General features: G+C 48.2%; 48 protein-coding genes and 1 riboswitch (2 of these 49 cut by a window edge). Of the genes, 28 read left to right on the top strand and 20 right to left on the bottom strand.

Annotated elements, in window-relative coordinates; translation table 11 throughout:
• The 4 genes from LRP50_RS12205 to LRP50_RS12190 form a co-directional block, all read right to left on the bottom strand.
• Positions 1-7, bottom strand: the 5' portion of a protein-coding gene (locus tag LRP50_RS12205; RefSeq protein ID WP_274164743.1) for an MJ1255/VC2487 family glycosyltransferase. Its footprint begins 1,133 nt before the window's first position; 7 of the gene's 1,140 nt are visible here — the first part of the coding sequence; its start codon is at positions 5-7; its stop codon lies beyond the left edge, outside the window.
• 46 nt (positions 8-53) lie between these two features.
• Positions 54-572, bottom strand: a complete 519-nt coding sequence (locus tag LRP50_RS12200) for a phosphatase PAP2 family protein (RefSeq protein ID WP_274164742.1) — start codon at positions 570-572, stop codon at positions 54-56.
• Between the two features lie 146 nt (positions 573-718).
• Positions 719-3,823 carry an efflux RND transporter permease subunit gene (locus tag LRP50_RS12195; RefSeq protein WP_274164741.1) on the bottom strand — a complete coding sequence of 1,035 codons (3,105 nt, stop codon included), beginning with the start codon at positions 3,821-3,823 and terminating at the stop codon, positions 719-721.
• Positions 3,820-5,229, bottom strand: coding sequence for an efflux RND transporter periplasmic adaptor subunit (locus tag LRP50_RS12190; protein WP_274164740.1), 1,410 nt, complete (start codon positions 5,227-5,229; stop codon positions 3,820-3,822). The genes LRP50_RS12195 and LRP50_RS12190 overlap by 4 nt, the downstream gene beginning before the upstream one ends.
• 639 nt (positions 5,230-5,868) lie before the next feature.
• On the opposite strand from LRP50_RS12190, the gene leuA reads away from it, so the two are divergent.
• From leuA to LRP50_RS12140, 10 genes are all read left to right on the top strand, one after another.
• Positions 5,869-7,425, top strand: coding sequence for a 2-isopropylmalate synthase (gene leuA / locus LRP50_RS12185; protein WP_274164739.1), 1,557 nt, complete (start codon positions 5,869-5,871; stop codon positions 7,423-7,425).
• A gap of 2 nt (positions 7,426-7,427) precedes the next feature.
• Entirely contained in the window at positions 7,428-8,516 is a 1,089-nt protein-coding gene (gene leuB / locus LRP50_RS12180) for a 3-isopropylmalate dehydrogenase (protein ID WP_274164738.1), read from the top strand.
• 104 nt (positions 8,517-8,620) lie between these two features.
• Positions 8,621-10,021, top strand: coding sequence for a 3-isopropylmalate dehydratase large subunit (leuC, locus tag LRP50_RS12175; RefSeq protein WP_274164737.1), 1,401 nt, complete (start codon positions 8,621-8,623; stop codon positions 10,019-10,021).
• Positions 10,022-10,030: 9 nt separating this feature from the next.
• Complete coding sequence (gene leuD, locus LRP50_RS12170) at positions 10,031-10,633, top strand: 3-isopropylmalate dehydratase small subunit (RefSeq protein WP_017017735.1); 603 nt, start codon at positions 10,031-10,033, stop codon at positions 10,631-10,633.
• Positions 10,634-10,863: 230 nt separating this feature from the next.
• Complete coding sequence (locus tag LRP50_RS12165; RefSeq protein WP_274164736.1) at positions 10,864-11,670, top strand: DUF547 domain-containing protein; 807 nt, start codon at positions 10,864-10,866, stop codon at positions 11,668-11,670.
• Between the two features lie 38 nt (positions 11,671-11,708).
• A riboswitch (TPP riboswitch) is annotated at positions 11,709-11,813 on the top strand.
• Between the two features lie 74 nt (positions 11,814-11,887).
• A complete protein-coding gene (thiB, locus tag LRP50_RS12160) occupies positions 11,888-12,859 on the top strand; it encodes a thiamine ABC transporter substrate binding subunit (protein WP_274164787.1) in 972 nt (323 codons plus the stop codon).
• 4 nt (positions 12,860-12,863) lie between these two features.
• Positions 12,864-14,465, top strand: coding sequence for a thiamine/thiamine pyrophosphate ABC transporter permease (thiP, locus tag LRP50_RS12155; protein ID WP_274164735.1), 1,602 nt, complete (start codon positions 12,864-12,866; stop codon positions 14,463-14,465).
• Complete coding sequence (gene thiQ, locus LRP50_RS12150; RefSeq protein ID WP_274164734.1) at positions 14,449-15,138, top strand: thiamine ABC transporter ATP-binding protein; 690 nt, start codon at positions 14,449-14,451, stop codon at positions 15,136-15,138. Before thiP ends, thiQ begins: the two co-directional genes overlap by 17 nt.
• A gap of 93 nt (positions 15,139-15,231) precedes the next feature.
• A complete protein-coding gene (locus LRP50_RS12145; RefSeq protein WP_274164733.1) occupies positions 15,232-16,230 on the top strand; it encodes a GGDEF domain-containing protein in 999 nt (332 codons plus the stop codon).
• Between the two features lie 178 nt (positions 16,231-16,408).
• Positions 16,409-17,857 (top strand): transporter substrate-binding domain-containing diguanylate cyclase, encoded by a 1,449-nt coding sequence (locus tag LRP50_RS12140; protein ID WP_274164732.1) that lies wholly within the window; start codon positions 16,409-16,411, stop codon positions 17,855-17,857.
• A gap of 144 nt (positions 17,858-18,001) precedes the next feature.
• On the opposite strand, the gene LRP50_RS12135 is transcribed toward LRP50_RS12140, so the two are convergent.
• Positions 18,002-19,375, bottom strand: coding sequence for a PhoH family protein (locus tag LRP50_RS12135; RefSeq protein WP_028023530.1), 1,374 nt, complete (start codon positions 19,373-19,375; stop codon positions 18,002-18,004).
• A gap of 321 nt (positions 19,376-19,696) precedes the next feature.
• Between LRP50_RS12135 and rapA the strand changes: the two genes are divergently transcribed.
• From rapA to LRP50_RS12120, 3 genes are all read left to right on the top strand, one after another.
• Complete coding sequence (gene rapA / locus LRP50_RS12130) at positions 19,697-22,615, top strand: RNA polymerase-associated protein RapA (protein ID WP_274164731.1); 2,919 nt, start codon at positions 19,697-19,699, stop codon at positions 22,613-22,615.
• 172 nt (positions 22,616-22,787) lie between these two features.
• On the top strand, positions 22,788-23,510 hold the full coding sequence (rluA, locus tag LRP50_RS12125; protein WP_274164730.1) for a bifunctional tRNA pseudouridine(32) synthase/23S rRNA pseudouridine(746) synthase RluA: 723 nt from the start codon (positions 22,788-22,790) through the stop codon (positions 23,508-23,510).
• Between the two features lie 41 nt (positions 23,511-23,551).
• On the top strand, positions 23,552-24,505 hold the full coding sequence (locus tag LRP50_RS12120; RefSeq protein WP_274164729.1) for a D-2-hydroxyacid dehydrogenase: 954 nt from the start codon (positions 23,552-23,554) through the stop codon (positions 24,503-24,505).
• A 64-nt stretch (positions 24,506-24,569) separates the two neighbouring features.
• Here the strand turns inward: LRP50_RS12120 and djlA are convergent, their stop codons facing one another.
• Positions 24,570-25,397, bottom strand: coding sequence for a co-chaperone DjlA (gene djlA, locus LRP50_RS12115; protein WP_274164728.1), 828 nt, complete (start codon positions 25,395-25,397; stop codon positions 24,570-24,572).
• Positions 25,398-25,604: 207 nt separating this feature from the next.
• Between djlA and lptD the strand changes: the two genes are divergently transcribed.
• From lptD to LRP50_RS12085, 6 genes are read left to right on the top strand one after another with little or no spacing between them, the layout of a single operon-like run.
• On the top strand, positions 25,605-27,956 hold the full coding sequence (lptD, locus tag LRP50_RS12110) for an LPS assembly protein LptD (protein ID WP_274164727.1): 2,352 nt from the start codon (positions 25,605-25,607) through the stop codon (positions 27,954-27,956).
• A gap of 22 nt (positions 27,957-27,978) precedes the next feature.
• Positions 27,979-29,274: a peptidylprolyl isomerase SurA gene (gene surA, locus LRP50_RS12105; protein ID WP_274164726.1), complete on the top strand. Its 1,296-nt coding sequence runs from the start codon at positions 27,979-27,981 to the stop codon at positions 29,272-29,274.
• A complete protein-coding gene (gene pdxA, locus LRP50_RS12100; RefSeq protein ID WP_274164725.1) occupies positions 29,264-30,256 on the top strand; it encodes a 4-hydroxythreonine-4-phosphate dehydrogenase PdxA in 993 nt (330 codons plus the stop codon). Before surA ends, pdxA begins: the two co-directional genes overlap by 11 nt.
• Positions 30,253-31,065, top strand: a complete 813-nt coding sequence (rsmA, locus tag LRP50_RS12095; protein ID WP_274164724.1) for a 16S rRNA (adenine(1518)-N(6)/adenine(1519)-N(6))-dimethyltransferase RsmA — start codon at positions 30,253-30,255, stop codon at positions 31,063-31,065. Before pdxA ends, rsmA begins: the two co-directional genes overlap by 4 nt.
• 29 nt (positions 31,066-31,094) lie before the next feature.
• Positions 31,095-31,469, top strand: a complete 375-nt coding sequence (apaG, locus tag LRP50_RS12090) for a Co2+/Mg2+ efflux protein ApaG (RefSeq protein ID WP_274164723.1) — start codon at positions 31,095-31,097, stop codon at positions 31,467-31,469.
• A 15-nt stretch (positions 31,470-31,484) separates the two neighbouring features.
• The gene (locus tag LRP50_RS12085; protein ID WP_274164722.1) at positions 31,485-32,321 is read left to right on the top strand and encodes a symmetrical bis(5'-nucleosyl)-tetraphosphatase; all 837 of its coding nucleotides are present in this window, start codon (positions 31,485-31,487) and stop codon (positions 32,319-32,321) included.
• 9 nt (positions 32,322-32,330) lie between these two features.
• On the opposite strand, the gene folA is transcribed toward LRP50_RS12085, so the two are convergent.
• The 6 genes from folA to rplU all read right to left on the bottom strand — a co-directional run bounded on the left by folA (position 32,331) and on the right by rplU (position 36,389).
• The gene (folA, locus tag LRP50_RS12080; protein WP_274164721.1) at positions 32,331-32,813 is read right to left on the bottom strand and encodes a type 3 dihydrofolate reductase; all 483 of its coding nucleotides are present in this window, start codon (positions 32,811-32,813) and stop codon (positions 32,331-32,333) included.
• A gap of 55 nt (positions 32,814-32,868) precedes the next feature.
• Positions 32,869-33,333, bottom strand: coding sequence for a threonine/serine exporter family protein (locus tag LRP50_RS12075; RefSeq protein ID WP_274164720.1), 465 nt, complete (start codon positions 33,331-33,333; stop codon positions 32,869-32,871).
• Positions 33,330-34,097 carry a threonine/serine exporter family protein gene (locus tag LRP50_RS12070; protein WP_274164786.1) on the bottom strand — a complete coding sequence of 256 codons (768 nt, stop codon included), beginning with the start codon at positions 34,095-34,097 and terminating at the stop codon, positions 33,330-33,332. The genes LRP50_RS12075 and LRP50_RS12070 overlap by 4 nt, the downstream gene beginning before the upstream one ends.
• 149 nt (positions 34,098-34,246) lie before the next feature.
• The gene (cgtA, locus tag LRP50_RS12065) at positions 34,247-35,422 is read right to left on the bottom strand and encodes an Obg family GTPase CgtA (protein WP_274164719.1); all 1,176 of its coding nucleotides are present in this window, start codon (positions 35,420-35,422) and stop codon (positions 34,247-34,249) included.
• 380 nt (positions 35,423-35,802) lie between these two features.
• The gene (gene rpmA / locus LRP50_RS12060) at positions 35,803-36,060 is read right to left on the bottom strand and encodes a 50S ribosomal protein L27 (protein ID WP_028023518.1); all 258 of its coding nucleotides are present in this window, start codon (positions 36,058-36,060) and stop codon (positions 35,803-35,805) included.
• 17 nt (positions 36,061-36,077) lie between these two features.
• Complete coding sequence (gene rplU, locus LRP50_RS12055; protein ID WP_274164718.1) at positions 36,078-36,389, bottom strand: 50S ribosomal protein L21; 312 nt, start codon at positions 36,387-36,389, stop codon at positions 36,078-36,080.
• A gap of 269 nt (positions 36,390-36,658) precedes the next feature.
• On the opposite strand from rplU, the gene ispB reads away from it, so the two are divergent.
• Both ispB and LRP50_RS12045 read left to right on the top strand, forming a co-directional pair.
• Positions 36,659-37,630, top strand: a complete 972-nt coding sequence (gene ispB, locus LRP50_RS12050) for an octaprenyl diphosphate synthase (protein WP_274164717.1) — start codon at positions 36,659-36,661, stop codon at positions 37,628-37,630.
• Between the two features lie 96 nt (positions 37,631-37,726).
• Positions 37,727-38,413, top strand: a complete 687-nt coding sequence (locus LRP50_RS12045; protein ID WP_274164716.1) for a DUF3313 domain-containing protein — start codon at positions 37,727-37,729, stop codon at positions 38,411-38,413.
• Between the two features lie 201 nt (positions 38,414-38,614).
• Here the strand turns inward: LRP50_RS12045 and mdh are convergent, their stop codons facing one another.
• A complete protein-coding gene (mdh, locus tag LRP50_RS12040) occupies positions 38,615-39,550 on the bottom strand; it encodes a malate dehydrogenase (protein WP_274164715.1) in 936 nt (311 codons plus the stop codon).
• Between the two features lie 304 nt (positions 39,551-39,854).
• Between mdh and argR the strand changes: the two genes are divergently transcribed.
• The 3 genes from argR (at position 39,855) to LRP50_RS12025 (ending at position 43,771) form a co-directional block, all read left to right on the top strand.
• A complete protein-coding gene (gene argR / locus LRP50_RS12035) occupies positions 39,855-40,325 on the top strand; it encodes a transcriptional regulator ArgR (RefSeq protein ID WP_274164714.1) in 471 nt (156 codons plus the stop codon).
• 397 nt (positions 40,326-40,722) lie between these two features.
• The gene (locus tag LRP50_RS12030; protein ID WP_274164713.1) at positions 40,723-43,281 is read left to right on the top strand and encodes a TRAP transporter permease; all 2,559 of its coding nucleotides are present in this window, start codon (positions 40,723-40,725) and stop codon (positions 43,279-43,281) included.
• A gap of 55 nt (positions 43,282-43,336) precedes the next feature.
• Positions 43,337-43,771, top strand: a complete 435-nt coding sequence (locus LRP50_RS12025) for a universal stress protein (protein WP_274164712.1) — start codon at positions 43,337-43,339, stop codon at positions 43,769-43,771.
• Between the two features lie 79 nt (positions 43,772-43,850).
• Here LRP50_RS12025 and LRP50_RS12020 read toward each other — a convergent pair whose 3' ends face one another.
• Positions 43,851-44,483, bottom strand: a complete 633-nt coding sequence (locus LRP50_RS12020; RefSeq protein ID WP_274164711.1) for a flavin prenyltransferase UbiX — start codon at positions 44,481-44,483, stop codon at positions 43,851-43,853.
• The gene (gene mpl, locus LRP50_RS12015; protein WP_274164710.1) at positions 44,476-45,864 is read right to left on the bottom strand and encodes a UDP-N-acetylmuramate:L-alanyl-gamma-D-glutamyl-meso-diaminopimelate ligase; all 1,389 of its coding nucleotides are present in this window, start codon (positions 45,862-45,864) and stop codon (positions 44,476-44,478) included. The genes LRP50_RS12020 and mpl overlap by 8 nt, the downstream gene beginning before the upstream one ends.
• A 315-nt stretch (positions 45,865-46,179) precedes the next feature.
• Here mpl and fbp point away from each other — a divergent pair, with 315 nt between their 5' ends.
• Entirely contained in the window at positions 46,180-47,196 is a 1,017-nt protein-coding gene (gene fbp, locus LRP50_RS12010) for a class 1 fructose-bisphosphatase (protein ID WP_274164709.1), read from the top strand.
• A 71-nt stretch (positions 47,197-47,267) separates the two neighbouring features.
• On the opposite strand, the gene tamB is transcribed toward fbp, so the two are convergent.
• Both tamB and tamA read right to left on the bottom strand, forming a co-directional pair.
• Positions 47,268-51,017 carry an autotransporter assembly complex protein TamB gene (gene tamB / locus LRP50_RS12005; RefSeq protein ID WP_274164708.1) on the bottom strand — a complete coding sequence of 1,250 codons (3,750 nt, stop codon included), beginning with the start codon at positions 51,015-51,017 and terminating at the stop codon, positions 47,268-47,270.
• A complete protein-coding gene (gene tamA / locus LRP50_RS12000; RefSeq protein WP_274164707.1) occupies positions 51,017-52,738 on the bottom strand; it encodes an autotransporter assembly complex protein TamA in 1,722 nt (573 codons plus the stop codon). The genes tamB and tamA overlap by 1 nt, the downstream gene beginning before the upstream one ends.
• Before the next feature lie 148 nt (positions 52,739-52,886).
• Between tamA and msrA the strand changes: the two genes are divergently transcribed.
• Positions 52,887-53,528, top strand: a complete 642-nt coding sequence (gene msrA, locus LRP50_RS11995; RefSeq protein ID WP_274164706.1) for a peptide-methionine (S)-S-oxide reductase MsrA — start codon at positions 52,887-52,889, stop codon at positions 53,526-53,528.
• A gap of 117 nt (positions 53,529-53,645) precedes the next feature.
• Here the strand turns inward: msrA and LRP50_RS11990 are convergent, their stop codons facing one another.
• Positions 53,646-53,855: a DUF1107 domain-containing protein gene (locus LRP50_RS11990; protein ID WP_028023504.1), complete on the bottom strand. Its 210-nt coding sequence runs from the start codon at positions 53,853-53,855 to the stop codon at positions 53,646-53,648.
• Between the two features lie 494 nt (positions 53,856-54,349).
• Here LRP50_RS11990 and LRP50_RS11985 point away from each other — a divergent pair, with 494 nt between their 5' ends.
• Both LRP50_RS11985 and LRP50_RS11980 read left to right on the top strand, forming a co-directional pair.
• Complete coding sequence (locus tag LRP50_RS11985) at positions 54,350-54,904, top strand: YtfJ family protein (RefSeq protein ID WP_274164705.1); 555 nt, start codon at positions 54,350-54,352, stop codon at positions 54,902-54,904.
• 290 nt (positions 54,905-55,194) lie between these two features.
• Positions 55,195-56,112, top strand: coding sequence for a TIGR03899 family protein (locus LRP50_RS11980; protein ID WP_274164704.1), 918 nt, complete (start codon positions 55,195-55,197; stop codon positions 56,110-56,112).
• A gap of 28 nt (positions 56,113-56,140) precedes the next feature.
• On the opposite strand, the gene cysC is transcribed toward LRP50_RS11980, so the two are convergent.
• Positions 56,141-56,761 (bottom strand): adenylyl-sulfate kinase, encoded by a 621-nt coding sequence (cysC, locus tag LRP50_RS11975; RefSeq protein WP_274164703.1) that lies wholly within the window; start codon positions 56,759-56,761, stop codon positions 56,141-56,143.
• Between the two features lie 17 nt (positions 56,762-56,778).
• Positions 56,779-57,671, bottom strand: the 3' portion of a protein-coding gene (locus LRP50_RS11970; RefSeq protein ID WP_274164702.1) for an SLC13 family permease. Its footprint extends 835 nt past the window's final position; 893 of the gene's 1,728 nt are visible here — the last part of the coding sequence; the start codon falls outside the window, past its right edge; the stop codon is at positions 56,779-56,781.

Raw genomic sequence — 57,671 nt, 5'->3', positions numbered from 1 at the left:
TTTTCATCACTGCTCTCTACTATTGTGTCTGATTGTTACTTCTCACACTGCATTCAAACGTACTCGGATAAACGCAACACCAGTGACGCACAACCAAGCCCCAGTAAGGCACCAACCAACACATCTGATACATAGTGGACACCCAAAAGCACACGTGACGCACCAATACATGCAGCCCATGACCAATAAACAACACTGTATTCGGGGTAGAAATGACTGAGCACAGTGGCCATAACAAACGCTGCAGATGTGTGCCCAGAAGGCATGCTGTAAAGGTCGGAAGGCACAATAAACGCAGGAAGGTGTTGTGGCCTTGCACGTCGAAAAACACGCTTTAGCCCCATGAAAATAGGTAACTCAATGGCAAAAGCCTGCAAACCGCAGATGAGAAAAGACACGCCTTTATCTCCTGCAGTCAGCGCCAGTAAGGCACCAATCGCGAGATATAAGTGCCCATCTCCGCTTTTCGATACCCAACGAAATACCCGTGCAATATCTGCACTAAATCGATGGCTTAAACAAAGGGTGGATACGGCCTGATCCACCCTTTGTAGGGCTACTAGACTGCGCATTCATCAACTCCATTTATTGACGTGACAACATCAGAATAGAATTGAGCAGTGACAGTCCGGTTACGGTTTGCAGACGACTTGATGAAATTTATGAATGTGCAGATAGAGGAGACGACGAACCTCTAAGAAAGCTCGTCGTCTGTATTTTAATTCAAACGCTCATGTCGTTTCACTTTGCCGAAATCCGCCAAGATCGCGTAAGCGGCGGGGATCATAAACAACACCAGCATGGTGGAAGCGAAAATACCGAACACGATGGAAATCACCAGCGGCTTAACGACTTGCGCTTGAAGACTGGTTTCCAACATCAGCGGTAACAGACCAGCTGCAGTAGTCAGTGAGGTTAAGAACACGGCGCGGAAACGTTCCTGACTGGCGCGTACAACAGCATCGTAGATGTCTTCACCTTCATCAAGATGGTGACGAATGTATTGCACCAACAAGATGGAGTCATTGACCACCACGCCTGCCAGCGACACAAAACCGAGCATGCTTGGCATACTCAATGGGTGACCAAGGATCCAATGCCCCCAGATCACGCCGATCAGCGCCAGTGGGATCGCCAGCAAAACAACAAATGGCTCTAAGTAGCTGCGGAATTGGTAGCTCAAAATCACGAAGATCCCGAACAGCCCCATCGCAAACCCTACTGCCATCGATTGCTGCGTTTCTGCCGTGTCTTGGCTTTGCCCTTCAAACAGCACTCTCAGCCCTGGGTACTGCTTTTCAAGTTCAGGCACTACATCCACTTTTAGCTGTGCAAGTACATCGCCAATGCTGACCTGACTTTGTATGACATCGCCATACACACTCAATGTGCGCAGGCCATCAATGCGTTGAATGCGCACATAGTTACGTTGATAGTTCAATTCTGCCACCGTCGACAGTGGCACTTGGCTACCATCGCCCAACACGATTGGAAAATTCGCCAACCCTTGTAAACTGCTCGCATCCCCTTTGGCGAGCCTGACATCAATTTCGATGCTTTCAGGGCCGACCTGAATTTCATCCGCGGTTTGTCCGAAATATGCCGATCGAAGCTGACGCGCAATCATTTGACCATTGATGCCAAAGGCTTCGGCCCCTGGACGCAATGTGATTTTGACTTCTTCTTTGCCGGGACGCATGTCATCAAGCACGCCGGACACACCTTCAAACTGCGCGATGAATTGCTGAATGTCGACAGACGCTTGCTTCAGCTCATCCAAGTTATCGTGCTGCAATCGGATATCAAAATCTCGCCCACCCGGCCCCATGGCAGGCTGCTTGATCACCAAGGAGATCGGCTCGGTCAACACACCAATGTCTTGTTCCCACGCAATGGCAAAGTCATCAATCAAGGTGTTTCGAATTTCAGCACTCAGCAAATCCAATCGCACGGTCGCGATATGCGGCCCACTTTCGTCCGCATCGGCATTGGCGTTAAATTGCTGCGTAATGTGCGAAATCAAAGGCTCACTCTCGCCGTTGTCTTCACTCATGCTATCGCCAACGCGCACCGCGGAGGCCACTAAGGTGTCGACCACCTTTTCGGTTTGCGACAGTGACGAGCCCGGCGGCAAAATGATGCGCGCTTCCACGATGTCGCCATCCAGCTCAGGGAAACCCACAAACCGGACAGAACCTGACGCAAGAAGCGCAAACGAGATCAACAACATCGCCAGCACTCCGCCAACGAAGGCATACCGCCATTCAACAACGCGTGTGACTAAGGTAGCGAGCGTGCCTGCTCGAAATCGTTCAAATGCCGCCAAGAAGCGACGCTTAAACGCCAAGTCGGATTTGGGATCCCCCGCTTTTGATAACGAATGCTGAAGGTGATGCGGCAATATCAGGAAGGCTTCTACCAAGCTCAAGGTCAGCACCAAAATCAGCACCATGGGCACGACGCGAAGCACGGCCCCCATTTCTCCTTGAAGGAATATCAGGCTCCCAAATATGCACACCGTGGTGAGATAGGAAGAAACCACGCCGGGCATCACTTTCTTTACGCCATTGACCACGGCATCTTCAAGTTTCTGTCCCCGATCTATGTGGGCCGCAATGGATTCAGATATCACAATGGCATCATCCATCATGATACCGATGGCCATGAGTAGCCCCACCAGCGACATGATGTTTATCGATAAGCCCAATTGAGCCATCAAGAAGAAACCGCCCAAGAAAGCCACGGGCAAACCTGCTGCAACCCAGAAGGAGTATCGGAATGAGAAGAACATCCACATGACACCGAACACCAAGAGTACGCCCTGCCAGGCATTGCGTACCATCATGGTGAGGCGATCCCAAAGCAGTGACGAAAAATCATTGGTGAGGTTTAACGTGACGCCGTTTGGTGCAATGGCTTGTTGATCGTTAACAAACTGCTCGACCCGCGCTTTGATCCGCAGGGCATCGTCGGCTTTGTTTTTGCTGATCTTGAGCAGCGCAGACGGTTTTCCATCAAACCAAACTTGTTGCTCATCTAACTCAAAGCGTTCAGTAAGCGTGGCAATGTCCTGCAATCGGATCACACCACCTTGGCTATCTGCCGCCACCACCACGCGCCCTAAGGTGCCTGCGGTAATGCGCCTTTCATCAAAACGAATCAGCAAGCTTTTGTCAGCAAGTTCAACGTTCCCACTCGGCAAGTTGATGTTTTGGGCACTGATTTGCTCAGCAATGTCTGACACGCTCAACCCAAGCTGTCGCACCGCACTTTCTTTTACTTCAACGCGGATTTGGCGATCAGAAAAGCCAGCGACACTGACCAAGGGCACGTCATAGTCTTGTTTCAACGTTTGTTTGAGGGATTCTGCGTAGGCTTTTAACCCCACCCAATCTGTGTCTGCCGCTATCGCGACATCCACGACGGGTTCATTCCAATCAAGCTCGCGAACAACAGGCGGTTCGATGTCACTGGGGAAGTTGTTTACTGCATTGATCTGCGTTTGAATGTCCACCAGCATGCGAGAGATATCGGCAGTTTTATCAAGTTTCACCACTAAGGATGCTGAACCTTCCAACGCTTCGCAGCGTGTTTCCACAATATTCGACAAGCCATCAACGGCTTCTTCCATCAGCAAGCAAATGTTTTGCTCTACTTGCTCAGGGCTTGCGCCAGGGTAGACGACATTGGCAAGAATGTAGGGCGGAGCAAACTCGGGGAAGGTTTCGCGCTTGAGCTTCGGTAACGATGTTAAGCCAATTAAGATCAACGCCAGCATCAACAAATTGGCCGCGGTGGGGTGCCGCGCGAAATAGCGGATCATGATGCATCCTCAGTCGCTGCGTTGTCGCTTTCAGCACTGCCATTGGCAGCTTGATCATCGTCAGCGACGACGCGCTCCCCATCGAGCGTAAAGGTGCGCAAAGCCATGCCCGGCACAGCAGGCAGCAGATCGTTCACTACCAATTGCTGACCGTCTTTGAGATCGCCAGCGATCGCAACCCGATCGCCATGTCGGAACAATACCTCAACAGGCTCAACAGCCAGCACACCCTCTTCCATCAAATACACCTTGTCGCCACGCAGCGCTTGCTCTGGGATCACCCAATGCGCCACTGGCTGCCCTTCGATCGTGGCTTGTACAAACATCCCATTGACCAAAGAGGGTAATGCCGCCAATGGGTTTTGCGTTGCAGCATCGGATTCTGACGATGAAAGATTAAGCGGAATTTCGAGGATCACGCCGACCGTGGCTTGGTTCAGGTTCACGGTGTCGCTTAATCGCGCCACAGTAGCAGACCATGTTTGATTGAAGCTGCCACTCGACAAAGCAACATTAGCGGTTAATCGCGCCAAATGTCCATTCCCTGACGACATGTCGCTTGGGTCGTTACTCGGGGCGGCATTGAGAGAATCAAACAGGGTTTGCATGTCGTGAATCGAGACTTGCGCGTCGACTTCTACCGCTTCCAATCCGTGTGCCACCACCATGATTTGTTGCGGCGTGACAAACTGATCTTTTTCGATGTTCACTTCGGCAATACGGCTATTCACGGGCAACACAACGTGGGTTTTTTCCAGATCGCGCTCCGCTTGCGTGAGTGCCAATTGGCTTGCATCCAACTCTGCTTCGGTAATCAGGCGCTCGTCGGGCAGCACTTTCAGTTGGCTTTCTAAATCTTGCACGCGTGTTTGTTGCGACAGGTACGCTTGCTGTTCGGTGTCTAAATCCGATTGAGAGGTGAGACCTTTTTGACGTAGATTTTTCTTTCGCGTTAACTCGTCTTTACTCAAGGCTAAACGACGTTTTTCAATGTTCAGCGTGGTTTTTACGTTGCTACTGTCCAAATCCAATTTTGCCAATCGCGCCCGTTTCGCACTGACATCCGCTTGCGCTTGGGCAACGGCTAATTGGTAATCGGTTGGGTCAATGCTTAGGAGTGCGGTACCAGCAGGGAGAATGCTGCCCTTTTCAAGATCGGGGTTTCGATAAATCACCTTGCCGTTCACTTCCGCGATGGCTTGCCACGTGAGTTTTGGCGTCACACGACCGAACCCCGTCACTACAGGTGAAATGGTTTGCTGCGTTAAGGTAAGCACATCCACTGGTCGCGCTTTCGATTGCGCAGGTTTTACCGGAATGTCTGGGCGGGTTTTAATCGCTATCACCAACACCAAAATGCCGATTGCCAGCACAGGAAAGAAAAGCAGCTTTCGGCGCAGTGTCATAGTGAGAGACCTCCATATCTAACCGGTTTTATGCCCGTGCGCACACAGGTATCGCGGACATAGGGTTCGTGCTTTAAGCATGAATAGCTTATTTAATGACAAATACTACGTTGGAACATCCACCTTTTCTCTCAATTTACAAAACATTGCATTACCAGTTAGTCAATTTGTGACAAGCCGAGCTGAAGCAAGTTGCTGTCACTTGGGCCAAAAGTACACTGTTCTGCACAAGCCAGACGCTTATTAGGCCATTCGAAAACACACCATCGATTTCAATCCCCGATTTCACCCAAAACCTTAGTTAGTGAATAACACTATTATCGAGCAATAAAAGCAGTGTTTTGCACCACGGTTAACATAATGAATAATGCTTTCTTGTTATTTTCTAATTTAACATTGACGTAATAGTAAACAGTTTGGTATTCATTTGTTCAGAGCCTTTTAGAGAACTGTAAAAATGATGAATCGCATTTTCCTCCTAGACCTACTCCTTCTCGTGAATTTTTCGCGCGGGTAGTCATGGACTGAAAATAGCATTCACCAAGACATACGAAACCCGCGCAGAGAGCGCGGGTTTTTTCGTTTGGCCTGCAGCGGTGCGGAGTATTAACCCAAAAACGGGCAAGAGAGGGAACGACCATGAAAGACCGAGTCATCATATTTGACACCACCTTACGTGACGGCGAACAAGCGCTGTCTGCCAGCCTAACTGTGAAAGAGAAGCTGCAGATTGCACTCGCACTCGAGCGTTTGGGTGTAGACGTGATTGAAGCGGGTTTCCCAGTTTCAAGCCCTGGCGATTTTGAATCTGTTCAAACTATCGCGAAAACCATCAAGAACAGTCGCATTTGTGGTTTGTCTCGCGCCGTCAATAAAGACATTGATGTTGCCGCTGAGTCATTGAAAGCTGCAGAAGCTTTTCGTATCCATACGTTTCTGTCGACGTCGACGATCCACGTTCAAGACAAACTGCGTCGAAGCTACGACCAAGTGGTTGAAATGGGTGTCAACGCAGTAAAACGTGCACGTCGTTATACCGATGATGTGGAATTCTCGTGTGAAGATGCAGGCCGCACACCCATTGATAACTTGTGCCGCATGGTGGAAGAAGCCATCAAAGCGGGCGCGACCACAGTCAACATCCCTGATACTGTAGGTTACACCGTGCCGGGTGAGTTTGGTGGCATCATCGAAACTCTGTTCAACCGTGTTCCTAACATCGATAAAGCGGTGATTTCTGTTCACTGTCACGATGACTTAGGCATGTCGGTTGCCAACTCCATTGCCGCAGTTCAAGCGGGTGCACGTCAAATCGAAGGCACGATTAACGGTATTGGTGAGCGTGCGGGTAACTGTGCATTGGAAGAAATTGCCATGATCATCAAAACCCGCAGCGAACTGCTGGGTGTTGATACTGGCATTAATCACACCGAAATCAGCCGCACCAGTAAAATGGTCAGCCAGCTTTGCAACATGCCAATTCAATCGAACAAAGCGATTGTCGGCACGAATGCATTCAGCCACAGCTCTGGCATTCACCAAGATGGCATGATCAAAAACAAGAATACCTATGAAATCATGACACCTCAGTCGATAGGTCTTGGCCAGAAAGCCTTGAACCTAACCAGCCGTTCAGGCCGCGCTGCGGTGAAGAACCACATGGACACCATGGGCTACAGCGACACGGATTATGATTTGGACAGCCTATACCAATCATTTTTGAAGCTAGCCGACCGAAAAGGCCAAGTTTTCGATTATGACTTGGAAGCCTTGATGTTCTTCAATAACCTGCAAGAAGAAGATGACTTCTATAAGTTGAAGTACCTAAGCGTACAAAGCGGCAGCGTGAAAGCGACCGCCACCATCAGCTTGAAGTGTGGTGATGAAGAAGTCAGTGATGCCGCCATTGGTAACGGCCCTGTCGATTCTTTGTATCAGGCGATTTACCGCATTACTGGGTATGATATCGTGCTGGACAAATTCGACCTGACCGCGAAAGGCGAAGGCGAAGATGGTCTAGGTCAGGCGGACATCATCGCAAACTACAAAGGCCGCAAGTACCACGGTACGGGCGTGTCGACAGATATCATTGAAGCGTCGGGACAAGCGTTGCTACACGTCATCAACAGCATTTATCGCGCTAACCGCATCGCTCAAATAAAAGAACAAGCAACTTTAAAAACGGAGACAGTGTAACCATGGCAGGTACGTACAAAATTGCCGTTCTACCGGGCGACGGAATTGGCCCAGAAGTCATGCAACAAGCACACAAAGTATTGGATGCAGTTTCTAAAAAATTCGATATCCAATTCGAAAAAGAAGAGTTCGATGTGGGCGGCATTGCCATTGATAACCATGGCTCACCACTACCAGATGCAACCCTGAAAGGCTGTGAAAATTCTGATGCGGTGCTGTTTGGTTCTGTCGGCGGCCCAAAATGGGAAAACCTGCCACCGAACGAGCAACCAGAACGCGGCGCATTGCTGCCTTTGCGTAAACACTTCCAGCTATTTTGTAACCTTCGCCCTGCACAAATTCATGCAGGTCTTGAAGCGTTCTCGCCACTGCGTGCTGACATTTCTGAGCGCGGGTTCGACATCGTCGTTGTACGCGAACTCACCGGCGGTATCTACTTCGGTCAACCAAAAGGGCGTGAGGGCTCTGGCCCTGAAGAGAAAGCGTTTGATACCGAGGTTTACCACCGCTACGAAATCGAACGTATTGCACGTATCGCGTTTGAATCTGCGCGCCTTCGCCGCAAGAAAGTCATGTCTGTCGATAAAGCGAACGTTCTGCAAAGCTCAATCTTATGGCGTGAAGTGGTAGAAGAAATCGCCAAAGAGTACCCAGATGTTGAGCTTTCACACATCTACATCGATAACGCGACCATGCAGCTGATCAAAGACCCTTCGCAGTTTGACGTCATGCTGTGTTCAAACATCTTCGGCGACATCATTTCTGATGAGTGCGCGATGATCACAGGCTCAATGGGCATGCTGCCCTCTGCCAGCCTGAACGACAGCAAGTTCGGCATGTACGAACCAGCAGGTGGTTCAGCACCAGATATCGCAGGCAAAAACATTGCTAACCCAGTGGCGCAGATTTTATCTGCTGCACTGATGCTTCGTTATAGCTTGGGCGAAGAAGATGCGGCGCGTGCTATCGAAGATGCAGTAAGCAAAGCACTCGAAGCAGGCGAGCTAACCGCAGACCTTGCAGGTGACAGCACCCCACTGACCACGTCAGAAATGGGTGATAAGATCGCCGCCTATGTCAGCGAAGCATAAAAATTATACGGATCATGATAGCTCTACGTCATCGCATTCACAGGTAGATCCTAAGCGAGCTAACGCCCTGTGAATTCGATAACAATGAGAAAAAGGATTGAGCAATGTCGGCAAAAACATTATACGAAAAAGTTTACGACGCCCATGTGGTGGTAGCAGCGGAAGGCGAAACGCCTCTGCTGTATATCGATCGCCACTTGGTGCACGAAGTGACCTCTCCTCAAGCCTTTGATGGCTTACGCGAAAAAGGGCGTCCTGTACGTCAGGTATCGAAAACCTTCGCGACCATGGATCACAACGTTTCCACACAAACCAAAGACATCAACGCCTCTGGCGAGATGGCGAAAATCCAAATGGAAACGCTGGCGAAAAACTGTGAAGAGTTTGGCGTCACCCTTTACGATTTGAACCACCCATACCAAGGCATCGTTCATGTCATGGGCCCTGAACTGGGCATTACCCTGCCGGGTAACACCATTGTGTGTGGTGATTCACACACCGCCACTCACGGCGCATTTGGTGCATTGGCGTTCGGCATTGGTACGTCAGAGGTTGAGCACGTTCTTGCTACTCAAACCCTGAAGCAAGGCAGCGCTAAGACCATGAAAATCGAGGTCAAAGGCAAAGTCGCTGAAGGGGTAACCGCAAAAGACATCGTGCTTGCCATCATTGGTAAAGTGGGTCACGCAGGCGGTACGGGTTATGTGGTGGAATTCTGCGGTCAAGCGATTGAAGATTTGACCATGGAAGGCCGTATGACGGTGTGTAACATGGCTATCGAGTTGGGTGCGAAAGCGGGCTTGGTTGCACCAGACCAAACCACCTTCGATTACCTGCAAGGCCGTAAATTCTCGCCAACTGGTGCGGATTGGGACGCAGCCGTCGCTTACTGGAAAACACTGAAAACCGATGACAACGCAACATTTGATGCGATCGTGACGCTAGAAGCGGCTGACATCAGCAACCAAGTGACTTGGGGCACAAACCCAGGTCAGGTGGTTGGCATCAATGGCGTGGTACCTGCACCTGAAAGCTTCAACGATCCGATTGAGCGTCACTCTGCTGAGCGCGCGCTGAAATACATGGGCATTGAAGCGGGCCAGAAAATCACTGACATCAACATCGACAAAGTGTTTATTGGTTCTTGCACCAACTCACGCATTGAAGACATGCGTGCTGCGGCGGCCATCGCAAAAGGCCGTAAAGTGGCAGCAGGCGTTCAAGCCCTAGTCGTACCGGGCTCTGAGCAAGTAAAAGCACAAGCAGAAGCAGAAGGTCTGGATAAGATCTTCGTTGACGCAGGCTTTGAATGGCGTCTGCCGGGTTGTTCTATGTGCTTGGCAATGAACAACGACCGCTTAGGTCCAAAAGAGCGCTGCGCATCGACCAGTAACCGTAACTTCGAAGGCCGTCAGGGCCGTGAAGGTCGTACGCACTTGGTGAGCCCTGCAATGGCTGCGGCAGCCGCAGTTGCTGGCCACTTTGTTGACGTTAACAGCTTATAAGGAATCACCATGTCAGGAATTAAACAACATACCGGTTTGGTGGCACCGCTGGACGCAGCAAACGTGGATACCGATGCCATCATCCCGAAGCAATTTTTGCAGAAAGTCAATCGCACCGGATTTGGTAAGCACCTTTTCCACGATTGGCGTTTTCTGGACGAAGCAGGACAGCAGGATAACCCTGAGTTCGTGCTAAACCAACCACGCTACAAAGGCGCAAGCGTGCTGCTTGCTCGCGAAAACTTTGGCTGTGGCTCTTCCCGTGAACACGCACCGTGGGCATTGGCAGACTTTGGTTTCCAAGTGATGATCGCACCGAGCTTTGCTGACATCTTTTACGGTAACTCCATCAACAACCAGATGGTGCCTGTTCAGCTAACAGAAGCGGAAGTGGATGAGCTGTTCGCGTTTGTCGCGAACAACGAAGGTGCAGAGATCTCACTCGATCTTGAAGCACAAACAGTCACTGCTGGCGACAAATCGTATTCGTTTGAAATCGATTCGTTCCGCCGCCATTGCTTGCTAGAGGGCTTGGACAGCATTGGCCTGACGCTGCAACACAGCGATAAGATCGCCGAATACGAAGCAAAGATTCCTTCTTTCTTGGCATAGGCCTTGCGTTTGCAGTGATTCGCTCAGAACAAAAACCGATCTTGATGGTCGGTTTTTTTATGCATTTGGTACACGAATTCGAAGAAAGAAAATCGCGCGTGTTCGGGTCTTATATACCCAAGCTATCTGAATATTCCTGAAGATGCTTGGGTATATGCAAACACCACACAGAGACAATAACACCAATACGAGCACACTAATGCACGTTCACACTGAGTTAGGGATACGCCATGCACAACGCTTTGTCACGTTACGTCACTTTGTTCGCTACTTTGATCTTGTTTTCGAGCGATGTCTTGGCCGCACCAAAAAGCGAGTTGTGGCCTATTTGGGATAGCAGCAACGAAACAAATTCAACCGCTTTTGACCACAGTAAATGGCAACAGATTTTAGATGCGTATCTTACTGAACAAGGTCAGCACACCCTGTTCAACTATGGCGCTGTGACAAAACAAGATAACGCCTTACTGGATCAATACTTATCTGATCTGACCGCTCTCGACCCGCGTAACTACCGTCAGAGCGAACAATTTGCCTATTGGGTGAATCTGTATAACGCACTCACTGTAAAACTTATTCTTGATGAATACCCGATTAAATCGATCACCAAGCTGGGGGGATTTTTAAGCTTTGGCCCTTGGGATGACAAAGTCACTACAGTTGCAGGGCAAGCGCTAACCCTTAATGATATTGAGCACCGTATCCTTCGTCCAATTTGGAACGATTCACGCATTCACTATGCCGTCAATTGCGCCAGCCTAGGTTGCCCAAACCTTGCTAAAACTGCTTTTACCGCCAAGAACACAGAGTCTTTACTTGATGCGGCTGCAACACAGTTCACCAATAGCCCTAAAGGTGCCACTATCAGTGACAATACCTTAACGCTGTCGTCCATTTACGATTGGTATGGCGTTGATTTTGGTGACAATGAACAAGCCATTTTGTCGCAGATAGACGAGTATCGCGACGGGAAGCCGCTGAAAGGCTGGACGGGTAAAATCAAATACGATTACGACTGGTCGCTCAATAAGCCATAACAATGATTGGTAATCATCTCCTTGATGATTACAATATCAACCATCTCGTGGGGAGCTGACATGAAGTTGGCTGAGATTGCGAATGCTAAACCCATACACCTGAACCAGATAATGCTGGCGTAGGAATGAGATGTCGCGGAGTGCAACTCAACTCAATGACCCTCAGCCTCGCCGAACATGATGTGAGGCAACCATGAAAATCCCATTTTCCACCCTGATGTTAACCATGGCCATGGCGGGCCCTGCGTTAGCCGATACTTCAAACACGTTAACCGTTTACACCTACGACTCATTTGCAGCAGATTGGGGCCCTGGCCCTGCGGTAAAAAAAGCGTTTGAAGCTCAATGTGATTGCACCTTGAACCTAGTGGCATTGGAAGATGGCGTGACCATTCTTAACCGCTTGCGTCTTGAAGGAAATAACAGCAAAGCTGACGTCCTACTTGGCCTAGACACCAACTTGATGGCTGAAGCGGAAAAAACGGGATTGCTTGCGCCACATACTGTGGACGTGAAAAACGTCACACTGCCGGATGGTTGGAATAACACCACATTCGTTCCTTATGACTACGGTTACTTTGCTTTCGTTTATGACAAAACCAAATTGGAAAACCCGCCAAAAAGCCTGAAAGAGCTGGTCGAAACACGCGACGACATTTCCGTGATCTACCAAGATCCTCGAACGTCTACCCCAGGCCAAGGCTTGATGCTGTGGATGAAATCTATCTACGGCGATGATGTCGCAACGGCATGGCAAAAACTGGCAGGCAAAACCGTTACCGTCACCAAAGGCTGGTCTGAAGCCTACAACATGTTCTTAAGTGGCGAGTCAGACATGGTGCTGTCATACACCACATCTCCTGCTTACCATTTGATTGCCGAGGAGAATGCCAACTTCACCAGCGCTAACTTCGCAGAAGGCCATTACATGCAAGTTGAAGTGGCGGCAAAAGTGAAAGGTTCAGACAATTCAGCGCTTGCAGATGAGTTCATGCAGTTCATTCTTAGCGATGGCTTCCAGAATACGATTCCAACCGGAAACTGGATGTATCCCGTCACTGGCGTTGAGCTGCCAAAAGGTTTCGATACCTTGTCGGTTCCAAACAAAAGCTTGCAATTCACACCTGAAAAAGTAGCGGATAATCGCCGCAACTGGATCCGTGAATGGCAATCGGCACTGGTGAAGTAACATTGTGCTAAACCCTTCAAGAACTTGGCCGGGAGTAATTTCGGCTTCGTTAATAGCGGTGCTGATCAGCGCCGCTTTATTTTCTCTGCTATCTCAAGCGCCGTCGTTAGACGTCGCTTCGTTGTGGCGTGACCCTTACCTTCAACACGTCACTGTTTTCAGTTTCAAACAAGCATTCTTGTCTACCTTGCTTTCTGTGGGTCTCGCTATTCCCGTTGCCCACGCCCTGTCACGCCGAGAGTTCAAAGGCAAAGCCCTACTGCTCAAGCTCTTTTCAATGACACTGGTACTCCCCGTATTGGTTGGCGTGTTTGGTCTTCTAGCCATTTATGGCAAAAGTGGCGTATTGGCTGACACGATGTCGTTATTGGGTTTGGAGTGGGATGTCAGTATTTATGGCCTATCCGGCATTTTGCTTGCGCATGTCTTCTTTAACTTGCCCTTTTCTGCCCAACTCTTGGTGCAAGCATTAGAGCAAATCCCCGCAGATCAGCGGCGGTTAGCCCAGCAATTAGGAATGCGAGGCTGGCATCAGTTCCGCTTACTTGAATGGCCTTATCTTCGCCAACAATTGCCACATGCTATTGGCTTGGTATTTATGCTGTGCTTCACCAGTTTCGCCACTGTCATGGCATTAGGGGGAGGACCGAGCGCCACCACCATCGAACTTGCCATTTACCAAGCAATTCGCTTTGATTTCGATCTTCAAACCGGAGCCTTGCTTGCCTTATGGCAACTGCTGCTATGTGGGATTTTTCACCTTGTCGTTCAACGCATGACTAAACCCGTTTCGTTACAAGGTAAGGACAGTCACATCGTTTTACCCAAGCGTTGTGACACTCGCGCAGAGCAAGTGTGGGATGCAATATGGATCAGCTTTTCAGCGTTATTAGTACTGCCGCCTTTAGCGATGGTGTTACTCAGTGGCATCAATCCCAGTGCCTTAACGGTATTAACACAATCTGCGTTATGGCAGGCAACGGCAAACTCACTCTCACTGGCGTTGGGTAGTGCTATTTGTGCATTTGTATTGGGTGCATCAATCATACTGACCAGTCGATTTTGGCGCATATCAGGCCATACAAAACGCGCAGATGGTATTGAGATGACGGCGTCGTTGATATTAGTTGTGCCCAGTGTCGTACTCGGGACGGGCCTCTTTTTGATGCTTCGTGAACACATGGATGTCTTTAGCTCACCTTATTTGCTTATTTTGGCAGTCAATACCTTGATGGCCTTACCGTATGTTGTGAAAGTGCTGAGCCAACCCGCTTACCAACTTGCACAGCAATACCATAGCTTGTGTAATAGCCTCGGAATCAAAGGCATTAACCGCCTACGATTGGTAGAATGGCGCGCACTGAAAAAGCCCATAGCGAGGGCTTTCGCTGTGAGTTTCGTGCTTTCGACTGGAGATTTGGGAGCCATTGCACTGGTAGGAAGCCAAGATTTTCAAACCCTGCCGCTTTATTTATTCCATTTAATGGGAAGCTACCAAATGGACGCCGCTGCCGCAGCCTCGCTTGTGCTGTTTGCCTTGAGCCTTGGCAGCTATGCCCTTATCGAAACATTGTTCACTAGGAAATCTCATGCTGCACGTCAGTGAATTGTCTCATCACTATCAGGCTGAAACGCTCTCGTTTTCTTTTCAGTCTGAACCAGGATCAATTACGGCGATACTCGGCCCAAGTGGCGCGGGAAAGAGCACCTTGTTATCACTGCTCTGCGGATTGTTGGCGCCAAGCGGGGGAAGCGTGGCATTTGGCGATCAGGTGTTTACCCATTTACCAGCGCACGAGCGACCTCTTTCAGTTTTGTTTCAAGAGCACAATCTGTTTGGTCATTTAACCGCTTTTGACAATATTGCACTCGGAATAAGCCCCAGCTTAAAACTAACATCAGATGATAAAACATCGGTCATCCAAGCAGCCCAACAAGTAGGACTACAAAGCTATCTCGACCGCCTACCAGGGCAACTGTCTGGTGGACAAAAACAGCGAGTCGCACTCGCTCGCTGTTTAGTTCGAAATCGTCCTATTTTACTACTGGATGAGCCATTCTCTGCGCTAGACCCTACGCTACGCAAAGAAATGCTTCAGCACGTTAAACAGTTAGCACAACAATTTAACACCACTATTTTGATGGTGACTCATCACCCAGAAGATGCGTTGGCTATCGCTGATAAAGTGTTGCTAGTAGACGCAGGAAAAGTGGTTTATCACGCTTGCGCGTCGGAACTTAACGCCCCTAACGACACCATAAAGCGCTTTATTTCATAGTATTATCACTCGTGATCTGGTCAAACATTGCGCATCAACAAACCGCATCTATACTTGTTTTTAAGACACTTGAATCATAAGAGAGATGCGATTGTGACTGTTACCAGTATTGATGTGCTGGACTCGGTGGTTGATATTACAGCTCAGACAGAGTCCGATACCATTTCTGAAAGCCTCATCACGACAATTTTGCAATTGACGCCGGCAAATCAGGTTTTGGTGTTGGATTATAACCCTGAAACCAACCCAGAATTTATGGTGGTCGCGTGTTCGGACATTTTCCTTTTTGAAGAAGAAAAAGATGCGATTGAGCGTATTCTGCTGAACTGCGTGTCTTCCGGTGAAAATATTGTTCAGTTCTGCGCCACAGAGAGTCAATCTTTGCTTGCTGTGCCAATTTACGGAGAAGGTGAAGACATCACCGCGGTGGTCTTCTGCAAATGCGACCAGCTTAAAGGTGATGAAGTTCAACTGATCGAAGGTCTTGCCAAGATTTATGAGAACTATCAAAAGATTATCTCAGCAAGCGAGCGAGATGGTTTGACTGGCCTTTATAACCGTAAAGTTCTCACAACCAAAATCGATTTACTCTTGGACCGTTTTCTTATCCAAGGAAGCAGCATTACCGACGACCCTTCTCACCACCATTGGGTCTGTATTTTCGACATCGACCACTTCAAGCTCATCAATGATGCGCTGGGACATGTGTTTGGTGATGAGGTTATCCTGCTGATTACCGCCATGATGAAAAAGGCATTTGGTGACGATGATCTTTTATTCCGCTATGGCGGCGATGAGTTTGTGGTCATTATGCACCCTCAATCTCGTGAAGAGATGGAAGCGACCATTCGAGGCTTCATCAAAACCGTGAACGAACGTGACTATGGGCAAGCAAAAGATGTGTCCATTTCAATGGGAGCCGCGGCAATCAGCGACCAAGAGCTTAATGCGATCACCGTTCTTGGCTTCGCCGACCAAGCGCTATATAAAGCGAAGCAAAATGGTCGTAATCAAGTCGCCTTTTATGAAGAACTCATTGCCAATGGTGAGCTACAAGCTTTAGTGCCGGAAGACGACGTTGAACTGTTTTAGACACATTTCGAATTGCCACGCCACACATTAGAGCCGCCATCAGTGCGGCTTTTGTTTTTGCGATCTTAGTTGCACTTTCATACCAATCATTCCATTGACAAAAACATCACGAATACATTTCCTAAGTGAAGAGGGTTGCGTATAATCCTCGTCAGAAAATCTAGACAGGTCGATACTCTTGCATTCATTTATACCCAGCATTCGCCAGCTTACTGCTATCTCGCTGACGTTGTTTATGTTTTTGATATCACCTGCTTCGTATGCCGACACAAAGCGCTTAATTGTGACTGGCTCTTCGACATGGCAGCCGTTCTCTTTCATTAATCGCGATGGGCAACCTGAGGGCATCATGGTTGACTACTGGCGCCTGTATGCGAAAGCAAATAATGTGGATGTGCGCTTCAACCTTTTACCATGGAGTGAGTCTCTCCAGTACGCGGCAAATACACCAGGCGTTATTCATGGTGGGTTGGGCTATACCGGAGATAGAGCAGAAGTGCTGGCTTTTTCCCGTGAATTACCACTCAATCGCTACAACGTCAGCCTATTCGCACAAAAAGATCTGCCTTTTGAAGATTTTAAAACCCTTGATTCAGTGATTGTAGGCACCGTCAAAGACAGTACCAAACATGCCTTTCTCGCATCACGTATTCCTGAAAATAACATCAAACTATTCCCGACGTTTGGATCATTAAATGAAGCGGCTTATCGCGGAGAGGTTGATGTTTTTATCGACGATCTCAGCACAGCACTTTACGACATGCGCCATTCCGGCAAGGCTGGCCTATTTACACCACGAAGAAAGCTGTATTCCTTCCCGATGCACTTTGCTATCAACAAAAATGAAAAAGACTCAATCACCGCTATTGAGCACGGCTTAGACAAAATCAGCGAAGATGATGTTGCCGCCATTTACGCAAAATGGATTCCCGCCAGTAAGATCAATGCTGTTCTTCCTTGGCTAAACAAAACCGCCCACTACATCATCTTATTCTCTTCACTTCTGCTTCTGATTGGCGGACTTGGGCTCTACCATCGCCTTTTAAGATACCGAACGGAAGAACTAAAAAGTGCCGTTGAAGCGCTAAAAGACACCAATAACCGTCTAGAGTCTGCGGTGAAAAACGACGTCCTCACTGGCGCAAAAACTCGGCATCAATTTTTCACCCAACTCGCTGACAAACGTTTTTCACCCTCCCCGTTTGTGGTCGCGGTGTTGGATATTGATGGGCTCAAGCACATTAATGAAAACCATGGTCAAGATATCGGCGATATGGCGTTAAAACACCTCGCCACTCAATTACGCCTTCAGCTTTCAAGCCAAACCATGTTTGCGCGTCTTGGCGGTGGGGAATTTGCGATTCTGTTTGATTTGAGTGATAGCAGTCAGGCGGTACGCAAACTGAGTCAGCTTCAGAAATCCCTGCAGTTGAGTGCACTTTATATTGACCAACAAGTCATTCCTGTGAGGTTTACGGCGGGAGTTGGCTGTTATCCCTATGATGGCGAGCAGGGAGAAGCCTTAGTGCGTATTGCCTCTAGTCGTATGCGAGCGAATAAACCTCAATATAGCACCACCAGTGCCAACGATCATGAGCCTGAAAGCATGGAGCGTCACTGGGCATAGTGCCCAGCCAAAAAGCATCACGACGGTAACGCGACATACTGACTTTGCGTTGATTCAACGCCCATTAACGCAGATAAGAATATTAAGAAAAACAAAGGCTGCCTATCGGCAGCCTTTTTGTTATCTCTCGCTTTATATGTATTTCTACAAGTTTTCTTCAGCAAACTCCGCCAAACGGCTTCGCACCACACCATTGAGATAAACGCATGCGCTGCCTTCAAAGTTCTTGAAGCGCTCAACGATATACGTCAACCCTGATGTCACAGGTGTTAAGTACGGGCTATCAATCTGTGCCAAGTTACCGGAACAGACAATCTTCGTGCCTTCACCACAGCGCGTAATAATGGTTTTAAGCTGTGATGCAGTGAGGTTTTGACACTCATCCAGAATAACAAACGCATTCTGGATCGAACGTCCGCGCATAAAGTTAATGGATTTAAACTGAATGTTGGCTTTATCCATGATATATCGCATGGAGCCATCGGTGCATTCGTCATTCTTATGCAGCGCTTCGAGCGTATCGGTCACTGCGCCAAGCCAAGGAAGCATTTTCTCTTCCTCTGTGCCCGGCAAGAAGCCTATTGATTCGGCGATTTCTGGGGTGTTTCGAGTGACAATAATTTTGTCATACATGCCCTTTTCCACCACCTGCTCAAGCGCGGCAGCCATGGCAAGAATGGTTTTACCACATCCCGCAGGCCCGGTGAGGATCACTAAATCGACACTAGGATCAAGCAAGGCATCGACTGCCATTCCTTGATAGATATTCTTTGGACGAACGCCCCATGCTTCACGATGCATTAAACGTTCGCGGCTGATGTCTTTTAGCTGAAGTTCACCGTCGGTGAGTCCAACCACGCGCCCAGCGAAGTCCTTGCCTTCATCAAGGAGGTACTGGTTGATATAGGTGTTGTCGACCATTTCACGTGGAACCGTGTGCAGCGTTGTTCTTCCGCTGTTTCGCGTTTCACATTGCCCGACTCTGTCCCAGAAGCTGCCCTCAAAGACTTGAAAGCCTTTGGTCAGTAAGCTGACGTCATCAATAAGTTGATCAGTTCGATAGTCCTCAACATACAATACGCCCGCCCCTTTGGCGCGAAGTCGCATGTTTATGTCTTTGGTGACTAGAACCACTTTGCGAGGTGTGCGTTTAGCTTGCAGAAACAAAACGGCGTTGAGGATTCGGTTATCTCCAGCCTTATCGGCAAAGGCTTGTACCGTTTCTTTGATTTCAAAATCCACAAGGATTGAAACCGTGCCGGTCGCTCCTTCTTTGCCTACCACGATCCCTTCTGAGATCTGGTCCGGCGTTGCGTCTTTGAATATATCTTCGAGGGCCCGAATCGCTACCCGTGCATCACGAGACACATCTCGCTTGCTGTCTTTGATTCGGTCAAGCTCTTCGAGGACAGTCATCGGAATGACCACATCATGTTCTTGAAATGAATAGATGGCGAATGGTTCATGAAGCAGGATGTTGGTATCCAGCACAAAGAATTTCCGTTCGGCATCGCCCATAGACACCTCCTTGGTAACATAGGCAAGTGGGATTCCCACATATTCCCAAATGACAATTGTCTTTGTGATAAAGACACTGTCATCGGGGTATATTCTTAATCGTAAGACAATTTCAACGAATTACCCGTCGACAAGCCCACATTTTCATTAATTTGTTGCCTATTTGTTACACACACCAAATTTACTACATTGACCGTGACCATGCTCACAACTTCAAGTACCATTAGCAGCCATTTTCTGAGTGCTCAACATGACCTACAATGTAGTTCTCAAGAAGCACGCTCCAATTTGTGTCAGCTTTAACCAGAGGTTTCTTCCCTTATGCCATACGCCCTCGGACAACGTTGGATCAGCGATACTGAAAGTGACCTAGGTCTTGGTACCGTGGTTGCTATCGACGCCCGTACCGTTACCCTAATGTTCCCTGCCAGCGAAGAAAATCGTTTATACGCCCGCAGCGACGCGCCAATCACCCGTGTCATGTTTAACGTGGGTGACACTATTGAAAGCCACGATGGCTGGTTTTTACAGGTCGAGCACGTTGACGAAGAACAAGGCGTTCTAACCTACACAGGTCAACGCACTGACACAGGCGAAGATAACGTCAAGCTCCGCGAAATCTTGCTGAGCCACCAAATTCGATTTAACAAACCACAAGACAAACTGTTCGCTGGTCAAATAGACCGGATGGATCGCTTTGCACTTCGCTATCGCGCCCTGAAAAACCAATATGAGCAACACAAAAGCCCAATGCGTGGTTTGTGTGGTATGCGTGCAGGCCTGATCCCGCACCAGCTATTCATCGCTCATGAAGTGGGCAGACGCCATGCTCCTCGTGTACTGCTGGCAGACGAAGTGGGTTTGGGTAAGACCATTGAAGCGGGCATGATCATCCACCAGCAGGTGCTGTCTGGTCGCGCTTCTCGCGTACTTGTTGTTGTGCCTGAAACGCTGCAACACCAATGGCTTGTAGAAATGCTTCGCCGTTTTAACCTGCATTTTTCCGTGTTCGACGAAGAACGTTGTGTTGAAGCCTTCGCTGATGCCGACAACCCGTTCGACACCGCTCAGTTGGTCCTGTGTTCGCTCGATTTCTTGCGTAAAAGCCGCAAGCGCGCTGAACAAGCGGCGGAAGGCGAATGGGATTTGCTGGTAGTCGATGAAGCGCACCACCTTGAGTGGAGCGAAGAGAAACCAAGCCGCGAATATCAAGTTATTGAAGGTATTGCTGAAAATACGCCAGGCGTGTTGCTACTGACCGCGACACCCGAACAGCTAGGCCACGAAAGCCATTTCGCTCGCTTGCGCCTGCTCGATCCTGACCGTTTCTATGACTATCAAGCGTTCGTTAAAGAAGAGCTTCAGTACGCTCCCGTTGCCGATGCCGTCAGCCAATTGCTGTCTAACGAAGCATTGAGCAATGAAGCGAAGAACAGCATCACTGAGCTGTTGTCTGAGCAAGACGTTGAGCCGTTGCTCCGTATTGTCGAAGCCAATGACGTTGACGACCTTCAACAACGCGACGCTCGAAATGAATTGATAGATAACCTGATGGATCGTCATGGCACCGGCCGTGTCCTGTTCCGTAACACACGCGCAGCCATTCAAGGCTTCCCGCAACGTCACCTGAACTTATACCCCTTGGCCTTGCCATCACAGTATCAAACAGCGATGCGCGTGGCGGGGATCATGGGCGCAGGCAATCAAAGCCTCGAGCAAAAAGCCGTTCAGTGGCTGTACCCTGAAGATATTTATCAGCAATTTGAAGGCGAAGACGCTAGCTGGTGGGGATTCGATCCGCGCATTGATTGGCTGCTCGATTTGCTTAAATCAAACCGCCAAGAAAAAGTACTGGTGATTTGCTCTCGAGCGCAAACGGCCTTGTCATTAGAGCAAGCATTGCGTGAACGTGAAGGCATTCGTGGCACCGTATTCCATGAAGGGATGTCGATTCTAGAACGTGATAAAGCAGCAGCTTACTTCGCTCAAGACGAAGCTGGCGCGCAAGTGCTTATCTGTTCTGAGATTGGTTCTGAAGGTCGTAATTTCCAGTTTGCAAACCAACTGGTGATGTTCGACTTGCCAATGAACCCTGACCTGCTTGAGCAACGCATCGGCCGTCTTGATCGCATCGGTCAAAAGCGCGATATCGAAATTCACGTTCCTTTCATGATCGGGACTTCGCAGGCGCTATTAGCACGTTGGTACAATGAAGGCCTCAATGCCTTTGAAGAAACCTGCCCAACGGGTCGCGCGGTATTCGAACACGTTCAAGATGATCTATTGCAGTTGCTAGCGAAAGGCAGCATCGACGAATCACTTGATACCTTGGTTGAAACCAGCGCAGAAATGCACCACCGCTTGAAAGGCGAACTGGAAAAAGGTCGTGATCGCTTGCTAGAAATGCACTCGAACGGCGGTGATGAAGCAAAAGCTCTGGCAGAGAAAATCGCTTCTCTCGACGGCGACACCAATTTGGTAACGTTCGCATTGGGTCTGTTTGACACTGTGGGCCTAAACCAAGATGACAAAGGCGAAAACGCCATTGTTGTCACACCGTCTGAGCATATGCTGGTATCAAGCTATCCAGGGTTACCAAGTGAAGGTTGCACCATTACCTTCGATCGCGAAACGGCATTATCACGCGAAGACATGCGCTTTATCACTTGGGAACACCCGATGATCCAAGGCGGCATTGATTTACTCCTATCAGAAGACGTGGGCTCTACGGCGGTATCTTTGCTTAAAAACAAAGCCTTGCCTGTGGGCACACTGTTCCTAGAGCTTCTGTACGTTGCCGATGCGCAAGCGCCGAAAAGCTCTGGCATCCACCAATTCTTGCCGGCTGCGCCTATCCGAGTTTTGCTTGACGCAAAAGGCAATGATTTGGCAGCTCAAGTGGAGTTTGAAGGCTTTAACCGTCAGTTAAGCCCAGTGAATCGCCACCTTGGTAGCAAACTGGTCTCTTCCGTACAGACTCAAATTCATGGTTTGATTGAAATGGGCACTCCGATTTCACAAGCGCACCTCGCGACAGTGAAGGAAAGCGCCGAAGCGGAAATGACCACCAAACTGCGCAGTGAACTGGATCGTCTTCAGGCACTGAAAGCGGTGAACCCAAACATTCGTGATGATGAATTAGAAAGTTTGGAGTCACAGATGGCAGATTTGCGCACTTACATCAGTCAGGCACAAGTTCGTCTTGATGCACTGCGAGTGATCGTGGTCAGCCACCAGTAAGCTTCTCTGAGCACATCGATTAAGGCACTGCTTCGGCGGTGCCTTTGTTTTTCTACCCTCATATCCCGCCACCTCAAAGTAGGTCCATGCCTGTTCAGCGAGAATGTGTTTGGGTATAGCCTTTCAAGCGTGTCGTGCTACACTTCCGGCCGTTTAATTTTCGAGCGAACTCATGAGCGACTTTATCTACAATCCGCCAACAGAGCCTTGGCTGGATGTTATTTATCAGGACGATGACATTATCGCCCTCAATAAACCCAGCGGACTGCTAACGAATCCTGGTCGCGATCCTGCGCACTACGACAGTGCTTGGTCTCGTATCAAGAAAGAGTTTCCAAACGCAGAATTGGTGCATCGCCTTGATATGTCCACATCAGGTCTGATTGTGTTCGCCAAACACAAAGAGGCTGAGCGTCACCTTAAAGCGCAATTTCGTGAACGCATCACCCACAAACTTTATTACGCTCGCGTATGGGGCAATGTGGAAAATGATGAAGGTCGCGTTGATTTACCTTTGATTTGTGACTGGCCGAATCGCCCCAAACAAATGGTCTGTTTCGAAAATGGCAAACCCTCGGTCACAGATTACGAAGTGATCAAGCGTGAGAAAAAAACCACCTTGATGCGCCTTTTGCCTATCACGGGTCGCTCTCACCAACTTCGCGTGCATATGCTAGCACTGGAGCACCCTATTGTCGGTGACGAGTTCTACGCCTATCCACAAGCCTACAAGTATTCACCGCGCTTACAACTTCATGCGGGCGAACTCTGCTTTTTACACCCAGGAACTGGCGAACCGATGCACCTATCTGCGCCTTGTGATTTTTACGCTAATGCGCCTTCTGATACATTGGTCAAACGTGGCATTCAAGCAGACCCAAGTTTGTTGAAATAGCGTAATCAACGTTCTACAGTGGCGGAAAAAGGAAGTCCGCCATGGAAAAGATTGTTTTTCTCGACAGCGCCACCATCCCCGCTCACATTCGTATTCCTACGCCTTCTTTCCCCCATCATTGGGAAAGTTATGAGTCCACGTCACAGGATCAGGTACTTAGTCGTCTTGCGGATGCCAGCATTGTTATCGCTAATAAAGTCGAACTTAGCGGCGAGATACTCTCACAGTTACCCTCATTAAAGTTGATAGCCGTTTCTGCCACAGGCTATAACAACGTGGATACCGACTGGTGCCATGCCAATCACTTACCAGTTTGTAATATCCGTGGATATGCCACGCGATCGGTGCCCGAGCACGTGATGGCGCTGATTTTCTCGCTTCGCCGAAACCTCAATGCATACCACAGAGATATTGAAAACGGGGTGTGGAAGGAAAAAAATCAATTCTGTTTTTTTACCCATCCCATTGGTGATATAGCAGAAGCCACGTTAGGGATAGTCGGCTCTGGAAGCCTAGGGCAAGGCGTTGAAGCCTTGGCCAAAGCCGTGGGCATGAAAGTTATCCGCGCCGAGCGTAAAGGCGCAGAGCAAACCCGCGAAGGGTATGTCTCGTTTGATTCCATGCTTGAACAAGCTGATGTCGTCACACTGCACTGTCCACTCAATGAAGGGACACTGAACATGATTAGCGAAGACGAGTTGGCCAAGATGAAGGCTTCTGCAATCTTGATTAATGCGGGTCGCGGTGGGTTAGTCGACGAGAAAGCACTGGTTCAGGCGTTAAAGAAAGGCGTCATTGCTGGCGCAGGGGTCGATGTGTTCACACAAGAGCCCGCCACCCTAACCAACCCCTTGCTTGCCCATGCAGGCATGCCAAACCTGATACTGACTCCGCACGTCGCATGGGGCTCTGATTCCAGCATTCAGGCACTCGCCAACCAGTTAACCGAAAACATGGATGCTTTCGTGGCTGGCGAACCACAAAACTTGGTGTAAAAAAACGCGATGACCAAATCCGTCACCGAAAATTGTTACCCATAAATTCGGTATCAGAGAAGGGCTATTTAAAGCCCTTTTCTTTTTTAATCAAATCGTAGGCACCTTGGATCTCTTGCGCTTTTTGCTTGGCAATTTCCATCATCTCTGGCGGAAGGCCCTTCGCGGCCAGTTTGTCTGGATGGTGCTCGTTCATCAACTTGCGATGAGCACGCTTAATCGTTTGCCCATCAGCATCCTCATCCACCCCTAGGATTTGGTATGCGCCTTTCAAACGCTGGCCGTTGTCAGGTTGCCATTGCTGGTGATGCCCTTCGCCACTTCCACCATGCTGTTGGTAGAACTTGAATGCCGCTTCTTGCATCGCAAGACGCTGTTCAAGTTGTTGGCGAGAGAATCCTAGCATATCGGCTATGGTATAAAGCACTTGGCGTTCGCTAGGCTGAACGGTGCCATCGGCGTACGCTGCTTGAATTTGAACTTCTAAGAAAAACTGCAATAAATCAAAGCGCCCACCTGTCGTGCGCTTTACATCTCGAAGTACATCTTCCAGTGGAAAACCGCTTTCTTTGCCTTCGCGAAATGCATCTTGCGCCTGACGACGCGCTTCGCCTTGTAGACCCATTCGGTCCATCAAGACGGAAGCTAAGCGGATTTCATTTTGTGTTACCTGACCTTTGGCTTTGGCAACATGTCCCATAACCGCGAATGTGGCATGGAAATAAGCCTGCTGACGCGCTTGTTGATTCTCGCCACGAAAACCTCCACCCAATGCGCTATTTTGTCTGGCTTTATCGAACTTATGACCTAAAAACAGACCTAACAATAATCCAAATGGCCCACCTAGCAGGTAACCAAAGAATGCCCCAAGTACTTTTCCCCAAATCGCCATGCTTATTTCTCTTTTTGATTAACCTATCGCGTTTGCAACAACATACTGCTCACTGATACCCAAACCACCTTTAAAATATTGATGACAGAGGTCGTTTGGGTATATGAGTAATTTGCATTATCATAACCCACATTTTGCAGCAAAATTTGCCGACACGCAGCGCCAGTGTATAACAGTGCCGTATGCCAACAACAGGATTGAGTTTTAATGTCACCGACTGCCAAAAGTTTTTTGTCCTCCATGATTTGGCTAGCGTTGTATGGCCAAGCGATGGCGGAAGAGGCAAACGACGCGCCAAACAACACCCAACCTTTGGTTATTCCAACTGCAACTTGCCTTGCACCAGAGTACCGTTGCCTTCCTGCAAACTCGCAGACAGGCGACATTAACAATGCTCCCGTCACCATTGTTGCAGACCATGCCGAAGCGAAAGCAAACGAGAAAGCGATTTATCGCGGTGACGTCATAGTGACTCAAGGCAACCGCACCGTGAAATCGGACACTGCCACTTTACGTCAGCCAGAAAATATCGTCACGGCGGAAGGCAACGTCTATTTTCATGACGGCGAAATCGCAGTAAAAGGCAAATCTCTTCAATCGAATCTCGACACTGAAGACACCACACTGACCGATGCCACCTACAACATGATGTGTGAACCTGGGCGCGGACAAGCAAAACGAGTATTCAAAAACGGAACCACTTTCTATGAGTTAGAAGATGGAACTTACACAACCTGCCCTGACGATGATGACAGTTGGCGTTTTAGTGCAGGAAAAATTGAAAAAGAAGATGGCGATATATTTGCCGACCTTTACCATGCGCGCTTTGAAATCCTCGACACCCCTATTTTCTATCTTCCTTACCTGCGCGTTCCCGTTGAAGATGGCCGATTAACCGGTTTTCTATACCCATCAATCAGCTGGAATGACAATGATGGGGTTGAAATCTCGACCCCATTTTATTGGAACATTCATCCGCAAGCGGACATGCTGATCACGCCAAAATATATGTCAAACCGTGGCCTTTTTATGACCATGGAGCCTAATTATTTGACACGAGCTGGCAGTGGCGGCATGACGTTCGAATACATGGGCGAGGACAAGCTATATCCCAACATCGATAAAAGCTGGGGCTTTAACTGGCGTCACTCTGGCATCCAAAACCACTGGAAGTACGATGTAGATTACAGTCAGGTCAGTGATATTAGTTATTTCTCCCGCCATACGGACTCTCGCGTTGGTAGTCGTGAAGACAATACTTTGTTGCAAACGGGCGATGTGTCATACCGAGATGTCAATTGGGATAGCACCCTGAGCGTGCGTAATTTCCAGTCGTTGAGTCCAAACACATCGGTCTATCGCCTGTTGCCACAACTTGCCATGAACTATTATCGCCCCGAACTTGGCTATGGCATGGGCTTCTCAATGCCTGCGCAAATCAGTAAATTTGCGACAGATAATGACAGCAAACCTGATGCGTTGCGTATCAACCTTGAGCCCACCCTCGTGCTGCCTTATAACTTGCCGTGGCTTAGCGCTTCCGCCGAAGGCAAGGTGTATTACACCTATTATGACCAATCCAATATCGAGGGTGTAACAGGCTACAACGGGGAAACACTAGACAGCACTGTCTCACGCGCGGTTCCCATGGCAAGACTGCATGGTATGGTCACGCTGGAACGAGAAGGGGCGCTTTTTGGCAACAGTTATACTCAAACACTGGAACCACAGGTTCAATACTTGTATATCCAAGACGTTGACCAAAGTGGTATCTACAACCCCGTCAATTATGCGGGAGGCGGCTATGATACAGCACGCCTTCAAACCGATTACTACGGTTTGTTTCGTGCTAATCAGTTCAGTAGCGTTGACTATATAAATCCGGCCAATCAATTCACTGTAGGTGCCGCGTCGCGCTTTTTTGATGATGCCTACAAAGAGCGCTTTAACGTCGCTTTCGGCCAAATCTACTATCTAGACACGCCGAGCAATCAAGATGAAACATCAATAAATTATTCAGCGTGGGCCATCGAGAGCGAACTCAATGTCAATGATAAGCTGTTTGTGCGTGGCTCATTGGAATATGACAGCAACTTAAGTAACCTCCAGTTTGGTAATGCCACGGTGGAATATCGAGATGGTGGCTTCTTCGCACAAACCAGCTATCGCTATGTATCAAAAGATTACATATCCAGTACCATTGGGGCCAACAACTTGGATCTGATCACGGAAGATGGCATTTCCCAAGCAGGGTTAGTGACAGGCTTCCCCATCACTGACAGTGTAAATTTTACCGGGCAGTATTTTCACGATTTGACCCAAGATTTGATGCTGGAGAATCAATTAGGCATCACTTATACCTCGGCCTGTTGGGTCATAGGGTTGCACTACAACGAGTACTTAATGGCGCGAAGCAACATCAATAACCCTGCCGTTTATGACAACAGTATTTCCCTGTCCTTCAGCTTATTGGGACTTGGCGCAAACGCAGGTTTTGGTTATAGCACCGGCAGCGGCAATGCACTGGGCTACAGAAGCCCATTTGGCTTAAAGAATTAATAGTGAGATTTTGGAACCGCTAATGAATAAATGGACGAAAGCTTTACTGGCATCAGCAATCTCAGCCAGTTCGTTGTCAATCTCTGCCGCTCCGGCAGAACTCGATCGCGTGATCACCGTGGTGAATGAAGGCGTTATTCTGTCGAGTGATGTTGAGGCATTGAAAAAAACAGTCACTCTCAATGCGAGCGCAGAATCACTGCCACCTGCTGACGTATTTGAACAACAGGTTCTCGATCAGCTCATTTTAGAAGAGCTTCAACTTCAAGAAGCAAACCGTCTTGGCATCCGTATCGACGATACCCGTTTAGAGCAAGCAATTGAAGATATTGCTAAAGAGCGAAATATCTCGGTCGCCAAGCTAAGGGAAAGCCTCAAGCAAAGCGGGATTTCTTGGTCTGAATATCGTGACCAAATTCGCCGTGAAATCACTATCAGTGAAGCACGAAACGCGCAAGTGCGTCGCCGTATCAACATCCTGCCTCAGGAAGTAGAATCGCTGGCGTCACAACTTAACGCAAAAAACCTCGAAAAGGTTCAGTATAAACTTAGCCACATTCAGCTGCGCTTAGACGAAGATGCTGAAAAGTCGGAACGCGACGCTGTCGCCGCTAACGCTGATGAACTCGCTTCCCAGCTCAAACGCGGTAAAGATTTCGCGACGCTGGCACTGGCTAATTCAAAAGGGCCAAAGGCACTTAATGGTGGCGACTGGGGTTGGCTGCGACTTGAAGAAATGCCAACTATCTTTGCTGACCAAATTGGCAACAATGGTAAAGGTGCCATTTTAGGACCGTTCCGAAGTGGTGTCGGATATCACATTCTAAAGATCACAGATGTTCAAGGTCTTGAGTCTGTTGCCGTCACTGAAGTCAAAGCGCGTCATATTCTGATCAAAACATCGATAGTATTGAGTGATGAAGGTGCAAAACGCCAATTGGACTTAATGCTCAAGCAGATCGAAAACGGTGATAAAACCTTTGAGGATTTAGCCAAGCAATACAGCGCAGATCCAGGCTCTGCCGTGAAAGGCGGTGATTTAGGCTGGCAGACAACCGAAATTTACGTCCCAGAGTTTAAAGATACAGTAGATGCCCTTCCTGAAGGCGAAATCAGCGAACCGTTTAAAACCGTTCACGGCTGGCACATTGTCGAAGTGCTTGATCGTCGCCAAGCCGATCGCACCGACGCTGCAATGCAGAATCGTGCCTATCGTATGCTTTTGAATCGGAAATTTAATGAAGAAGCACAAGCATGGTTGCAAGAGCTTCGTGCTGGTGCTTATGTCGAACAAATTGGTGACACGGATGAAAGCTAATCCACAACGCATCGCTATCACGCCAGGAGAACCGGCAGGTATTGGTCCTGATCTTGTTCTCGCTTTGGCTCATGACGCATGGGAACACGAGTTGGTCATTTGCGGCAATAAAGAGATGCTTGCACAACGTGCCAAGCTGTTGGGTCTCAACGTCAACTTAGTGGATTACAACCCAGATGCCGCACCAAAAGCGCACACACCAGGGACACTCGTTGTGTGTGATGAGCCGATGGGGGCAGACGTTATTGCTGGCCAGCTCAATGAAGCCAACGGCAAATATGTATTAAACACATTGAGTCGAGCCGCTGAAGGCAACATGCAAGGTGAATTCGCCGCCGTGGTGACAGGCCCTGTTCACAAGGGCGTGATTAACCGCTCTGGCGTATCATTCAGTGGGCACACTGAGTTTTTCCAGCATCAGGCCAATGTTCAACAAGTTGTGATGATGTTGGCAACCGAAGGGTTGAGGGTGGCATTAGTTACTACCCATATTCCTTTGGCTTATGTGTCAAAAGCCATCACCGAAGAACGTCTTTTCCAAGTCATTGAAATTCTCAATGACGATCTAAAAACCAAGTTTGGTATTGCTGAGCCTAAAATCTATGTATGCGGTTTGAATCCGCATGCGGGTGAAGATGGCTGTTTGGGCAGAGAAGAAATTGACGTCATTGAGCCAGCTCTAGAAAAGTTGCGTGAACAAGGGATGAACCTGATTGGTCCGCTCCCTGCTGACACTCTCTTTCAAGACAAGTACCTGAAAGAAGCTGATGCCGTGCTTGCGATGTATCACGATCAGGGCTTGCCTGTGTTAAAATTTAAAGGATTTGGAAAGTCGGTCAACATTACGCTTGGCTTACCTTTCATCCGAACTTCTGTAGATCATGGTACCGCATTGGATTTAGCGGGTACCGGAACGGCGGATACTGGAAGCCTGCGGACTGCGCTCTCCCACGCCCTCGAATTAGTAGATAAGAAATCATGAGCGATAATGTCCATCTAGGTCACCGCGCCCGTAAGCGCTTTGGTCAGAACTTCCTAAACGACCCGTACATCATTGACGGTATTGTGTCTGCAATCAATCCTTTGCCAGGTGAAAATCTCGTGGAAATCGGCCCTGGTCTAGGTGCACTAACCGAGCCAGTTGCGCGCGAAATCGACAAAATGAGCGTGGTTGAACTCGACCGAGATTTGGCTGAACGTCTTCGCCACCATCCGGAACTGTCGAAAAAACTAACCATTTATCAAGGTGATGCCATGAAATTTGACTTCGCATCCCTATCGTCGCCAGAAAACCCGCTGCGTATTTTTGGTAACTTGCCATACAACGTGTCTACACCACTCATGTTCCACTTGTTCACCTTTACAGGTGCAGTGAAAGACATGCACTTTATGCTTCAAAAAGAAGTGGTAAATCGCCTTGCTGCGGGTCCGAATAGTAAAGCCTATGGTCGCTTGACCGTGATGGCACAATACTACTGCAAAGTTGTTCCAGTACTTGAAGTGCCACCAGAGGCGTTTACACCAGCACCAAAAGTCGACTCTGCGGTTGTGCGTCTGATCCCGCACAAAGAGTTGCCACACCCTGCAACCAGCCTGAAATGGCTAGAACGTGTCTGTCGAGAAGGTTTTAACCAACGCCGTAAAACCGTGCGTAACTGCTTTAAGGCATTGGTTGAAGTAGAGACTTTGGAATTGTTGGGCATCAATCCTACAGCCCGTCCTGAAAGCCTATCGCTTGGGCAGTTTGTTGCGTTAGCAAACTGGTTGGATGCAAATCACCAACAACAATAACAATAGAAAGAAAAGGAAGCGCGACAGGGATGGTTAATAACAAGTTTATGGTTCGGGTTGTCACTCACTATGCTGAAGAGCAGTCCGAACCAGACAAAAAGCGCTATGTCTTCTCGTACACGATCACCATTGAAAACAATGGCGATCGTGACGCACAACTTCTACGTCGTAAATGGCTTGTCACTGACTCAAATGGCAAAAAACTGGTCATTGAAGGTGATGGAGTGGTCGGTGAGCAGCCTCACATTCGTGCTGGCGAGCAATACACCTACACCAGTGGCACTGTTATCGAAACACCAGTAGGTGCGATGCAAGGCTTCTACACCATGGTTGATTTGAATAGCAAAGAGTTTGATATTGAAGTCATGCCTTTTCGCCTCGCCTTACCCAATATTCTTCACTAGCTTTTAGGAACTTTCGTGGCGACTTACCTTGTCGGTGATATCCAAGGCTGCTTTGACGATCTTAGAGCACTTTTAGATACTGTCAGCTTCAATGAAAAGCACGATCACCTCTATCTTGCAGGCGATCTTGTTGCTCGTGGACCGGATTCCTTGTCAGTCTTACGCTTTGTGAAATCTCTTGGCGATCATGCGCATACGGTACTCGGCAATCATGACCTTCATTTGTTAGCCGTCGCCGAAGGATTCAAAAAACCAAAAGCGAAAGACAAAACCCAACCAATTTTGGATGCCTCAGACAGAGATGAGCTGCTGCATTGGCTTCGACAGCAACCTTTGCTGTTGCATTACGATAAACGAAACGAGATCGCCCCCGGTTTTGTGATGACTCATGCAGGGATCCCACCGTGCTGGGATCTTCAGAATGCCAAACATCACGCCAAACGAATCGAAAAGATCCTACGGGGGGATGACTATCGCTGGCTGCTCCAAAACATGTATGCCAATGAGCCTACACACTGGTCAAATGAACTAGAAGAGCTCGAACAATACCGATACACCATCAACGCTTTCACTCGTATGCGTTTTTGTTTAAAAGATGGTGCTCTCGACATGGCGTGTAAACTGCCTCCAGGCCAAATGACCCACGGTGAACTTGTACCTTGGTTTGAAGTTACGCCAAGGCAAAACATTGAAGAAACACTCGTGTTTGGACATTGGGCGGCGCTCGGCGGCGTGGTTAATCGCCACCTAATGGGACTCGACACAGGTTGTGTCTGGGGAGGAGCACTAACGATGATCCGTTGGGAAGATGGGCAAAGATATTCACTTCCTTGCCCAATACATGCTGATTAGCGTCGATACCTATACCCGATCAAGTACAACAAATTCCATGTTGTACTTGTTCTTTTCATCAGCATCAAAATGCTCAGAATGGCTGGTTACCCATCCCTCTCCCCATTCAGGAAAACAAGTATCCCCATCAATATCTGCATCAATGAACGTTAAATACAAACGATCAGCTTTAGGAAGTGATGCGCCATAGATTGTACCACCACCGATGATCACCGCTTCTTCTACACCATCAACCAAGATCAGCGCCTCTTCGATGCTGGTGGTGCTTTCAACACCTTCAGCCATCCACTCACTGTTACGACTGATCACTATGTTTCGACGCCCTGGCAACGGCCTACCTATCGATTCATACGTTTTTCGCCCCATGATCACAGGTTTTCCCAGCGTATTACGTTTGAACCAACCAAAGTCGGCAGGCAGGTGCCATGGCATCGTATTATCTTTTCCAATGACTCTGTTTTTCGCCATCGCTGCGATCATGCTGATTTTCATCGTGAGCGGATTTCCTTTGTTGTTAAGCATCGTGTCTTGCTCTGTGGTCGCTATGCTACACCACGGACTTTCTTCGGTAAAACAAGAGCCCCGGCATTGCTAGTCCGATCGCCAACGCAGCAATAATAAACAGCGCTTTAATACCATTGTTCATCATGGTTGCCCAAAGCGCGTCACTGACTCCCAAACTATTAATTTCCACTAATGCAATCATGGCCTTGAATGCAAAAACACCCGGCACCATCGGAATAATCGCAGCAACCGTAAATACTTTAGGATGCGCCATGAAGCGTTGAGACCAATACACACCCACCATACCTACTAAGGTCGCCGCACACAGTGTCGCCCATTCAATCGGCACGCCGTAGTGCATCAAAAGGTATCGACTTCCATGCCCAATAGCACCACCAATTGCACAGTATTTTAGTGCCTTTACAGGCACATTAAACACCAAAGCAAACCCAACAGCGGGGATTGCAGCAAAAAACATATCATGAAGAAGGCCAAGTAACAGGGTCATAACCACCCCCAAATACCCGTCACGTTCATCGCACCGACAATGCCAAGACTTGTGGCTAACGTAAGTAAACTTGCCATCACCCAGCGGGCTATCCCCATGTTGACGTAGCCTTTCACCATGTCAGATACCGCGTTGATCAATGGGAAACCGGGCACCAACATCAGTACCGACGATGCCATGGCAAGATAAGGCTGATTGCCGATACTCATCATTGCGCCGATACTCGACACGAGCGTGGTGACAAATGCCGTGACACCAAAGTTGAGTAAAGGATTGAACTGGCGATGACCTATTTCCTGACGCACAACCATACCGACAAACGAAGCAACAAACGTCAAGACAAACACCGACGCATCGCCACCCGATAAACGACTGAAGCTTGCGCATGATAAGCCAATCACAACAGCGACAAGCCAACGGTTATAACGTTGAGGGGAGATGCGATTCAAACGCGCCTTTACGCCATCTTTATCAAGAAGGTGTTTTTCCGTCATGATCAATATGCGCTGGATCTCAGTGATCACTCGCATGTTGATCCCGCGATCAGGACAGCGGCGTGCAGTCGTAATGCAGTGATCATTATGTATGGTGGTGATCACCATTGAACTGGCCGATAACGATATCTCCACGCTATCCAAGCCAAGTGCCTCACCCAAACGGCAACAAATATCACTCACCAAACGGCTTTCTGCACCGTGCTGCAACAGCATTTGCCCTGTCTGACTCACTAATCGAGACACACTCCGCTGCGCATCTTCATCCATTTCAGCCACTCCTTGCGCCATGCTCACTCCTTGATTGATATTAATAGCAATGTGGTGAACTTCGGTTTTACGTGAGTTTCCGTCGGTTTACTTTGATATGGATGAAAAAAAACCGCCTCTATGAGACGGTTCTTTTAAATAACGGCTAATTATGGGCGGTAAATGATTTCGACATCGTAGTCGTCTTCATTCCAATCGTCCCAATCATCATCATCGTCATCAGAGCCTTCTTGCTGCTGCTTGATCTGTTGCTCGTGGTAATCATCCCACTTGAATTCAACCTTATTCTCTTCTGCTACTTCTTGTGTCAGCTCAACAGGTAGAGATTGAATGAATTCCATCAGATCAAACGTTAGCTGCTGGGTGTTGCCTTTATTAATCGCAGAGATTGCGTAATAAGGTTCATCCCAACCCAGCGCTTCAAGCACACGTTCGATTTGTGCTTGGGCGTCTTCTTCCGACATAAGATCCATCTTGTTAAAGACGATCCAACGTGGCTTATCCGCCAACTTATCGCTGTAGCGTTGCAGCTCTTCGATGATGGTGAAAGCATTGTCGACAGGATCTGATTCGTCAACTGGCATCAGGTCAATCATGTGTAGAAGCACACGACAACGCTCAAGGTGTTTCAAGAATCGAATACCGAGACCCGCGCCTTCTGCCGCACCTTCGATAAGCCCTGGAATATCAGCTACCACAAAGCTCTTATCTTGCGCCACACGCACAACACCAAGACTTGGCACCAAGGTTGTGAACGGGTAATCCGCCACTTTTGGTTTAGCCGCTGATACCGCACGAATAAAGGTAGATTTACCAGCATTCGGCAAACCAAGCATACCCACATCAGCCAACAGAAGTAGCTCTAGACGCAAGTGACGCAATTCACCTTTGGTACCCATACTTTTTTGGCGTGGTGCACGGTTTACTGATGATTTGAAGCGGGTGTTACCCAATCCATGCCAACCACCTTTTGCGACCATGATCTTCATATCATGTTGAGTCAGATCGGCAATCACCTCACCAGTATCTTCATCAACCGCACGTGTACCCACTGGCACTTTCAATACCAGATCGTCACCACGTTTACCGGTACAGTTACCCGCACGACCATTTTCGCCACGAAGTGCAGCATGGTAACGCTCAAAGCGGAAGTCGATCAGTGTGTTCAGGTTTTCATCAGCAAGCAGATATACATCGCCGCCGTCACCGCCATCGCCGCCATCAGGGCCACCACGGGGTACATATTTTTCACGACGGAAGCTAACGGTACCGTTACCGCCATCTCCCGCTTCAACGCGGATCACCGCTTCGTCTACAAATTTCATCTTCTTCTCCATACCCAGCACGACCTAACCAGAGGCGAGGTATTACATGTCTTAGGGTTAACATTGGCGATTTAGCAGCACCCTGATGGAGCACTTTGGGCTGATGATCATAATGATCTTAGGATCAAATGCCACACTGCGTTTAATATCGTCATCGATTGTGCACGAACAAAGTGAATCGTGACACCTGTGACGTTTGCGTGACGAGAATCCTATACTTCGCTAAACGAAGTTCACGCAAATATAGCCGCTTAGTCGCCTTTAAACGCTATATATCCAAGTCACGTCAAAGAGGCAAGTCGCCTATTCTTAAAAGTCACTTGGATATACAACAAAAAGCCCCGCCGTAAGGCAGGGCTTCAGAATAAGTTCGAGTGCTATTACTCAGCTTCGATACTAATGAACTTACGGTTCTTAGGACCTTTAACTTCGAACTTCACTTTGCCATCAGTCAAAGCGAATAGAGTGTGGTCTTTACCGCAGCCTACGTTAGTGCCCGCGTGGAACTTAGTACCACGTTGACGAACGATGATGTTACCTGCAAGTACAGATTCGCCACCGAAACGCTTAACACCTAGACGTTTGCTTTCTGAATCACGGCCGTTACGAGTAGAACCGCCAGCTTTTTTATGTGCCATTTATCTCTTCTCCTAAATTAAGCGCTGATGCCAGTAATTTTGACTTCAGTGAACCACTGACGGTGGCCCATTTGCTTACGAGAATGCTTACGACGACGGAATTTAACGACTTTGATTTTGTCGCCACGACCGTGAGTAACTACTTCAGCAGTTACTTTACCGCCTGCCAGGAACGGTGCACCAACGGTAACTTCTTCACCGTTAGCAACCAGCAGAACTGAATCAAACTCAACAGATGAGCCAGTTTCAATGTCTAGCTTTTCCAAGCGAATAGTTTGGCCTTCGCTTACACGGTGTTGTTTACCACCACTTTGGAAAACTGCGTACATGGGTTTCTCCGCATTTCCGCACAGCCTACTGCGTTTAAAAAGTGAGCAGTTAGGGGTGCGCATTTAATTCATCAATAGGGCGCGAATTCTACGGCAAGATTTGCCGACTGGCAAGAGGGCAATGAAAGAAAATTGGCGAAAACCTGTCCACTGTTACTCACCCTTGTTTTTCTGACTAAAGACCCTGTGTCGAGGCGTAAATTTTAGTGTACTATCAACGCAAAAATGACAGCATCGTACTGCATTCTTCCCTTGGACCGGACGCATCAATGGATTTTAACACCATCCAAGCACTTATTGCCGACGACATGGCAAAAGTTGATAAAAAAATACTTGCGCAACTAGATTCTGACGTCGCACTCATCAACCAGCTGGGCTTTTACATCGTCAGCGGTGGAGGAAAGCGTCTGCGCCCTATGCTCGCCCTCTTGGCTGCCAAATCACTCAATTATCAGGGTGAGGGGCATGTCACCGCTGCCGCATTTGTCGAATTTATCCACACCGCAACCTTGCTCCACGATGACGTCGTGGACGAGTCGGATCTCCGTCGTGGTAAAGCGACCGCAAATGCAATGTTCGGCAATGCTGCCAGCGTACTTGTTGGCGACTTTATCTATACACGCTCATTTCAGATGATGACACAGCTTAGATCCTTGAGGATCCTCGATGTCATGAGCGAAGCCACGAACGTGATCGCTGAAGGTGAAGTGTTGCAGCTAATGAACTGCAATGATCCAGATACGTCTGAAGCCAGCTACATGCAGGTGATCTACTCAAAGACAGCCCGTTTGTTTGAGGCGGCAACACAAATTGGTGCGATCCTTGCCGATGCACCTGAGCACCTCGAAGTGGCACTCCAAGATTATGGTCGTTATTTAGGAACGGCTTTCCAACTGATCGATGACGTGATGGATTACACATCACAAGGCGATGAGATGGGCAAAAATACTGGCGATGATCTTGCTGAAGGCAAGCCTACCCTTCCTTTACTGCACGCCATGGCTAACGGCAATGAGCAACAAGCAGCAATGATCCGTGAAGCGATCGAGCAAGGAAACGGACTTGATAAGCTGGATGCCATACTGGCCTGCATGGAACAAGTCGGCTCATTGGAATACTCGCGCCTTCGCGCAGAGGAAGAAGCAGAGAAAGCCATTCAGGCACTTTCCCCAATTCCAGAATCTCCTTATAAAGAAGCACTCAAAGCACTTGCTCATCTTGCAGTGAACCGCAAAAAGTAACGACGAAAGCGCACTTCATCGAAGTGCGTTTTTATTTCTGCTCTCTTTTATTCACCTTTTCTCTAACTCGTTTACCTCCATGGCAAGGAGCCTGTTTTGACATCTCTCATCACCAAAATCACCTTATTGCTGACATTGAGCTTTTTCCTGTTTGGCTGCACATCGAGCCATCGCCCTTCTGCCACTAGCTTTACAAGCTATGAGGATTTTCAAGCAGGACCGGAAGGAGGCGTTGATTTAGTGTGGGCGCGAATAGGTTTACGAGATGCAGAGCGACTGAAGCGTAAAATTGCTCAATATGATGCCGTCGTCATTGATCGTATTTATGTGCTTACAAATGAAGACAATGCGCTGAGTGACGAACAAATCATGGAACTAACCACTTATCTCGCGGATCGCCTTAAAAAGAAAATCACACCGTACAAACCTGTTGTGGATACGCCGATTGAAAACAGCCTACGCCTTAGCATCGCGATCAGTAATGTAGAAACCCCTAACCCTATACTCGCAATAACAAGCAGCCTATTGCCCGTCGGCTTAGGAATTTCAACCATCTCGAAGATCACAACTGGTGAACACACCAACGTTGGTAGTGCGACCATCGAACTGCTCGCAAGTGATGCAAATACAGACAAGCCACTATTTGCAGCCATCGATCGTGAAGCTGGAAACAAAGATCTCTCGACCATGATCGATTCACTTGATGACGCTAAAGATGCCATTAACTGGTGGGTAGATCGTTTAGGTCAAACCTTGAAAGGTGAATTTGGACAAAATAATTAACACGCTGGCTTCGTGTCTAAGATCGTATCACGTACTTAAAGCATGCCACGAGACGCAGTGTTAACTAACCGGGTTAGTGCTTCTTGTTCTTGTTTTCGCCCAACACAGCTTAAGTAACACGAAGATAGGTCTGCTCCTACACAAAATATCAGGCATAAAAAAAGCGGCTTAGTCAGCCGCCTTTTTTGCTTCCGCTTGTGGTTACTTCACAAACTCTTCACCCAAGGTGATGTCTTTACGCAGCGTGTCTAGCATGCTGTCGAGCGCTTCTTGCTCAAACGCACTCAGTGGGCCATGGTCAAGGATCTCTTCGACACCATCTTTACCCAAACGTACTGGTTGCGCGAAGAAACGAGCATATTTACCGTCACCTTCAACGTACGCACACTCAACCACGTCTTTCTCGCCTTGTGCAGCGCGAACCAATGCCAGACCAAAACGGCAAGCCGCTTGACCCATAGAAAGCGTAGCAGAACCACCGCCAGCTTTGGCTTCAACCACTTCTGTACCCGCATTTTGGATACGTGGTGTCAATGCCGCCACTTCTTCTTCCGTAAACTCAACACCTTCAACTTGTGAAAGTAGAGGAAGAATCGTTACGCCTGAGTGGCCACCAATAACTGGAACACGTACGTTGCTTGGATCTTTGCCTTTCAGCTCAGCCACGAACGTTTCTGAACGAATGATATCCAGCGTCGTGATACCAAACAAACGGTTCTTATCGTAAACACCTTTCGCTTTAAGCACTTCAGCAGCAATCGCTACTGTTGTGTTTACAGGGTTGGTAATAATACCAATCAATGCTTTAGGGCAAACATCAGCGATTTTTTCGCTAAGAGAACGAACGATACCCGCATTAACATTGAATAGATCCGAACGATCCATACCTGGCTTACGAGCAACACCCGCAGAAATCAGAACCACATCAGCACCTTCAAGTGCAGGGGTTGGATCTTCACCGCTGAAGCCTTTGATCGTTACCGGCGTTGGGATGTGGCTTAAATCAACTGCAACACCAGGGGTAACTGGAGCAATGTCATACAGAGCCAGATCTGAGCCCGCAGGCAGACGGTTTTTCAAAAGCAGGGCTAAAGCTTGACCAATGCCACCAGCGGCGCCAATCACAGCAACTTTCATCACGTTCTCCTTATTTACGATTATTGTTATATCCAGATCTTGGGATGCAGCAACTCGTCGCGGTTTACGATATAAAGCAGGCTACTGATCCCATTATGTTGACCTAAAAGCATCATACGTGGCTTTCGACAGTGCCGACAAGCTTATCAAGGTTAGGATAAGCCACGCTTCTCATTTTTCTTTTTAAAGGCCAACACAGGGCGTTAAAGGTGATAGGTGCGTCACTTTACTGCGGATTTTATTGCCCGCGACTGAATCACTATGCAAAAATGCGCCATCCTGACACGGGCAAGAAAGAAGAAATATGCGTAATTCAGACAAGCAAGACCAATTAGTGAAAGCCTTTAAAGCGATCCTAAAAGAAGAAAAATTCAGCTCGCAGGGTGAAATCGTTGATGCGCTCAAAGCGCAGGGTTATGAAAATATTAACCAATCTAAAGTCTCTCGCATGCTTACCAAATTTGGCGCAGTGCGTACCCGAAACGCAAAAATGGAAATGGTTTACTGCCTGCCAGTAGAACTTGGCGTGCCAACCACCAGTAGCCCATTGAAAGAGCTGGTGATGGATATTGATTACAACGATGCACTCGTTGTCATTCATACGGGCCCAGGTGCAGCACAACTAATCGCTCGCTTGCTCGATTCTTTGGGTAAAGCCGAGGGGATTTTAGGTGTCGTTGCTGGTGATGACACAATCTTCATTACCCCAACGCGTGCAACCACCACCCTCGCTCTCTTTAATTCCGTTTGCAGCCTGTTCGATTACAGTCGTTAATACGGTAAAAATTGCACATTAAGGCAGGATATTTTTCTAAACGTCCTGCCTACTTTTATTCCCATACATTCACACATCCTCATTAAAAATCATCTCATATTTGAGACTTTTACGTTTTCTTACTCCCAAAGCCTCAAATCGATGTGAAAACCCATGACAAAATGTACCTCTAGATTTAAATTCTTGATACAGGTTTGTTGCAAGCCAGCAACGGCTTGGCGTATTTTCTACTGAACAAACCGCGTGTTAACCAAACTTATGCTTTACAGCTGACATTGAAAGATGAAAAAAATAGCCGTATTCAACGAGCTGAAGAGATAGCCGGCTTTGACGCGGGTTAATCACACAAGATGTCAGATGTTTTTACACTTTCATTTGCCAATATAGGGACAATGGCATGACGAAGACGACCGAGACACCGCTCGACGCACAGGACATCGTCGCGCAAGCGGACACAGGTGCCCGATCACCTTCAGGGTTCCCTGGACGCATCCTTTGGTTCGTTCCATTGTGCTGGTCAATATTCCAGCTCTGGTACGCCTCTCCATTTACCGTTGCGCTAAACGACACCGAAGCGCGCTCTATTCATCTTGCGTTTGCTATTTTTCTAGCATTCACAGCTTATCCCGCACTAAAACGCTCGCCACGAGATCGTATTCCTCTCCAAGACTGGGTCTTTGCACTCTTAGGAAGTTTCGCGGCGGGATATCTGTTCCTCTTTTACTCTGAGCTTGCTACACGAGCTGGAGCCCCCACCTCATTTGATATTGTGGTTGCCGTTACTGGCATGGTGTTACTCCTGGAAGCCACACGTCGAGCACTGGGTCCACCTTTGATGGTGGTTGCCGCTGTATTCTTGATATACACCTTTGCTGGCCCTCAAATGCCAGATGTTATCGCGCACAAAGGGGCAAGCCTTAACAAAACCATGTCACATATGTGGCTAACAACCGAAGGTGTCTTTGGTGTAGCCCTTGGTGTATCGACCTCGTTTGTATTCCTGTTTGTTTTGTTCGGCGCATTGCTTGATCGTGCGGGTGCAGGTGGCTACTTCATCAAGGTTGCGTTCTCATTGCTTGGTCACATGCGTGGTGGCCCCGCAAAGGCAGCGGTTGTTGCATCAGGTCTATCTGGCCTTATCTCAGGCTCTTCTATCGCCAACGTTGTAACAACAGGTACCTTTACTATTCCATTGATGAAGCGTGTTGGCTTCCCCGGTACGAAAGCAGGCGCAGTCGAAGTTGCGGCTTCAACAAACGGTCAGCTGACACCACCTATCATGGGTGCAGCGGCGTTCTTGATGGTGGAATACGTAGGTATTCCTTATATCGAAGTCATTAAAGCAGCTATCTTGCCCGCCATCATTTCTTACATCGCTCTGATTTATATCGTCCACCTTGAAGCCTGTAAGGCGGGTATGACAGGTTTGCCACGTCGTCATACGTCGACATTCCTGCAAACCCTACAAAACATCGTGGTTATCATTATCGGTATCTGTGTACTTAGCTTCGCGGTTTACTACGGTATCGGTTGGACCAAAGACGCATACGGCGCAGCAGCAAGCCCAATTATTGGCGTGTTGATATTTGCCGCTTACGTCGCCCTCGTTCGCTACTCTGCACAATTCAAAAAGGAAGCCGTTGAAGACCCTGCGGCGACAGACCTTTCAGAAGTGCCCGATCCAGGCCCAACCGTTCGTTCAGGCCTTTACTACCTGCTACCGATCGTCGTGCTAGTGTGGTGTTTGATGGTTGAACGCTTCTCTCCTGGTCTTTCAGCATTCTGGGCAACCATGTTCATGATGTTCATTGTTGTGACTCAGCGCCCTTTGATGGCTTTCTTCCGCAAAGAAGGTGAGTTTGCCACGGCAATAAAAGATGGCTTTGTCGACTTAGCTGAAGGTTTTGTCGCGGGTGCACGCAACATGATCGGTATTGGTGTGGCAACAGCTGCAGCGGGTATCGTTGTCGGCGTGGTTACGCTAACGGGCATCGGCTTGGTCATGACCGACTTCGTTGAGTTCATCTCTGGCGGTAACATCATTCTGATGCTGCTATTTACAGCAGTTATCAGCTTGATCTTGGGTATGGGCCTACCGACCACGGCAAACTACATCGTGGTATCGACCCTGATGGCGCCAGTTATCGTGACCTTGGGTGCGCAAGAAGGCCTGATCATTCCATTGATTGCCGTCCACTTGTTCGTTTTCTACTTCGGTATCCTCGCAGATGATACGCCACCTGTAGGCTTGGCCGCATTTGCCGCCGCAGCGATCGCGAAATCAGACCCCATAAAGACGGGTATCCAAGGCTTTACCTACGATATTCGAACCGCGATTTTGCCATTCATGTTCATCTTTAATACACAGCTGTTGTTGATGGATCTTGATGGGCCTCTACATCTGTTCCTTACCATCTTCTCAGCGGTCGTCGCCATGTTGGTGTTTTCTGCCGCCACACAAGGTTGGTGGCTGACGAAGAACAAATGGTACGAAACCGTATTAATGCTGTTGATCACGTTCGCATTGTTCCGCCCAGGTTTCTTCTGGGATGAACTTTACGCACCAACTAACGATTATGCAGGCACAGAAATCATCAAAGTGGCAGAGACATTGCCTGATGGCCAAACCCTGAACATTCAAGTGAAGGGTGAGAATATCGACGGCAACATCGTGACTAAACACGTTCACCTCCCTGTTGATACCGCACAAGCAGAAGGCTTGGCGCGTGTCTTATCGACAGGTTTAGAACTGCGTGACGAAGACGGTGGAAAGTACATCGACATGATTCAATTTGGTAGTCCCGCAGAAAAGGCAGGTATCGACTTCGATTGGGAAGTGGTTCAAGTCAGCACACCTGCAGAACGACCAATGAAAGAATGGGTGTTTGTACCCACCTTGCTGCTACTGGCTGGTCTGGGGTGGAACCAACGTCGCCGCCTGAAGCAAACGGCATAAAAACGGTCGGGGCCTTGCGCCCCGCCGGATTACTTTAACGAAGAGAGTGTAATCCATGTATAAGCACATTCTGGTCCCGGTTGATTTGAATGATGAACACTTCGGTGATAAAGCCGTTGAGCATGCCGTTTGGTTAGCTTCGCAAACAGGGGCAACCTTGCATTTGTTAACTGCATTACCCGGTATTCATAACTCCATGGTCGCTTCATACTTCCCTGAAGATGCTGCGCTCAAAATGAAACAAGACGTTCAGGACAGCTTAAAAGCATTCGCCAAGCGAATGATCCCTGAAGGCATTGCCTACGATTATTCGGTGGCCGAAGGCAAACCCTATAAGGTGATTGTGAAATCGGCAGAGCGTCTTGGCTGTGATTTGATTGTCATGCCAAGCCACAAGCGCTCACGCACGAATAAGCTACTTATTGGCTCTGTTGCCACCAAAGTCCTTGAGCAATCTAAAGTCAACGTGTTGATTTTAAAGCCTCAGTAAAACTGATTGCTTGGTAGAGCTGGCATAAAAAGGGACGGTATCTACCGTCCCTTTCTATTTGGAAACCGATCGATCACTTTCATGACCGTTGATCATAGCCCCAGCGCGGCACCAAACCTTGCTCAACACCAAGATGATCCAAAATGCGCGCAACCATGAAGTCAACCAGATCGTCGATCGTTTGAGGTTGATGATAAAAACCTGGCGCAGCCGGCATGATGGTGACGCCCATCTTAGAAAGCTTGAGCATATTCTCTAAATGCAGCGTCGAAAACGGCGTTTCGCGAACCACCAACAACAATTGGCCTCGCTCTTTTAGCACCACATCCGCAGCACGTTCAGCCAAGTTATCCGACATACCATGAGCAATCGCAGCAAGTGAGCCCGCAGAACATGGACACACAACCATCTGCTTTGGCGCAGCCGAGCCAGACGCTACAGGAGAAAACCAATCCTCTTTGCCACACACAACCAGCTTGTCTGTCGACACCGTAAGGTGTTTGGCCAGTGCCTCTTTTGCCGCATCAGGGCCTGATGGCAGCTTTAAACCATGCTCAGTCGCCAACACCACACGCGCCGCAGATGAAATCAGCAGATAGACCTCATAGTCTGCTGCCAACAAACATTCCAACAAGCGAATGCCGTAAGGCGCACCAGATGCACCACTCCACGCAAGCGTGATACGTTTGTCGTTTTTCGCCAAGTTAACCATGCGCCTCCAAGGTGTCACGGTTTGATTTTTTGCTCTCTAACGCAGCTTTCAGCTTGTCATGAATACCGCCGAAACCGCCATTACTCATGACCAATATCACGTCGCCACGGCCTACATTTGACGCAATGGAAGCGACCAGCGCGTCAATATCATCAAAACACTCAGACGGTGCGCTACACGCATCAGCAACTTCTTTTACCGACCATTTGATGTGGTCAGGTTGGAACAACGTCACTGTGTCAGCACAGTCCAAAGACGGGGCAATATCATCTTTATGTACGCCAAGCTTCATGGTGTTGGATCTTGGTTCTAGGATCGCATGAATACGTCGCTCACCCACTTTCGCACGCAAGCCTTCCAATGTGGTTTTAATGGCAGTTGGGTGATGGGCAAAATCGTCATAAACAGTGATGCCTGCGAAATCACCTTTGTGCTCAAGACGGCGTTTTGTGTTGATGAAAGATCCTAACGATTCACAGGCCAAATCTGGCGTAACACCCACATGTCGCGCTGCGGCGATGGTCATCAGTGCGTTGCTGACATTATGATCGCCAATCAAGTCCCACTTGACCGTACCAACACACTCGCCTTCAAACCACACATCAAATTCGCTGCCATCAATGACACATTTTTCAGCTTTCCATAAGCCATCTTCACCGGCAAACTCAAGCTCGCTCCAACATCCCATGTCTAAGGTGTCTTTGACATTCACATCCTCAGCAGGCGCAATGATGCGACCAAGACTTGGAACGGTGCGCACTAAATGGTGGAATTGGCGCTTTATCGCAGCAAGATCGTCAAAGATGTCCGCATGATCGAACTCTAAGTTGTTCAAAATCAAAGTGCGTGGATGGTAGTGAACGAACTTTGATCGTTTGTCGAAAAAGGCACTGTCATACTCGTCCGCTTCTACCACGAAAAACATACTCTCACCCAATCGCGCCGACACACCGAAATTGCCTGGTACACCGCCAATCAAAAAGCCCGGCTGGTAGCCGCAATCTTCAAGTACCCAAGCTAACATGCTGGCCGTCGTGGTTTTGCCATGGGTTCCTGCCACCGCTAGCACCCAACGATCTTTAAGTAAGAATTCAAGCAACCACTGCGGACCTGACGTGTAATTCAGATTTTTATCAAGGACATATTCAACGCAAGGATTACCTCGGCTCATCGCATTGCCAATGACAACGAGATCAGGCGCGGGATCAAGCTGAGAAGGATCGTAACCTTGAATGATTTCGATCCCTTGAGATTCAAGCAATGTGCTCATTGGAGGGTACACATTGGCGTCACAGCCTGTGACTTTATGGCCCAATTGTCGGGCTAAGATGGCTGCGCCACCCATGAAGGTGCCACAAATTCCTAAAATATGTATATGCATAACGCTTCGTCAGCCTTGAAAGTCACTTTATCTTGGTGTGCACCGCGCTGCGATCACAGTTCCAAGCTCGTTCAAATTACTTCGTTACTATTAAAAAGTTCTACACTTTAAACTCGGTAACAAGTTGATTTACTGTTCAGATGTTGCGCAATTCTTGGATGCTCTTCTGTTTGGCATCCGTCTTATGTCTACATTGAAAAGAGTAACTCAACATAGAAAGTAAGGAGCATTTTTGCCTATCGCTTGTGGCGTGTGCCTCTTTGTTTTCAAGCATCTTACCCAAGAATTTAGTTACAGACATCAAAAGGATCTGAAATGTCAGATATGCGAACACTTGGCGAGTTCATCGTCGAAAAACAGCATGAATACCCCCATGCCAGTGGCGAACTGAGCTCGCTCCTGTCTTCTATCCGACTCGCAGCTAAAATCGTCCACCGCGAAATCAACAAAGCGGGCTTGGTTGATATTACTGGTGCGTTTGGTAGTGAAAATGTGCAAGGCGAACAACAACAAAAACTCGACGTCTATGCCAATGAAAAATTTAAGTCTGCCATGGCTGCAAGGGATCAAGTCTGTGGCGTTGCCAGCGAAGAGGAAGATGACGCAGTTATTTTCGACAACGCGCAAGGGCATAACGCTAAATACGTCATATTGATGGATCCGCTCGACGGCTCTTCCAACATCGACGTAAACGTCTCCGTAGGAACTATCTTCTCCATCTACCGCCGTGTGTCTCCGATTGGAAGTTCAGCAACGATGGAAGATTTCCTACAACCGGGAAACCAGCAAGTGGCAGCAGGCTATATCATTTATGGCTCATCCACCATGCTGGTTTACACCACAGGCAATGGCGTTCATGGTTTCACCTATGACCCATCAATCGGTGTGTTCTGTTTATCACATGAAAACATGCGCATTCCCGATCAAGGCAGCATGTACTCGATCAACGAAGGCAACTACATCAAGTTTCCATTGGGTGTGAAGAAGTACCTGAAATACTGCCAAGAAAATGAGCCTGAAGATAACCGCCCTTACACATCGCGCTACATCGGTTCTTTGGTGTCAGACTTCCACCGCAACATGCTCAAAGGCGGCATCTATTTATATCCGAGCACCGCAGCTTACCCAAGCGGTAAACTTCGCCTGCTTTACGAGTGCAATCCCATGTCATTCATCATGGAGCAAGCTGGCGGTAAAGCGTCAGACGGGAAGCAACGCATCCTAGATATCAAACCTACCGAGCTTCATCAACGTGTCCCCTACTTTGTCGGCTCAACCGACATGGTGAACAAAGTGGAAGCATTCTTAAAAGATAACCCTGATCAGGATTAAGACATGAAGAAGCCCGCAGCAGCGGGCTTCTTATTCACCTTCAATCCAATGTTTTATGGTCGATCCGTTATCTATTTAATGCTGAACTGATAGAGCAGATCCACCGCATTATCTGCGCCCGATACTGCTTCAACATACAAATCTTTCAGCAAGCGATAGCGCACAGTGAATTCAGGTAAGCTGGTGAAAATACCCACGCCATATTTGACTTGAAGACCAGGTAGTATGTAACCCGACACTTCCACCATCTCATCATTACCGCTGCCAGATGTGTCCACACTCAAATCTTGCACGCCAAAAGCTTCACCAATTTGTCCAACCAATTTACCGCTTTGAGAGAGCCCAAGACCAATCAGCATGGACGTCATGGCATTGCCATCGGATTCACTGTCCAGATTCTGTCCACGCGTAAGATAAGAGAGCGCATTTGCTTGTGGCATAGCAGGTTCCGAAAACACGCTCACTTCGGGTGCATCTGCAGGGCCTGTTACACGGATACCCGCTTCAACCCCATCCTCAATGGCATCAGGGTTGCGGATCGCCTCGATCTGAAGATACGGTTGCTCTGGCGGCCCATTAAACAAGATCTGCCCTTTTTGGATCAGCAAATCCTGACCAAACGATCGATACGTTCCTTCCTCTAAATTGATTTCGCCGCTAACACTTGGGCCTTTATTGTTGCTACCAACATCGAGTTTGCCGACCAGATTTGTTTTTAAACCAAAAGCTTCAAGTCGTACATCGTCGCCGATATTGACACCAATTTTGGCATTAATCGTGATAGGAGAGGCTTCCGTTTCATTAATCGGCTTAAGCTCATTATTCAAAATGACCACATCACTTGAAACTTGCACCGCTGATGGAGGAAGAGACTCAACAACAATCCGCCCCCAAGGCACTGAGACATTGCCAGTGACATCAATTTTCTTTGGTGTCGCTTTCAATGTCATATCAGGGCTGACCTCAAGTGCCACCATGGGTGGCACAACGACTTTCAAACGCTGACCTTTAACATTTAAAGACGCTAGCCAAGCATGGATGTCTCGCCAATCCGCATTCCCCAGCAACACCAAATCGCCATCCGGCGTTTTAATATCGCCATTTATACGTCCTTGCTGACCAAACAATCCAATCGTGACCTGACCTTGTTTCACTTCCACAGGCGCAGACAAGCTTTGTAGTTTCAGATCCGTCAACTTGATACTGCCCGTAGCGTTAGGCGCATCAAGATCGCCAGTGATCTTCACACTGCCGTTGATCATTCCCGCTAACTCCGTGTCCTCACCAAGCAAAGGCGCCAATAAATCGAGGTTAAGCGCATCGATATCGAAGGTGCTTTGTAAAGCTCGCTTCGTCCCCTTCAGGTTGGTCATGAGTGCGTTGAGTGAGATGGAGCCATTGTTGGCTATATCAATCAACACATCGGCATTGAGCTTGTCATCTTTGAGCGTGGCATTCACCGTACTCGTGTTCCAACCGAGAGTGAAAGGTTGGTCGAGTTGCTCAACAATCTGTCCTTTATCAAGGGTAATGTTTGCTTTCACCGTCGGAAGTGCTTTCGGCTGCCATGCTACATCAGCATTGGCATCAAGCTGACCTGACAATGTTGTGGTGACGGGAAGAAAAGACTGAAGAATATCAAGATTAAAGTCGACGATAGACACCTGTGCTGCGCCACTGTCTGACACAGAAATAGGCTTATCTAAACAGATTTGGCTTTGACCTTGTGTCCAACAAAATGCACCAACATCAACCTGATTGGTTTTCAGTGAATAGCTCAGGGGGACATCGCGTTCCAATGTCCAAGGGCCAACCGGCGTCGTGAGCTTGGAGGCGTATAGCGTGCCTTTCCAGCCCTCTTCTCGATCAAGGCTACCTCGCAGCGCTATGTCTGTGCCAACAGGGGTTCCTTTCATTGAAAGTGATAGTGTTTGATCTGTCTCATCGCCTGAAGCTCGCAACGCCAACTGAGAAACATCGACACCTTCGGCCTTTAGGCCCGACACATCAAAAATCAAGCCACCACTCACAATGGGAAGCGGTGTCACCGAGCCTCGCACATTGACACTTTGCACCGTCACTAGCTCTTCCCAACTCAATGTATTCGCATTTAACGTCATTGCAGCCGTTGGCTTATCAAGCGTTCCAGACAGCACCACATCACCTTGAACACTGCCTCCTGCTTGCGGCAAAGAGGCTGACAATGTGGGTAGATTGAGTTTCACAGCAAGGTCGAGTTCTTTGTCGATTTTGCCCGTGACAGAAACCTTATTCGGACCATGAGCTAACAACAAACCGTTCGTCTCGACCTTCAAGTCTCCACTGCCTTGCACGTCAGAGGCATCAAGTTGCCCTACTAAGGTCAACGCCTGATCGCGGATGATGCCCTGAATATCGAGCTCAGGAAGTGCCACCTCCCAGCCACCTTGCGCCGTCAACTCTCCCGCATTCTTGACCTTACCCGTGAGTTTGCCTTCCGCTTCAGGCCATTTGATCCCCGGTTGAATATCGGTGAAGTCGAGTGCCGTTTTCCACTTCACACGGTCAGCCCAGCTCACGTTGGCTGTGCCCGCGACGCTTCCACCTAAGGTATCTAGTGAAAAGTCGCTCAATGAAATCTCGGACAAATTGCCACGGAGTTTCGTGGAAAGCGCCATATCAGGGATCACATCCCCAGTGGCAGAGGTTTTTAGCGACGCGCTGTAGCGCTTGAGACTGCCATTCGCGTTGAGCGCTGTTGATGTCAGTCGATACTCTGCTGGCTTATCAATAGGCCACTGTAAATTCCGACTCGTCAGCATCAGATTAAAAGGCAAATTAGGATCGAGCACATTCAGATTGCCAGAAAGGTTTGCTTTCAATATGCCATTGAGTTGGGCCCCTAACGCTAAGTTAGATAGATCGCCGCTCGCATCCAGTGTCAGTGAATGATCACCTAATGGAGGCATGCGAATGTTCGCATCAGCCACCAACTTAAGTGGATAATTCCCTTTCAGTGAAATATCAGCGTTAAGGGAAACTTTGCCTTGCTCGGCATCAAGCACTAACTCTGAGAGAGTAACGTCGTTACCTTCAGCTTTACCCACCAGCAGAAACTGGTGAATCACCTGCTTTTCTGGCAGCAGTAACGTAGCATCACTAAGCTCAAAGCGCTCCACCACCACGTTTAGAGGTAACGACACGTCAGGCAAAACAAGAGGTGAATCCCCATCATCTTTTTTGCTCTGATTGTTGGCATCATCAGACGCCGGATCTTGGCTGCTGCTTGATGCCGCCAGTTCCACCATCACGCCCCGCCATACAGTCGGTTTTAGTGTCAACGTACTGCGTTGCATTTGGGCTTCGGTGGTCAGCGTATCCCAATGCGCCTTGGTACCCAGGATATCGAGTGAAATATCACTCAATGAAACACCTTTGAGGAAAATAGGGATTGGCGAAGAAATCTCAGTAAGAGGTGCAGACTCGGTTTCAGGAGCAGGGTCTGCGGCAGAGTCACTCTCTTTCACGATCACCGTCAGCCCGTCGGCTGTTAGCCCCTCAATACACAATGCTGGGCCGCTCAAACACTTGCTCTCAATGTCGAGAGACAACGTTTTTCCGGTCAGCGAAAACGCAGTGTCGTGATACGACAGCCCTTCAAGGGTAAAGCCATTAAGCAACGCACCTTGGCTGCGCTCAATCGTCAATTCAGGTAATGCCTCTTGCGCCGCCCAAACTGCAATTCTGACCCCTGCAGGTGTTAGCAATAGCGTCCCGACAGTGAGTACGATGAGAACCAATAAAAGTACGATGACGACGGCGAAACGATTTAACCAGCGCATTACAGTTCAGGACCTAAACTAAAGTGGATCATGAAGTTATCATCTTTGTTCTCAAATCCATGTGCGACATCGAGACTGATGGGCCCAACAGGAGACTCCCACCGAACGCCAACACCGACAGACGTTTTCCAGTCAGGCGAACTGCTGGTCCATGCATCACCAGCATCAGCAAACAAAGCAGCCCACCAATTTCCAGACACGCGATAATTGTATTCCAGCGACCCGGTCGCCAAATAGCTACCACCTTCAAGTTTCCCTTGATCATCTTTTGGCGAAATTGATTCATAGCTATAACCGCGAATGCTATTGTCGCCACCCGCAAAAAAGCGCAGTGACGGCGGCACGCGCTCAAATTCATCCGTAAACACCCCACCGCCACCAGCTCGGTAGATGAACCGATTGTTTTGGTTAAGGCTACGAATCCAAGCCGTTTGACCAACTACCCGATAGAGATTGATGTCCGAGCCCCAAATGGGATCCGCCATTTCGAAGGTGATCGACTGTTTATCCCCCCACGTGGGCATTGCACCGCCTCGGCTTCGCACCCGTGAAAAGTTAATACCTGGCAATATGAGGTTGGAGATATCTGACACACTGGCTTGGGTGTAATCGGAATACAACCAACGCAAATACACTGATCGCTGCCAGCCCGTGTCATATTTCCAGTGGCGAGAAACTGACGATGTTAGCTCCAAGCTTTTCGTGTCGTTGTTATCAACATTTTCAAGACCCACCTGTACTTGATAATACTCACGCTGAACGTCAGCAAGCGGGATTTTATAGGTTGATTCGAGTGTTTGCTTAGGGCTAGACACATACAAATCAGTATTCAAACTGTGCCCACGACTATTGAACCAAGGCTTTTTCCAGCCGATTTTGACTCGCGGCCCAACGTCTGTGGAGTAGCCAACACCCGTTTCAAATTGGTTGCGTGGGGCGGGCTCCAAGCTCACAGAAATAGGTACACGATCATCACGTAGCTCGTTCAAGCCCGCTTCCACAAGTACGGATGAAAACCATCCTGTATTGGCCAATGCTTGATTGAAGGCCCCCAAATCACTGACTAGATATGGTTCTCCTTCCCCGAAGGTCAACATACTGCTCAAACGCTCTTCGTTGATTTGACTGTTGTGATAGTAAACGTTGCCAAAGTGATAACGCATACCACTGCTGAAATGCAGTCGGAGAAATGCTTGATTTAGACCGGGAGCGACTTCCAAACGCGTCAGGGTGTAATCCGCGTCGAAATAGCCCCGACGTATCGCAAGGCTTTGAATAGCCGATTTTAACGCGTCGTATTTTCCTTGATTAAGGATCTCACCCTTTTTGGGTGCACCTTCCAATAACGTTTTGAACGCAGGATCTTTTTTAGCATCACCAGTAAGCTGAATATCGACTTCTGAAATAATAACCGGCTGACCGGGGTCTATATTCAGCAAGACGGTAGCATCGGTGTCTGATTGCTTTTCAACCGTGTAGTTAATTTGGGGAGAGTAATAGCCTAATGCCTGTAAGGCTTTCTTGATTTCATCCGTCACTCGAGCTTGTAAGCGAAAATTAAGACGACGCTCATTCTCAGGAATAGCATCGATGTACACACTGACATTATCCATCAACGCGTCATCAAGACCTTTGATATCGAAGTCAACATCGGCAATGGCTACGCCAGGTAGCCACACTGCACCACTCAATAACCAAGATAGTAATCGTTTTTTAATCATTAACCGTACGTTCTCTCTCATCCTGAGAGCCATTTTAATTCTTACTGAACAATATGACCCCTTATATGCACCGATGTTTTGTTGCAAAGTTGCATCAAACCACGATAAATATGGGTTCAGTAACATGCAGACAAAAAGGAGTCACGGCATGCTCAACAACAAACAATCGGCTGTCACCGCTGAACAAGCGCTTCCCAACCGAATGACGGAAATTATTCCGGCTGAAACACATGCCGTCAATGGCGCGCCACTCAGTAAAATCACGCCTGAGGGTCAAGGACAGATATTACTCGGAATGGGGTGCTTCTGGGGGGCTGAACGTCTTTTTTGGAAACTAGACGGCGTCTTATCAACATCTGTCGGCTATAGCGGTGGATATACCATCAACCCAACCTATCAAGACGTGTGTACCGCACAGACGGGACATACCGAAATTGTCCAAGTGATTTACGATCCTAGCGTCGTATCCTTGGAAGCTATTCTGACACACTTTTGGCAAAGTCATGATCCCACACAGGGAATGCGTCAGGGAAATGACGTCGGCACTCAATATCGCTCAGCGATTTACTATTTCGATGATGCGCAAAAAGCCATTGCGCTAGCGAGTAAAAATGCTTATCAAGCAGCGCTAGTCGACGCTGGAAAACCAGCAGAAATCACAACAGAAATTGCACAGGCTGGCCCGTATTACTTTGCGGAAACCTACCATCAGCAATATCTTCATAAAAATCCAAATGGCTACTGCGGCATTGGTGGTACAGGTGTCTGCTTACCCCCTTGGGAGCGATAATCCATCATTCGCAAAGGCTAGCCATTGGGGCTTAAAGGCTTAAAAAATAACGCTTAGAAACGCAAAACGCCCGTCATCGACGGGCGTTTTTTCAATTCGTGAGCGTACAGTAAGTTGCTACGCAGCGGCAGCTGTCATCGCTCGAATCTCATTATTCACTTCGGTCATCACGCTCAGCGCACGTTTGTCTTTTTTCTCTGGCGGCAACAGTCTACCCCCATCAAACTCAAACGCACCGATGCCATCAATATAGAGCCTTCCGCGAAAGAAACCTTTCACGTAGCGGGCAACCTGACGTGGGCGGTATTGATTGAAAATACGCAGCATGAGTGAACTCCTCCATGTCGATAATATAAGACCTGCATCGCACACCATTAGTTTCATCAATGGCTGACAATTTTACGATGCAATCTGAATGCCAAAAGTTCAGGGATCGTCCACTTCGAGACGTCGTCGGTAAATGTAGGCAAGGCATCCCTATTTCTTACCACACCGAGTAAGCGTAGCTAAAAAATTTCACATGACAACTTTAAGACACATTGACGCAATAATGATTCATTTTAGCACATGATAAATTTCCAATTTTGAGTGGTTGGATCTGTTATTGATACGGGAGAGCACCCTGTATCGGCTATAGTCAAAGTCCGAAACCTTATAAAGATGAAGAACTTCAATGTCTGTTGCACATCATGGTGGAGCCGACAAACGACTTATCATCTGTGTCTGCTTTATTGCTCTCCTAGACACGACAACAAGCACTGAAGTCACATCTTGAGATCACTCGGACAAATCACACACTAATAAATGGGGACATAACCTCTATGCGTTGTATTAAAACTCTTGCCTTAGCAACCGCTCTCATTTCAGGTTTCGCTTCGGCACACATCATTTCGAACGGCCAAACTGTGCCTTCGGCAACCGTTGAAAAATACGGTGAATTAACGCTGAACGGCGATAGTGTGGGCTATCAAACATGGAACAGCAGCAACCTCACCGGCAAAGTTCGTATCATTCAAGCCATTGCAGGACGCAGTAGCTCGAAAGAAATGAATGCGCCATTAGTGGAAGCAATTAAAGCGGCAGACTTTTCAAACGACACCTACCAAACAACAACCATCATCAATCAAGATGATGCGATTTGGGGCACTGGTGGCTTTGTTAAGTCATCCGCTGAAGACAGCAAAAAAGAATTCAGTTGGTCATCCATCGTTCTGGATGAAAGCGGTGCAGTTGCCAAAGCATGGCGACTACAAGAAGAAAGTTCAGCGATTGTGGTGATCGATCCTCAAGGCGTTGTACGATTCGTGAAAGAAGGGGCGCTAACGGACACTGAAGTGACCCAAGTAATTGATTTAGTCAATAAGCTCATGCAGTGATCTTGCTCACCGCTTGAACGAAAAAAACCCGTCATTGGCGGGTTTTTTTAATGTTTTTGGATAACTAGCCGATAAACTGAGACAGATAGAGCAAAGTAATAACATAGAAAACGACAAGTAGGATATTCACAGAATTCACTCTGAACTTCTTCACTGTGATGATTCCTCCCTGTTTAATCGACATGGCAAATGTTAACAAATTTAAAGTTATTTTAACATAGTTGATTATCTATCGATTTCGCTAAACCGTTGCTAAAACATTCATTTAACGCATGCGTACGGATAACACCATGGCTGAACCTAATAAAAATGGGGTGATTGAAGCTGTTATTGTCGAAGACAAGGGCACTAAGCACTCTAACAACACGCAAGGTGGACATGAGAGTCACATCAAGTCCAGTCAGCACCGTTTAGCGGCTATCGCAACGGCACACCATATTGATGCAAAGCTGCACGAAATTGAGCACGATAGCCTCACGACTCGCGCAGCCTTTAGGCAACTGCAAATCAAACAGCAGCAACAGGCCAACCTCGAAAAAATCATCAAAGTGACACACGATCTTTGCCGAGATGAGACAGCCAGTTCACCGGACCCTGATTGGCTATATCGTTTCTTTGAAATGGCCAAAACCATCTATGGCGAAGGAATGCAAAACCTGTGGGCTCGGATCTTAAAACAAGAGATCCTCAAGCCAGGGAGTACGTCTCTCAAAGCATTGGCACTGCTGGAAACCATGACGCAGCGTGAAGCTCAAGCACTGCAACGTGCTTGCTCTCTCGCCTGTACATTTGGAAGTGATGGTGCCAATAAACTCATCACGGGTTTTCGTCACCCCGAAAGTGGGATGAAAAAATACTTTAAGCCGGATCTTGCCGAAAGGCTGGCACTGGGAAGTTTTAAGCTGCCGTTTACTGATTTGATGCTTTTGATGGATTTGGGACTCATATTGAGAACCGAATTGGAATCAGGCCAACTGGAGCCGACCTCTGCAGTGCCATTAAGTGGGCAAGGAAAGACGTTTATGATCACGCCGCTTCGCAAGAGCACGCGCATCTATTACTACCGCTTTAGTCCAACAGGCAATGAATTGGCAAAATTGGTGGGGCAGAAAGCGCATCCTGAATATCTCGATGCGTTAATGGCGCTCCTGTCGCATGCGTTTTCTATCAACAGTGATACGGGTTCAACCGTTAACGAAAAAGCCTAACACCAGAAGCGCAATACAAACGGTGTGATCAGGCGATCACACCTTGCTTACGTAAAGTTATGAGGCATTGCTCCACAATCGCATCCACTTCATGTTGATCAGTATGAAGATGGATCTCTGGGCTTTCTGGCGCTTCATACGCAGAACTGATCCCAGTAAACGCTTTAATCTCACCCGCACGCGCTTTTTTATACAAACCTTTAGGATCGCGTGATTCGCAAACATCGAGTGGTGTATCCACGTACACTTCCAAAAACTCTCCGTCAGGCAATAATTCACGGACTAATTGACGCTCTTCACGAAATGGCGAAATGAACGCTGACAACACGATCAGACCAGCGTCAGTCATCAATTTTGCCACTTCACCCACACGGCGAATATTTTCTCGACGATCATGATCCGAAAAACCCAGATCGCGACACAGTCCATGGCGAACATTGTCACCGTCCAACAGATATGTGTGATAACCCAGCTCTGCTAATTTGTTTTCCAGCGCACCTGCGACCGTCGACTTACCTGAGCCAGAAAGCCCCGTAAACCACAATAGTGCCGGGCGTTGCTTTTTCTGCTCGGCACGGAAATCTTTATCGATGGCATGGCGATGCCAAACCACGTTTTCATCCGTATGCTTCGAGTCCAAAGCACTCATAACTCTATCCTTGTTGTTTAAAATGGAAAAAATACAGGGATCAATCCCAGCACCAGCGCAGAGTAGACCAGTGATAATGGTAACCCAATACGCAGGTAATCCGTCAGTTGGTAGTTACCCACGCTGTAAACCAGCAGATTAGTTTGATAACCATACGGCGAGATAAAGCTCGCACTCGCACCGAACAAGACTGCCATAATAAATGGCATCGGATCTACTCCATATCCGAGAGCCAAGCTATATCCGATAGGAAAGGCCAGCGCCGCCGCCGCATTGTTGGTGACCAATTCGGTCAATACCAGTGTCAGCAAATACGTTGCGATGAGTGCTCCGTACACCCCCCAGCCATTAAACCAATAGATGAACAACTCACCCATCTGTTCAGAGAGCCCAGAAGATATCATTAACTGCGCCAAGCTCAGTGCACTGCCCACAATCACGACAATTTCAGCAGGAAATCGACGTTTCAACTCAACGAGATTGACGACACCCGTCAACAACAGGACGGTCAAATACGCAGCCAAACCATTAAGCAGAGGTATCCAGTTCATGAGTGCTGAGCCAATCACTGTGGCAAAGCCAGCCAATACCCACGCGCTCATCGCTGAATCTAGTCGTGCACTAGAGTCCAAACCATTCACTAGAACAAATTCACGCTGCAATCGTTGCTGCGCTTTGGCAAAGCCTTTACCCGGTACAATGACCAAGGTATCACCCGCCTGCAAAGAAATATTACCTAATCCACCTTCTAACTTTTCGTGTCCTCGACGAATCGCCACGACCACAGCATCAAAGTTCTCTCGGAACTTGGCTTCTTTGAGAGACTTACCCAAGATAGACGCACTGTGACTAACCACCAGCTCAAGCAAGTTTTGCCCATTAATATGATGCTGACCAAACAGGGCCAAAC

The sequence above is a fragment of the Enterovibrio gelatinilyticus genome (genome assembly GCF_028683095.1).
GTDB classification, from domain to species: Bacteria; Pseudomonadota; Gammaproteobacteria; order Enterobacterales; family Vibrionaceae; genus Enterovibrio; species Enterovibrio gelatinilyticus.
The sequence above is the reverse complement of the archived record's forward strand: the minus strand, read 5'-3'. Positions and strand labels throughout refer to the sequence as shown.

Coding starts and splice junctions, on each gene's coding strand:
- LRP50_RS12025 (WP_274164712.1), top strand. CDS start 43,337: ATGTATAAGCACATTCTGGTCCCGGTTGATTTGAATGATGAACACTTC.
- lptD (WP_274164727.1), top strand. CDS start 25,605: ATGTCACCGACTGCCAAAAGTTTTTTGTCCTCCATGATTTGGCTAGCG.
- argR (WP_274164714.1), top strand. CDS start 39,855: ATGCGTAATTCAGACAAGCAAGACCAATTAGTGAAAGCCTTTAAAGCG.
- leuC (WP_274164737.1), top strand. CDS start 8,621: ATGTCGGCAAAAACATTATACGAAAAAGTTTACGACGCCCATGTGGTG.
- LRP50_RS12135 (WP_028023530.1), bottom strand. CDS start 19,375: ATGGGCGATGCCGAACGGAAATTCTTTGTGCTGGATACCAACATCCTG.
- rluA (WP_274164730.1), top strand. CDS start 22,788: ATGAGCGACTTTATCTACAATCCGCCAACAGAGCCTTGGCTGGATGTT.
- leuA (WP_274164739.1), top strand. CDS start 5,869: ATGAAAGACCGAGTCATCATATTTGACACCACCTTACGTGACGGCGAA.
- LRP50_RS12075 (WP_274164720.1), bottom strand. CDS start 33,333: ATGACCCTGTTACTTGGCCTTCTTCATGATATGTTTTTTGCTGCAATC.
- rapA (WP_274164731.1), top strand. CDS start 19,697: ATGCCATACGCCCTCGGACAACGTTGGATCAGCGATACTGAAAGTGAC.
- leuD (WP_017017735.1), top strand. CDS start 10,031: ATGTCAGGAATTAAACAACATACCGGTTTGGTGGCACCGCTGGACGCA.
- LRP50_RS12165 (WP_274164736.1), top strand. CDS start 10,864: ATGCACAACGCTTTGTCACGTTACGTCACTTTGTTCGCTACTTTGATC.
- LRP50_RS12195 (WP_274164741.1), bottom strand. CDS start 3,823: ATGATCCGCTATTTCGCGCGGCACCCCACCGCGGCCAATTTGTTGATG.
- LRP50_RS12030 (WP_274164713.1), top strand. CDS start 40,723: ATGACGAAGACGACCGAGACACCGCTCGACGCACAGGACATCGTCGCG.
- thiB (WP_274164787.1), top strand. CDS start 11,888: ATGTTAACCATGGCCATGGCGGGCCCTGCGTTAGCCGATACTTCAAAC.
- djlA (WP_274164728.1), bottom strand. CDS start 25,397: ATGGCGATTTGGGGAAAAGTACTTGGGGCATTCTTTGGTTACCTGCTA.
- mpl (WP_274164710.1), bottom strand. CDS start 45,864: ATGCATATACATATTTTAGGAATTTGTGGCACCTTCATGGGTGGCGCA.
- thiQ (WP_274164734.1), top strand. CDS start 14,449: ATGCTGCACGTCAGTGAATTGTCTCATCACTATCAGGCTGAAACGCTC.
- rsmA (WP_274164724.1), top strand. CDS start 30,253: ATGAGCGATAATGTCCATCTAGGTCACCGCGCCCGTAAGCGCTTTGGT.
- LRP50_RS12020 (WP_274164711.1), bottom strand. CDS start 44,483: ATGGTTAACTTGGCGAAAAACGACAAACGTATCACGCTTGCGTGGAGT.
- surA (WP_274164726.1), top strand. CDS start 27,979: ATGAATAAATGGACGAAAGCTTTACTGGCATCAGCAATCTCAGCCAGT.
- LRP50_RS12120 (WP_274164729.1), top strand. CDS start 23,552: ATGGAAAAGATTGTTTTTCTCGACAGCGCCACCATCCCCGCTCACATT.
- folA (WP_274164721.1), bottom strand. CDS start 32,813: ATGAAAATCAGCATGATCGCAGCGATGGCGAAAAACAGAGTCATTGGA.
- LRP50_RS12070 (WP_274164786.1), bottom strand. CDS start 34,097: ATGGATGAAGATGCGCAGCGGAGTGTGTCTCGATTAGTGAGTCAGACA.
- LRP50_RS11985 (WP_274164705.1), top strand. CDS start 54,350: ATGCGTTGTATTAAAACTCTTGCCTTAGCAACCGCTCTCATTTCAGGT.
- LRP50_RS12200 (WP_274164742.1), bottom strand. CDS start 572: ATGCGCAGTCTAGTAGCCCTACAAAGGGTGGATCAGGCCGTATCCACC.
- ispB (WP_274164717.1), top strand. CDS start 36,659: ATGGATTTTAACACCATCCAAGCACTTATTGCCGACGACATGGCAAAA.
- LRP50_RS11980 (WP_274164704.1), top strand. CDS start 55,195: ATGGCTGAACCTAATAAAAATGGGGTGATTGAAGCTGTTATTGTCGAA.
- leuB (WP_274164738.1), top strand. CDS start 7,428: ATGGCAGGTACGTACAAAATTGCCGTTCTACCGGGCGACGGAATTGGC.
- tamA (WP_274164707.1), bottom strand. CDS start 52,738: ATGATTAAAAAACGATTACTATCTTGGTTATTGAGTGGTGCAGTGTGG.
- rpmA (WP_028023518.1), bottom strand. CDS start 36,060: ATGGCACATAAAAAAGCTGGCGGTTCTACTCGTAACGGCCGTGATTCA.
- LRP50_RS12190 (WP_274164740.1), bottom strand. CDS start 5,229: ATGACACTGCGCCGAAAGCTGCTTTTCTTTCCTGTGCTGGCAATCGGC.
- pdxA (WP_274164725.1), top strand. CDS start 29,264: ATGAAAGCTAATCCACAACGCATCGCTATCACGCCAGGAGAACCGGCA.
- cgtA (WP_274164719.1), bottom strand. CDS start 35,422: ATGAAATTTGTAGACGAAGCGGTGATCCGCGTTGAAGCGGGAGATGGC.
- rplU (WP_274164718.1), bottom strand. CDS start 36,389: ATGTACGCAGTTTTCCAAAGTGGTGGTAAACAACACCGTGTAAGCGAA.
- fbp (WP_274164709.1), top strand. CDS start 46,180: ATGTCAGATATGCGAACACTTGGCGAGTTCATCGTCGAAAAACAGCAT.
- cysC (WP_274164703.1), bottom strand. CDS start 56,761: ATGAGTGCTTTGGACTCGAAGCATACGGATGAAAACGTGGTTTGGCAT.
- apaG (WP_274164723.1), top strand. CDS start 31,095: ATGGTTAATAACAAGTTTATGGTTCGGGTTGTCACTCACTATGCTGAA.
- msrA (WP_274164706.1), top strand. CDS start 52,887: ATGCTCAACAACAAACAATCGGCTGTCACCGCTGAACAAGCGCTTCCC.
- tamB (WP_274164708.1), bottom strand. CDS start 51,017: ATGCGCTGGTTAAATCGTTTCGCCGTCGTCATCGTACTTTTATTGGTT.
- mdh (WP_274164715.1), bottom strand. CDS start 39,550: ATGAAAGTTGCTGTGATTGGCGCCGCTGGTGGCATTGGTCAAGCTTTA.
- LRP50_RS11990 (WP_028023504.1), bottom strand. CDS start 53,855: ATGCTGCGTATTTTCAATCAATACCGCCCACGTCAGGTTGCCCGCTAC.